This is a genomic window from Ancylobacter sp. (assembly GCF_965229075.1).
In the GTDB taxonomy this organism is placed as follows: domain Bacteria; phylum Pseudomonadota; class Alphaproteobacteria; order Rhizobiales; family Xanthobacteraceae; genus Ancylobacter.
Map to the genome: position 1 here is coordinate 2,974,060 of NZ_CBDDIO010000002.1, position 55,071 is coordinate 3,029,130.

Annotated in this window: 54 protein-coding genes and 1 tRNA gene (1 of these 55 only partly in view); 20 read left to right on the top strand and 35 right to left on the bottom strand. The window is 68.0% G+C overall.

Going from position 1 to position 55,071, the window contains the following annotated elements:
- Positions 1–143: 143 nt before the first annotated feature.
- Positions 144–1,982, top strand: coding sequence for a sigma-54-dependent Fis family transcriptional regulator (locus ACO07Z_RS20015; RefSeq protein WP_421700314.1), 1,839 nt, complete (start codon positions 144–146; stop codon positions 1,980–1,982).
- Between the two features lie 80 nt (positions 1,983–2,062).
- Positions 2,063–2,320, top strand: coding sequence for a hypothetical protein (locus tag ACO07Z_RS20020; RefSeq protein WP_421700315.1), 258 nt, complete (start codon positions 2,063–2,065; stop codon positions 2,318–2,320).
- Between the two features lie 5 nt (positions 2,321–2,325).
- Here ACO07Z_RS20020 and mnhG read toward each other — a convergent pair whose 3' ends face one another.
- The 6 genes from mnhG to ACO07Z_RS20050 are packed head-to-tail and all read right to left on the bottom strand — an operon-like array spanning position 2,326 to position 8,389.
- On the bottom strand, positions 2,326–2,688 hold the full coding sequence (gene mnhG / locus ACO07Z_RS20025) for a monovalent cation/H(+) antiporter subunit G (protein WP_421700316.1): 363 nt from the start codon (positions 2,686–2,688) through the stop codon (positions 2,326–2,328).
- The gene (locus ACO07Z_RS20030; protein WP_244375772.1) at positions 2,685–2,966 is read right to left on the bottom strand and encodes a K+/H+ antiporter subunit F; all 282 of its coding nucleotides are present in this window, start codon (positions 2,964–2,966) and stop codon (positions 2,685–2,687) included. The genes mnhG and ACO07Z_RS20030 overlap by 4 nt, the downstream gene beginning before the upstream one ends.
- Positions 2,963–3,460, bottom strand: coding sequence for a Na+/H+ antiporter subunit E (locus tag ACO07Z_RS20035; RefSeq protein ID WP_421700317.1), 498 nt, complete (start codon positions 3,458–3,460; stop codon positions 2,963–2,965). The genes ACO07Z_RS20030 and ACO07Z_RS20035 overlap by 4 nt, the downstream gene beginning before the upstream one ends.
- Complete coding sequence (locus ACO07Z_RS20040; protein WP_421700318.1) at positions 3,457–5,133, bottom strand: monovalent cation/H+ antiporter subunit D; 1,677 nt, start codon at positions 5,131–5,133, stop codon at positions 3,457–3,459. The genes ACO07Z_RS20035 and ACO07Z_RS20040 overlap by 4 nt, the downstream gene beginning before the upstream one ends.
- Positions 5,133–5,480: a Na+/H+ antiporter subunit C gene (locus ACO07Z_RS20045; RefSeq protein WP_421700319.1), complete on the bottom strand. Its 348-nt coding sequence runs from the start codon at positions 5,478–5,480 to the stop codon at positions 5,133–5,135. The genes ACO07Z_RS20040 and ACO07Z_RS20045 overlap by 1 nt, the downstream gene beginning before the upstream one ends.
- The gene (locus ACO07Z_RS20050) at positions 5,480–8,389 is read right to left on the bottom strand and encodes a monovalent cation/H+ antiporter subunit A (protein WP_421700320.1); all 2,910 of its coding nucleotides are present in this window, start codon (positions 8,387–8,389) and stop codon (positions 5,480–5,482) included. Before ACO07Z_RS20050 ends, ACO07Z_RS20045 begins: the two co-directional genes overlap by 1 nt.
- A gap of 97 nt (positions 8,390–8,486) precedes the next feature.
- Between ACO07Z_RS20050 and ACO07Z_RS20055 the strand changes: the two genes are divergently transcribed.
- A complete protein-coding gene (locus ACO07Z_RS20055) occupies positions 8,487–8,714 on the top strand; it encodes a helix-turn-helix domain-containing protein (RefSeq protein ID WP_421700321.1) in 228 nt (75 codons plus the stop codon).
- A 4-nt stretch (positions 8,715–8,718) separates the two neighbouring features.
- On the opposite strand, the gene ACO07Z_RS20060 is transcribed toward ACO07Z_RS20055, so the two are convergent.
- The 8 genes from ACO07Z_RS20060 to ACO07Z_RS20095 form a co-directional block, all read right to left on the bottom strand.
- Positions 8,719–10,791 carry an ATP-dependent helicase gene (locus ACO07Z_RS20060; protein WP_421700322.1) on the bottom strand — a complete coding sequence of 691 codons (2,073 nt, stop codon included), beginning with the start codon at positions 10,789–10,791 and terminating at the stop codon, positions 8,719–8,721.
- Between the two features lie 143 nt (positions 10,792–10,934).
- Complete coding sequence (locus ACO07Z_RS20065; RefSeq protein WP_421700323.1) at positions 10,935–11,270, bottom strand: hypothetical protein; 336 nt, start codon at positions 11,268–11,270, stop codon at positions 10,935–10,937.
- A gap of 219 nt (positions 11,271–11,489) precedes the next feature.
- Complete coding sequence (locus tag ACO07Z_RS20070; RefSeq protein ID WP_421700324.1) at positions 11,490–11,804, bottom strand: HdeA/HdeB family chaperone; 315 nt, start codon at positions 11,802–11,804, stop codon at positions 11,490–11,492.
- Positions 11,805–11,878: 74 nt separating this feature from the next.
- On the bottom strand, positions 11,879–12,184 hold the full coding sequence (locus ACO07Z_RS20075) for a zinc ribbon domain-containing protein YjdM (protein WP_421700325.1): 306 nt from the start codon (positions 12,182–12,184) through the stop codon (positions 11,879–11,881).
- Positions 12,185–12,284: 100 nt separating this feature from the next.
- Positions 12,285–14,117 (bottom strand): dihydroxy-acid dehydratase, encoded by a 1,833-nt coding sequence (gene ilvD, locus ACO07Z_RS20080; RefSeq protein WP_421700326.1) that lies wholly within the window; start codon positions 14,115–14,117, stop codon positions 12,285–12,287.
- 98 nt (positions 14,118–14,215) lie between these two features.
- A complete protein-coding gene (locus ACO07Z_RS20085) occupies positions 14,216–14,524 on the bottom strand; it encodes a hypothetical protein (protein ID WP_421700327.1) in 309 nt (102 codons plus the stop codon).
- 151 nt (positions 14,525–14,675) lie between these two features.
- Positions 14,676–15,833 (bottom strand): MFS transporter, encoded by a 1,158-nt coding sequence (locus ACO07Z_RS20090; RefSeq protein ID WP_421700328.1) that lies wholly within the window; start codon positions 15,831–15,833, stop codon positions 14,676–14,678.
- On the bottom strand, positions 15,830–17,080 hold the full coding sequence (locus tag ACO07Z_RS20095) for a protease (protein WP_421700329.1): 1,251 nt from the start codon (positions 17,078–17,080) through the stop codon (positions 15,830–15,832). The genes ACO07Z_RS20090 and ACO07Z_RS20095 overlap by 4 nt, the downstream gene beginning before the upstream one ends.
- 431 nt (positions 17,081–17,511) lie before the next feature.
- Here ACO07Z_RS20095 and ACO07Z_RS20100 point away from each other — a divergent pair, with 431 nt between their 5' ends.
- Positions 17,512–18,363: a DUF4238 domain-containing protein gene (locus tag ACO07Z_RS20100; RefSeq protein ID WP_421700330.1), complete on the top strand. Its 852-nt coding sequence runs from the start codon at positions 17,512–17,514 to the stop codon at positions 18,361–18,363.
- A 315-nt stretch (positions 18,364–18,678) separates the two neighbouring features.
- On the opposite strand, the gene ACO07Z_RS20105 is transcribed toward ACO07Z_RS20100, so the two are convergent.
- Positions 18,679–18,754: transfer RNA gene (locus tag ACO07Z_RS20105), tRNA-Ile, on the bottom strand.
- A 273-nt stretch (positions 18,755–19,027) separates the two neighbouring features.
- Here ACO07Z_RS20105 and ACO07Z_RS20110 point away from each other — a divergent pair.
- Positions 19,028–19,762: an SIMPL domain-containing protein gene (locus tag ACO07Z_RS20110; RefSeq protein ID WP_421700331.1), complete on the top strand. Its 735-nt coding sequence runs from the start codon at positions 19,028–19,030 to the stop codon at positions 19,760–19,762.
- Here ACO07Z_RS20110 and ACO07Z_RS20115 read toward each other — a convergent pair.
- Both ACO07Z_RS20115 and ACO07Z_RS20120 read right to left on the bottom strand, forming a co-directional pair.
- On the bottom strand, positions 19,741–20,712 hold the full coding sequence (locus ACO07Z_RS20115; RefSeq protein ID WP_421700332.1) for a diacylglycerol/lipid kinase family protein: 972 nt from the start codon (positions 20,710–20,712) through the stop codon (positions 19,741–19,743). The two genes, ACO07Z_RS20110 and ACO07Z_RS20115, sit on opposite strands and share 22 nt — an antisense overlap.
- Before the next feature lie 148 nt (positions 20,713–20,860).
- The gene (locus ACO07Z_RS20120; protein WP_421700333.1) at positions 20,861–22,132 is read right to left on the bottom strand and encodes a hypothetical protein; all 1,272 of its coding nucleotides are present in this window, start codon (positions 22,130–22,132) and stop codon (positions 20,861–20,863) included.
- 389 nt (positions 22,133–22,521) lie between these two features.
- Between ACO07Z_RS20120 and ACO07Z_RS20125 the strand changes: the two genes are divergently transcribed.
- Positions 22,522–22,887, top strand: a complete 366-nt coding sequence (locus ACO07Z_RS20125; protein ID WP_244375805.1) for a DMT family protein — start codon at positions 22,522–22,524, stop codon at positions 22,885–22,887.
- Between the two features lie 3 nt (positions 22,888–22,890).
- On the opposite strand, the gene ACO07Z_RS20130 is transcribed toward ACO07Z_RS20125, so the two are convergent.
- The 3 genes from ACO07Z_RS20130 to ACO07Z_RS20140 form a co-directional block, all read right to left on the bottom strand.
- Positions 22,891–24,027 carry a PQQ-dependent sugar dehydrogenase gene (locus tag ACO07Z_RS20130; RefSeq protein ID WP_421700851.1) on the bottom strand — a complete coding sequence of 379 codons (1,137 nt, stop codon included), beginning with the start codon at positions 24,025–24,027 and terminating at the stop codon, positions 22,891–22,893.
- A gap of 187 nt (positions 24,028–24,214) precedes the next feature.
- On the bottom strand, positions 24,215–24,562 hold the full coding sequence (locus tag ACO07Z_RS20135) for a hypothetical protein (RefSeq protein WP_421700334.1): 348 nt from the start codon (positions 24,560–24,562) through the stop codon (positions 24,215–24,217).
- 130 nt (positions 24,563–24,692) lie between these two features.
- Positions 24,693–25,334 carry a glutathione S-transferase family protein gene (locus ACO07Z_RS20140; protein ID WP_421700335.1) on the bottom strand — a complete coding sequence of 214 codons (642 nt, stop codon included), beginning with the start codon at positions 25,332–25,334 and terminating at the stop codon, positions 24,693–24,695.
- 143 nt (positions 25,335–25,477) lie between these two features.
- Here ACO07Z_RS20140 and ACO07Z_RS20145 point away from each other — a divergent pair, with 143 nt between their 5' ends.
- The 4 genes from ACO07Z_RS20145 to ACO07Z_RS20160 all read left to right on the top strand — a co-directional run bounded on the left by ACO07Z_RS20145 (position 25,478) and on the right by ACO07Z_RS20160 (position 29,307).
- The gene (locus ACO07Z_RS20145) at positions 25,478–26,680 is read left to right on the top strand and encodes a pyridoxal phosphate-dependent aminotransferase (RefSeq protein WP_244375811.1); all 1,203 of its coding nucleotides are present in this window, start codon (positions 25,478–25,480) and stop codon (positions 26,678–26,680) included.
- 108 nt (positions 26,681–26,788) lie between these two features.
- The gene (locus ACO07Z_RS20150) at positions 26,789–27,280 is read left to right on the top strand and encodes a DUF992 domain-containing protein (protein WP_421700336.1); all 492 of its coding nucleotides are present in this window, start codon (positions 26,789–26,791) and stop codon (positions 27,278–27,280) included.
- 168 nt (positions 27,281–27,448) lie between these two features.
- Positions 27,449–28,447, top strand: a complete 999-nt coding sequence (gene msrP / locus ACO07Z_RS20155; RefSeq protein ID WP_421700337.1) for a protein-methionine-sulfoxide reductase catalytic subunit MsrP — start codon at positions 27,449–27,451, stop codon at positions 28,445–28,447.
- A 344-nt stretch (positions 28,448–28,791) separates the two neighbouring features.
- Positions 28,792–29,307 carry a DUF2380 domain-containing protein gene (locus ACO07Z_RS20160; RefSeq protein WP_421700338.1) on the top strand — a complete coding sequence of 172 codons (516 nt, stop codon included), beginning with the start codon at positions 28,792–28,794 and terminating at the stop codon, positions 29,305–29,307.
- A 16-nt stretch (positions 29,308–29,323) separates the two neighbouring features.
- Here ACO07Z_RS20160 and ACO07Z_RS20165 read toward each other — a convergent pair whose 3' ends face one another.
- Entirely contained in the window at positions 29,324–30,223 is a 900-nt protein-coding gene (locus tag ACO07Z_RS20165) for a LysR family transcriptional regulator (protein ID WP_162841762.1), read from the bottom strand.
- 47 nt (positions 30,224–30,270) lie between these two features.
- Positions 30,271–31,248 carry a thioredoxin-disulfide reductase gene (gene trxB, locus ACO07Z_RS20170; RefSeq protein ID WP_421700339.1) on the bottom strand — a complete coding sequence of 326 codons (978 nt, stop codon included), beginning with the start codon at positions 31,246–31,248 and terminating at the stop codon, positions 30,271–30,273.
- A 265-nt stretch (positions 31,249–31,513) separates the two neighbouring features.
- Here trxB and ACO07Z_RS20175 point away from each other — a divergent pair, with 265 nt between their 5' ends.
- Genes ACO07Z_RS20175 through ACO07Z_RS20190 form a run of 4 tightly spaced genes read left to right on the top strand, consistent with a single transcriptional unit; the run spans position 31,514 to position 34,579 of the window.
- Positions 31,514–31,990 carry an Lrp/AsnC family transcriptional regulator gene (locus tag ACO07Z_RS20175; RefSeq protein WP_244375821.1) on the top strand — a complete coding sequence of 159 codons (477 nt, stop codon included), beginning with the start codon at positions 31,514–31,516 and terminating at the stop codon, positions 31,988–31,990.
- Positions 31,987–32,883, top strand: a complete 897-nt coding sequence (locus ACO07Z_RS20180; RefSeq protein WP_421700340.1) for a glycosyltransferase family 8 protein — start codon at positions 31,987–31,989, stop codon at positions 32,881–32,883. The genes ACO07Z_RS20175 and ACO07Z_RS20180 overlap by 4 nt, the downstream gene beginning before the upstream one ends.
- Before the next feature lie 2 nt (positions 32,884–32,885).
- On the top strand, positions 32,886–33,524 hold the full coding sequence (locus ACO07Z_RS20185) for a methyltransferase domain-containing protein (protein ID WP_421700341.1): 639 nt from the start codon (positions 32,886–32,888) through the stop codon (positions 33,522–33,524).
- Positions 33,521–34,579 carry an ELM1/GtrOC1 family putative glycosyltransferase gene (locus tag ACO07Z_RS20190; protein ID WP_421700342.1) on the top strand — a complete coding sequence of 353 codons (1,059 nt, stop codon included), beginning with the start codon at positions 33,521–33,523 and terminating at the stop codon, positions 34,577–34,579. The genes ACO07Z_RS20185 and ACO07Z_RS20190 overlap by 4 nt, the downstream gene beginning before the upstream one ends.
- Here ACO07Z_RS20190 and ACO07Z_RS20195 read toward each other — a convergent pair.
- The 8 genes from ACO07Z_RS20195 to carA form a co-directional block, all read right to left on the bottom strand.
- The gene (locus ACO07Z_RS20195) at positions 34,552–35,628 is read right to left on the bottom strand and encodes a glycosyltransferase family 4 protein (protein WP_421700343.1); all 1,077 of its coding nucleotides are present in this window, start codon (positions 35,626–35,628) and stop codon (positions 34,552–34,554) included. The two genes, ACO07Z_RS20190 and ACO07Z_RS20195, sit on opposite strands and share 28 nt — an antisense overlap.
- Positions 35,629–35,646: 18 nt before the next feature.
- Positions 35,647–36,120, bottom strand: a complete 474-nt coding sequence (gene greA, locus ACO07Z_RS20200; protein WP_421700344.1) for a transcription elongation factor GreA — start codon at positions 36,118–36,120, stop codon at positions 35,647–35,649.
- 146 nt (positions 36,121–36,266) lie between these two features.
- The gene (carB, locus tag ACO07Z_RS20205; RefSeq protein ID WP_421700345.1) at positions 36,267–39,587 is read right to left on the bottom strand and encodes a carbamoyl-phosphate synthase large subunit; all 3,321 of its coding nucleotides are present in this window, start codon (positions 39,585–39,587) and stop codon (positions 36,267–36,269) included.
- A gap of 192 nt (positions 39,588–39,779) precedes the next feature.
- On the bottom strand, positions 39,780–40,277 hold the full coding sequence (locus ACO07Z_RS20210; protein WP_421700346.1) for a cupin: 498 nt from the start codon (positions 40,275–40,277) through the stop codon (positions 39,780–39,782).
- 55 nt (positions 40,278–40,332) lie between these two features.
- Positions 40,333–41,793 (bottom strand): UdgX family uracil-DNA binding protein, encoded by a 1,461-nt coding sequence (locus tag ACO07Z_RS20215; RefSeq protein WP_421700852.1) that lies wholly within the window; start codon positions 41,791–41,793, stop codon positions 40,333–40,335.
- Positions 41,794–41,834: 41 nt separating this feature from the next.
- Entirely contained in the window at positions 41,835–43,049 is a 1,215-nt protein-coding gene (locus tag ACO07Z_RS20220) for a putative DNA modification/repair radical SAM protein (protein WP_421700347.1), read from the bottom strand.
- 115 nt (positions 43,050–43,164) lie between these two features.
- Positions 43,165–43,599, bottom strand: coding sequence for a hypothetical protein (locus ACO07Z_RS20225; protein WP_421700348.1), 435 nt, complete (start codon positions 43,597–43,599; stop codon positions 43,165–43,167).
- A 160-nt stretch (positions 43,600–43,759) separates the two neighbouring features.
- Entirely contained in the window at positions 43,760–44,962 is a 1,203-nt protein-coding gene (gene carA, locus ACO07Z_RS20230; RefSeq protein ID WP_421700349.1) for a glutamine-hydrolyzing carbamoyl-phosphate synthase small subunit, read from the bottom strand.
- Positions 44,963–45,214: 252 nt separating this feature from the next.
- Between carA and ACO07Z_RS20235 the strand changes: the two genes are divergently transcribed.
- The 5 genes from ACO07Z_RS20235 (at position 45,215) to rpoD (ending at position 50,951) form a co-directional block, all read left to right on the top strand.
- Positions 45,215–45,670: a GatB/YqeY domain-containing protein gene (locus ACO07Z_RS20235; protein WP_421700350.1), complete on the top strand. Its 456-nt coding sequence runs from the start codon at positions 45,215–45,217 to the stop codon at positions 45,668–45,670.
- A gap of 41 nt (positions 45,671–45,711) precedes the next feature.
- Entirely contained in the window at positions 45,712–46,422 is a 711-nt protein-coding gene (locus tag ACO07Z_RS20240) for an AzlC family ABC transporter permease (RefSeq protein ID WP_421700351.1), read from the top strand.
- Positions 46,419–46,727: an AzlD family protein gene (locus ACO07Z_RS20245; protein ID WP_244375847.1), complete on the top strand. Its 309-nt coding sequence runs from the start codon at positions 46,419–46,421 to the stop codon at positions 46,725–46,727. The genes ACO07Z_RS20240 and ACO07Z_RS20245 overlap by 4 nt, the downstream gene beginning before the upstream one ends.
- Before the next feature lie 107 nt (positions 46,728–46,834).
- On the top strand, positions 46,835–48,775 hold the full coding sequence (gene dnaG / locus ACO07Z_RS20250) for a DNA primase (protein ID WP_421700352.1): 1,941 nt from the start codon (positions 46,835–46,837) through the stop codon (positions 48,773–48,775).
- 175 nt (positions 48,776–48,950) lie between these two features.
- Positions 48,951–50,951, top strand: a complete 2,001-nt coding sequence (rpoD, locus tag ACO07Z_RS20255) for an RNA polymerase sigma factor RpoD (protein WP_244375850.1) — start codon at positions 48,951–48,953, stop codon at positions 50,949–50,951.
- A 70-nt stretch (positions 50,952–51,021) separates the two neighbouring features.
- On the opposite strand, the gene ACO07Z_RS20260 is transcribed toward rpoD, so the two are convergent.
- From ACO07Z_RS20260 to ACO07Z_RS20280, 5 genes are all read right to left on the bottom strand, one after another.
- Positions 51,022–51,285: a DUF2798 domain-containing protein gene (locus ACO07Z_RS20260; RefSeq protein WP_421700353.1), complete on the bottom strand. Its 264-nt coding sequence runs from the start codon at positions 51,283–51,285 to the stop codon at positions 51,022–51,024.
- 230 nt (positions 51,286–51,515) lie between these two features.
- On the bottom strand, positions 51,516–52,226 hold the full coding sequence (locus ACO07Z_RS20265) for a TIGR02594 family protein (RefSeq protein ID WP_421700354.1): 711 nt from the start codon (positions 52,224–52,226) through the stop codon (positions 51,516–51,518).
- An 88-nt stretch (positions 52,227–52,314) separates the two neighbouring features.
- Complete coding sequence (locus ACO07Z_RS20270) at positions 52,315–52,446, bottom strand: hypothetical protein (protein ID WP_421700355.1); 132 nt, start codon at positions 52,444–52,446, stop codon at positions 52,315–52,317.
- Between the two features lie 93 nt (positions 52,447–52,539).
- Positions 52,540–52,719 carry a DUF1328 family protein gene (locus ACO07Z_RS20275; protein ID WP_244375854.1) on the bottom strand — a complete coding sequence of 60 codons (180 nt, stop codon included), beginning with the start codon at positions 52,717–52,719 and terminating at the stop codon, positions 52,540–52,542.
- A 69-nt stretch (positions 52,720–52,788) separates the two neighbouring features.
- Entirely contained in the window at positions 52,789–54,204 is a 1,416-nt protein-coding gene (locus tag ACO07Z_RS20280; protein WP_421700356.1) for an MFS transporter, read from the bottom strand.
- A gap of 98 nt (positions 54,205–54,302) precedes the next feature.
- Here ACO07Z_RS20280 and ACO07Z_RS20285 point away from each other — a divergent pair, with 98 nt between their 5' ends.
- Positions 54,303–55,071 carry the 5' portion of an aldose 1-epimerase family protein gene (locus ACO07Z_RS20285; RefSeq protein ID WP_421700357.1) on the top strand. The gene runs 146 nt beyond the window's last position, so the window shows 769 of its 915 coding nt (coding positions 1–769); the start codon lies at positions 54,303–54,305; its stop codon lies off the right edge, out of view.

Sequence of the window (55,071 nt, forward strand, 5' to 3'; positions counted from 1 at the left end):
GAAATACCTCACTTTAGCTCAGTACTCGCGATGGCGTGAGGATTCTACCGATAGACGCCGCCGGAAAACTTGGTAGAAACTGTCGGAAAGAACAACAAGACCTGCGACATGTGTGGCATTTTGCAACACTCCGGGAGGATCGCATGCGCCAAGAGGTCTCGCCGCGTGCCGTGCTGGCCGCGCGCCGGCAGTTCTTCCAGCAGGGTCTGCACGACCGCCCGCTGGCGGCGCTGCTGCCCGAGCCGATCCTGCGTTCCTGGAAGCGCTGCGCGGAGCGTGGGCTCGACAATGCCGCCCTGCCGCGCCTTGAACCGCTGACCGCGCATGAACTCAGCGCCATTGCCGAGCGGCATGAGCGGCTGCGCCGGCTGTGCCGGCCGGAGGTGGAAAGCCTCTATGCCGACGCGATGCAGACCGGCTGTGTGGTCATTCTCACCGATGCGGAGGGGATGATCCTCGACGCGCTCGGCAATGCCGATTTCGCCGCGCGCGCGGCGCAGGTGGCGCTGCGGCCCGGCGTGCTGTGGGGCGAAAGCTCCACCGGCACCAATGCGGTGGGCACGGCGCTGGTGGAAGGCCGGCCGATCGCGGTGCATGGCGGCGAGCATTATTACGACCCGCACGCCATTCTCAGCTGCTCGGCCGCGCCGATCCTCGACCCCTATGGCCACACGGTGGGTGCGCTCGACATGTCCGGCCCGGCGGCGGTGGACCATCGCCACGCGCTCGGCCTCGTGCGGCTGGCGGTGGAGCAGATCGAGCACCGTTTCTTCGACGAGGGCTTTTCCGACCGCCGGGTGCTGCGCCTGCAGGCTGACCGGGCGCTGCTCGGCACCTCGCGCGAAGGCGTGCTGGTGTTCGAGGACGACCGGCTGGTGGCGGCCAATCGCGCCGGGCTCGGCCTTGTCGGCGCCGACTGGTCGGCGCTGGGCGAAAAGCGCGCCGGCGAATTGCTGGAACGTCTGCCAGGCTCGGACGGCGACACCCACGCCTTGCGCCAGCCGGGCGGGCGCACCTTGTTTGGTCGCTTCGAGGGCGCCCGCACCCGGCCGCAGCCGGCGCCGCGTCCCCGCGTGCCGCGCGAGGAGGGGCCGCTGCTCGGGGCGGAGGAGCGGGCGGCGCTCGGCCGCGCGGTGCGCATGGTGGCGGCGGACGTGCCGGTGCTGATCCGCGGCGAGACCGGGACCGGCAAGGAGATGGCGGCGCGCGAGATTCACCGCCAGAGCGCCCGCGCCGGCGGGCCCTTCGTGGCGGTCAACTGCGCCGCCATTCCCGAAACGCTGATCGAATCCGAACTGTTCGGCTATGAGGACGGCGCCTTCACCGGCGCGCGCCGGCAGGGGCGGCGCGGCCTGCTGCGCGAGGCCGATGGCGGCATTCTGTTTCTCGACGAGATCGGCGACATGCCGCTGGCGCTGCAATCGCGCCTGTTGCGGGTGCTGCAGGAGCGCGAGGTCGCCCCGCTCGGCGGCGGCCGGCCGGTGAAGATCGACGTGGCGCTGCTCTGCGCCACCCATCGCGACCTGCGCCTGCTGGTGGAGGCCGGCAGCTTCCGCCAGGACCTGTATTTCCGCATCGCCCATTACACCGTCGAATTGCCGCCGCTGCGCCGCCTGCCGGACCGGGCGGCAATCGTCCGCGCGCTGTGGAGCCGGCTGGTGGCGGATGAGCGCCTGACGCTGTCGGAGGGGTGCGAGGCGCGGCTCGCCGCCTATGACTGGCCGGGCAATTTCCGCCAGCTGGCCGGCACGCTCAAGGCGCTGGCGGCGCTCGCCGACCCGTTCCGCCCGGTGGGCGAGGACATGCTGCCGCCGGACATTCTCGCGGCGCCCGCCGCCTCGCCGCCGGCCGGCACGCTCGACGCGCTCACCGTGGAGGCGATGCGCCAGGCGGTGGAAGCGTGCGGCGGCAACGTCTCGCAGGCCGCGCGCCGGCTGGGCGTCAACCGGTCCACGCTGTACCGGCGGCTGTTCCACGCCTGAGCCGTTACTCCGGCGGGGAGATCAGGGAACCGCAGGCGTCCGCGCTTGTTGCCTCTGGCAACACTCATGGAGGCCGTAAGATGGTGCGCGATCCCCGCACGCTCGACCAGAACCCCGTCGTCGTCGACCCCGCCAATGTCGACGCCGTGCTCGATGACCGCACCACGGCGGTGTCGAACCCGCTGACTCCGCCGCTGGACGAGGTGGACAACGACAATTCCCCGGCCGATGGCGAGCCCGCCCGGCGCGATGGCGGCCGCTTCGCACCCGAGACGCTGAACACGGTGGATGGCTCGGCGGACGGCAGGCCGAAGAAGCCGGACGATCCGCGCCGCTGAGGCGTCTATAGCTCGGTCGGCGCCGGGTCTTCCTTGGGCGCGGCGTCGTTGCCTTCCACCCGGTCGCGATAGAGTGAGGCGCTGGCGAGCAGCATCAGCGTCACCGGGGTGGTGATGGTGACGAACAGGCCGATCAGCACCTCGTGGATCAGCGGCCGCTGCTGCAGCACGGAGAAGCAGATGATCGACCCGATCAGCATAGCCCCGGTGCCCAGCGTGGCGCCGAGCGAGGGGGCGTGCAGACGGGCGTAGAAATCCGGCAGGCGCCACAGGCCGATGGAGCCGATGAGCGTCACCAGCGCGCCGGTGACGACGAAGAACGAGACGAGAATCGCCGCCCAGAGCGGCAGGTCGGGAGCGGCGCTCATTCGATCACCTCGCCGCGCATCAGGAACTTGGCCAGCGCCACCGTGCCGACGAAGCCGAGCAGGCCGATGACCAGCGCCGCCTCGAAATAGAGCGTGGTGCCACTGCGGATGCCGAGCGTGACCAGCAGCAGCATGGCGTTCACATAGAAGGTGTCGAGGCCGATGATGCGGTCCTGCGCGCGCGGGCCGCGAATGAAGCGCAGCGCGGCGCAGCCCATGGCGAGGGTCAGCAGCACCTGCGCCAGCGTGATCGACCAGCCGAGGATGGCGACGCTCATTCGAAGATCTCCATCAGCAGCCCCTCATAACGCCCCTTGATGGTGCGCACCCACTCCTTGTCGTCGACGAGATCGAGCACATGCAGCAGCAGGAGCCCGGTGGCAGGATCGTAGCGCACCCATTGCGTACCGGGCGTGCAGGTGAGCACGATGGCGAGGATGGCCAGACCATAGGGGCTTTTCAGATCCAGCTTCAGCCGCATGAAGCCGGCATGGGTGCGCCGGTCCTCATTGCCGAGAATGATGCTGCCGACCGCGACATTGGAGCGGAACACATCGACGAACACCCGCCCCGCCAAACGCGCGGCGGCGGCGGGGCGGCGCAGCCGCGCCGGCGGCGGATCGAGCGCGGTCATGGCCCAGCAGCCGCCCAGCGCCACCACGGCGCCGAGCAGAAGCTGCCCCAGCGACAGGCTCTGCGTCATCAAGAGCCACATGACCAGCAGGGCGAGAAACAGCAGCGGGTAGGGGATGACGCGGCGCAGCCCGTTCATGGCGTGGCTCCCGTCGCGCTGAGCCCGGACGGGCCGTGGCCGCTGGACCGCGGATCGCTCGTGTTATGGCCCACCGGCTGGCTGCCGAGCACGTCGCGCGCATATTCGCTCGGCCAGTAGAGGATCTGTGCGGTGGCCTCCATGTAGCGCATGGTCGGGCCACCGGCGAAGGTCATCACCGCGCAGAGCAGCAGCAGCACCCCGACCGGAATGGCCTCGATGGCGCGCACGCGGGGAATGTCCGTCTCGGCCGGGACCCACAGGGTGCGGATGCCGTTGCGGGTCATGGCGATGAGGGTGGCAAGGCCGGAGAGCATCAGCAGCGCGACGAACAGCCAGTGGTCGAAGGGGATTTCGCCCGCCTCGTTCAGCAGCGCCGAAAGCATGGCGAACTTGCCAATGAAGCCGGAGAGCGGCGGCAGGCCGGCCAGCACGGCGGTGCAGGCGACGAAGCCGCCGCCGAGCACGGCGATGGTGGCGGGAATGGCAACGCCCACCTCCTCGTCCTCGTCCTCGATATCCTCCTCCGGGTCGCCGAAGATCTCCAGCGTGACCGCGAGCACGTCGGCGCCGGCGGCCTGGCCGCGTTCGATCAGTTCCACCAGCAGGAAATAGGCGCTGATGGCGAAGGTGGAGGCGACGAGATAATAGAGCGCGCCTGAAATCACCGCGCTGTTGCCGGTGCCGATGGCCGCGAGCAGCGTGCCGGAGGAGATGAGCACGCTATAGCCGCCGAGCCGCTGCATGGATTGCGAGGCGAGCACGCCGATGCCGCCGAAGAGCAGCGTCGCCATGCCGCCATAATAGAGCCAGGCGGCGCCGAAATCCTCCGAGGCGCCGGCCTCGTCGCCGAAGCACAGCAGGAACAGCCGCAGGATCACATAGATGCCGACCTTGGTCATGATCGCGAACATGGCGGCGACGGGCGCGCAGGCGGCGGCATAGGTGGTCGGCAGCCAGAAGCTGAGCGGCCACATGCCGGCTTTGACCAGGAAGGCGATGCCGAGCACCGCCGCGCCCGCCTCCATGAGGGTGCGCGAATCCGGCGGCAGCGTCGGCACGATCCGGCTGAGATCGGCCATGTTCAGGGTGCCGGTCACGCCATAGATCACCGCGACGCCGACGAGGAACAGCGAGGAGGCGACGAGGTTGATCGGGATATAGTGCAGCCCCGCCCGCACCCGCGCCGTGCCCGAGCCGTGCAGCACGAGCCCATAGGAGGCGGCGAGCAGGATCTCGAAGAACACGAACAGGTTGAACAGGTCGCCGGTCAGGAAGGCGCCGTTGAGCCCGGTGAGCAGCAGCAGGAACAGCGTGTGGAAGCGCGGCCCCGCCGTGTGCCAGCGCGCCAGGGCGAAGAGCAGGGTGGTGCAGCCCAGCACGGCGGTCATCAGCAGCATGAGCGCGGCCAGCCGGTCCACCACCAGCACGATGCCGAAGGGCGGCGGCCAGTTGCCGAGCGGGTAGACGATGAGGGTCGACCAGCGGTCGCCATTGGGCAGGCCGACCATCACCACCATCGTCACCGCGATGGCGAGCAGGGCGAAGACCGTGGCGAGGCTGAGCGTCATTTTCAGCCGCCGCCGCCGCTCATCGAACAGCAGCATGAGGGCGCCGACGGCCAGCGGCAGCACGATGGGAAGAATGGCGAGATGGTCGAGGGCGGGGGTCATCACTCTGGCTCCCGCCCGTCGACATGGTCGGTGCCGGTGCGTCCGCGCGCGGCCAGCAGGACGACCAGGAACAGCGCCGTCATGGCGAAGCCGATGACGATGGCGGTGAGCACCAGCGCCTGCGGGATCGGATCGGCGATCTTCGCGGGGTCGCCGACGCCGCCGGGCGCGAGGATGGGCGGCCCGTCGACGCGCAGCCCGCCGCCGGCCATGGCGAAGATGAACAGGTTCACCGCATAGGAGAGAAGCGACAGGCCGATGATGACCTGGTAGGTGCGCGGGCGCAGCAGCAGCCACACGCCGGAGGCGGTGAACAGGCCGATGCCGATGGCGAGGACGATTTCCATTACTCGCCTCCCTCGCTGGCCTGCGCCGCGCGCGAACTGCGCAGCGACTGATGGGCGAGGGCGATGAGGATCAGCACCGTGGCGCCGACCACCAGCGCGAACACGCCGAGGTCGAACAGCAGCGCCGAGGCCGCCGGCACCTTGCCGATATAGGGCAGCTCCACATACTGGAAATGCGAGGTCAGGAACGGATAGCCGAACCACCAGGAACCGACGCCGGTGGCGCAGGAGGTGAGCAGGCCCATTCCCATCCAGCGCAGCGGCAGCACCCGCAGATGGTCCTCCACCCAGCGGGTGCCGCTGGCCATGTACTGCACCACGAAGGCGATGGAGAGGGTGATGCCGGCGGCAAAGCCGCCGCCCGGCAGGTCATGGCCGCGCATGAACAGATACACCGCCATGACCGCGATCACCGGGAACAGCCAGTGCATGATCAGCCGCGGGATCAGCATGTAGTCGGCCACCGTGTCGCCGGGCGAGCGGTCGGGCGTGGCGACATCATAGGCGTGCTGGATGCGCTGCTGCTCCGGCTGTTCGATGCTCTCCGGCGCCGGGCGGAAACGGCGCAGCAGGGCGAAGACGGTGAGGCCGGCAAGGCACAGCACGACGATCTCGCCCATCGTGTCGAAGCCGCGGAAATCGACCAGGATCACATTGATGATGTTGGTGCCGCCGCCTTCGGAATAGGCGCGCTCGACGAAGAAACGCGAGACGCTCTGGGTCAGCGGCCGGGTCATCAGACAATAGGCGAGGAAGGCCATCAGCCCGCCAAGCGCGCAGGCGATGGTGAGGTCGATGTAACGGCGCAGCAGCACTTTCAGCGGCGGGCGACTGGGATAAACATTCTCGATGCGCTTGGGCAGCCAGCGCAGGCCGAGCAGCAGCAGCACCGTGGTGACGATCTCCACCAGAAGCTGCGTCACCGCGAGGTCCGGCGCCGACAGCCAGGCGAAGGTGATGCAGGTGACGAGGCCCGCCCCGCCGACCAGCACCAGCGCGGCGAAGCGGTGATATTTCGCCTGATAGGCGGCGCCGAGCGCGCAGACTCCGCCCACCAGCCAGAGCAGGGCGAAGCCCGGCGGCAGCGGCGTGCCGGGCATGTCGCCCGTGCCCACCGCGCCATTGGCGATGAAGGGCGCCAGCGCCGCCACCACGGCGAGCGCGATGACGATGCGCATCTGCGGCTGCAGGCGCCGCGTGCCGAGCGTCGCCTCGCCGGCGCGCGCCCACTGCCAGGACAGCGTCGCCAGCACCTTCTCGAAGATACGCTGACCCTTGAAGTCGCGCAGGACCGGCGGGCCCTCGATGCCGCTTTCGAGATAGCGGCGCAGGCCGAGATAGAGCACCACGCCGCCGGCCATGGCGATGAGGCTCATCATCAGCGGCAGGTTGAAGCCGTGCCACAGCGCCAGGCTGTAATAGGGCGGCGTGGCGTCGAGCAGGCCCTTGACGGCGGTGGCGAGGAACGGGCCGACGGTGAGCCCCGGCACGATGCCGATCAGCAGGCAGATCAGCACCAAGAGCTCGATGGGAAAGCGCATCCAGTGCGCCGGCTCGTGCGGCCGGTGCGGCAGGTTGACCGGCGGCGGGCCGAAGAACACGCCGAGGATGAAGCGCAGCGAGTAGGTGACGCTGAACACGCCGGCGAGCGTCGCCCAATAGGGCAGGCTGTCGTCGAGCAGCGAGCCGGTATGCTCCGCCACCGCCTCGGCGAAGAACATTTCCTTGGAAATGAAGCCGTTGAGCAGCGGCACACCGGCCATGGCGGCGGCGGCGACCATGGCGAGCGTAGCGGTGATCGGCATGTAGCGGTAGAGCCCGCTCAGCTTGCGCAGGTCGCGCGTGCCGGTCTCATGGTCGATGATGCCGGCGGCCATGAACAGCGACGCCTTGAAGATGGCGTGGTTCAGCGTGTGGAAGATCGCCGCCACCGCCGCCAGCGGGCTGCCGAGGCCGAGCAGCAGCGTGATCAGGCCGAGATGGCTGATGGTGGAATAGGCCAGCAGCCCCTTCAGGTCCTGCTGGAAGATGGCGATGAAGGCGCCGAGCAGCAGCGTCACCAGCCCGGCCGGCACGACGAGATAGAACCACGCATCCGTGCCGGACATGACCGGCCACAGCCGCATCAAAAGGAAGATGCCGGCCTTCACCATGGTGGCGGAGTGGAGATAGGCCGAGACGGGCGTCGGCGCCGTCATGGCGTGCGGCAGCCAGAAATGGAACGGGAACTGCGCGCTCTTGGTGAAGGCGCCGAGCAGGACCAGCACCAGCGCCGGCACATAGAGATCGCTCTGGACGATGAGGTCGCGCGACTCCAGCACCTGGTCGATGTCGTAGCTGCCGACGATGCGGCCGATGAGCAGCACGCCGACCAGAAGGCACAGCCCGCCCGTGCCGGTGACGGTGAGTGCCATGCGGGCGCCGTCGCGCGCATTGGCGGTGTGGTGCCAGTAGCCGATGAGCAGGAAGGAGAACAGGCTGGTCAGTTCCCAGAAGAACACCAGCTGGATGAGATTGCCCGACAGCACGATGCCGATCATCGAGCCCATGAAGGCGAGCAGGAAGGAGAAGAAGCGCGGCACCGGGTCTTCGCGCGACATGTAGTAGCGGGCATAGAGCACGACGAGCGCGCCGATGCCGAAGATCAGCATGGCGAACAGCCAGGCGAGGCCGTCGAGCCGCAGGGTGAAGTCTAGTCCCAGCATGGGCAGCCAGGACAGCCAGAACTGCACCGGTGCCCCGTCGGCAAGCGTGGTGTAGAGCCAGCCGCTTATGCCGATACCCGCCACCGCCACGCTGCCGGCCAGAATCGCGGCGGTGTTGCGCGCGTGGGTCGGCAGAAACCCCGCAGCGAGGCTGCCGATGAACGGCAGAAGCAGCGCGACGAGGAGCAGCGTGCCATGGGACATAGGTAGCGGGGGCCTCCCTGCGGGCGGTTAATCCTCGAGTCTTGCGATATGTCGCCCATTATGGTTGATTTGGTCGTCGTTACGCAAGGCAGAAGCGATGGATTTGGCGCCCGAACAATGCCGCGCCGCACGCGGGCTTCTCGACTGGACGCAGGAACATCTGGCCGAGCGCGCCGGCGTCTCGCGCAGCACGGTCCGCGATTTCGAGCGGCACCGCCATGTGCTCCACCGCGCGACGGAAACGCTGCTCATCACCACGCTCGAACAGGCCGGAATTATGCTGCTGCCGCCCGGCGAGCACGGGCCGGGCGTGCGGATACGCTGACCCCCTATTTCCACATTGCCCGCATCCGCGCCCCGATGTCGATGGGGGCCTGCGGCGCGGCCCGCGTCCCCGCCGCTTCCGCCGTCGCCGGCGGCCAACTCGCCATGGCGAAGCGGGAGAGGATGGTGGGCGGGATGAAGCGGGTGCGTGCGGCGTAGACGTGCCGGTCGCCACGCGCGGACTGCCCATGGGTGAAGAAGCGCTGCGGCAGCATCAGGTGCAGGCTGTCCTTCGCCCGCGTCATCGCGACATAGAGCAGGCGCCGCTCCTCTTCGATCTCCTCGCGCGTGCCGGTGCCGAGGTCGCTCGGGATGCAGCCATCCACCGCGTTGAGCACGAACACGGATTTCCATTCCTGCCCCTTGGCTGAATGGATGGTCGAGAGGATGAGGTAATCCTCGTCGCGGTGCGGCGGGCCGGCTTCGGCGCTGGTGGCGTCCGGCGGGTCGAGCGTCAATTCGGTGAGGAAGCGGGCGCGGGACGGGTAGCTCGCCGCGATCTGCGCGAGTTGTACGAGATCGGCCTGCCGGCTGCCGGCATCCTCGTGCAGACGCTCCAGCAGCGGCTCGTACCAGGCGCGCACAAGATCAAGCTCGCCCGGCCAGCCCGCGTTGTTCGCCTTCAGCTCGCGTGCCATGGCGAGGAAGGAAGGCCATTCCTGCTCCGCCCGGGCCGGCGGCGTCACCGCCTCCAGCGCCGGCAGCAGCGTGCCGGCGGCATCGACCGCGTCAAGAATGCGCCCCGCCGTGGCCGGGCCGAGGCCGGAGAGCAGCCGCAGCACGCGGAAACCGGCGATGCGGTCGCGCGGATTCTCGACGAAGCGCAGCACGCCGAGCACGTCTTTCACATGGGCGGAATCGAGGAATTTCAGCCCGCCGAACTTCACGAAGGGAATGTTGCGGCGGGTCAGCTCCACTTCCAGCGGCCCGCTGTGATGGGCGGCACGGAACAGCACGGCCTGCTGCTTCAGCGCCATGCCGTCCTCGCGGTTTTCCAGCACGCGGGTGGCGATGAAATTGGCCTGCTCGATTTCGTCGCGCACGCTCACCAGCACCGGCCGTTCGGCGGAAGCGCGCTCGGACCAGAGATTCTTGGCGTAGCGCTCGCTGGCGAAGTCGATCACCGCATTGGCGGCGGCGAGGATGGGCTGGGTGGAACGGTAATTCTGCTCCAGCATCACCGTGTCGGCGCGCGGGGTGAAATGGCCGGGAAAGTCGAGAATGTTGCGCACCGTGGCGGCGCGGAAGGAATAGATCGACTGGGCGTCGTCGCCGACCACGGTGAGGCCGCGCCCATCCGGCTTCAGCCCGAGCAGGATGGTGGACTGGAGCCGGTTGGTGTCCTGATATTCGTCCACCAGCACATGGTCGAAGCGGCTGGCCACGCTGGCCGCCAGCGCCGGCTCGCTCATCATCTGTGCCCAGTAGAGCAGCAGATCGTCGTAATCGAGCACGTTCTGGCGCTGCTTGGCCTCGACATAGGCGGCGAACAGCGTTTTCAACTCGCCGTTCCAACCCGCACACCACGGGAAAGCGCGGCCGATCACCTCTTCCAGCTTCTGCTCGGCATTCACCGCGCGCGAATAGATGGCGAGCAGCGTGCCCTTGGTGGGAAAGCGCTTTTCGGTGCGGCTGAGGCCAAGCTCGTGGCGGATGAGATTGATGAGGTCGGCGCTGTCCTCGCGGTCATGGATGGTGAAGGCGGGGTCGAGGCCGATATCGAGCGCGTGGTCGCGCAGCAGCCGGGCGCCGATCCCGTGGAAGGTGCCGGCCCAGTTCAGCCCCTCGGTCAGCACCCGCGCGTCCGGCCCCAGCACCTTGGCGGCGATGCGCTCGACCCGCCGCGCCATCTCCGCTGCCGCCCGGCGCGAGAAGGTGAGCAGCAGGATTCGGCGCGGATCGGCACGGTTGACGATGAGGTGGGCGACGCGATGGGCCAGCGTGTCGGTCTTGCCCGAGCCGGCGCCGGCGATGACCAGCAGCGGCCCGGCAAGTGTGTCGCCGGGCCCCTGTATTCCATGCTCGACCGCCCGCCGCTGCTGCGGATTGAGCGTGTCGAGATAGGCAGCGGGCTGCATGGACGGGCGAATCTCCGGCGCGGATCAGCCAACCAGAGAGCACGTTTCGCGTTTTGTTCGCAACTCGCCGTGCCGATGCCGCGCCCATGAGAAAAGGCCGCCCCGGGGAGTGGGCGGCCTTTCCCATGTCACGACAGCGCGGGTCAGCAGGGGGTCTGCGTGCTCGAACAGTCGCGGTTGGACTTGGTGTCGCTCGGCTGGTCGGTGGTAGCGCCGACATTGTCGGTGCTGCTGGTGCCGGTGGTCGTGTTACGGCCTTCCGGAGCGTCCATGCCCGAACCCGTGGTGGCGTTGGACGGCGCGCCGATGCGGCTTTCGGTGGTGTTGGTGCCGGCATCGTTGCCCGTGCCGGTGCCGGAATCCGACGCACCCGCGCTGGACGACGCGCCGCCCGTGCCGCTGGACTGGGCGAGGGCGGGGCCGCTGAGGGCGAGCATGGCGGCGAGAACGGCAGCGGAAGCTGTCTTGGCGTTGATCATCGGCTGTATCCTCCTGTTGAGTGAAGGAATAATCCCGACAATCTCCTAGGGTTCCGCGATATCAACTTGTATAGCGGCGTAATTCGCTACCACTCTTCGGGTAAATCTCGGTGATCTGCCGTCAGAAGAGGTTCATTTTACCGTCCGATCCGACGATAATACCGGATCGGAGCCCATGGGGCTCTGTCGCTCACGAAGGCGTGACAGAAGCGGCGGCGCTCACTCGCCGAAGAGTTCGTTGGCGGCGGTGATCAGCCCGATGGTCGGGTTGGCCGCGCAATATTCGCCGAGCTTGCCGGCATTCTCGATGAACTTGTCGGTGTCGATCACCGGCGGAGCGTCGACATCCTTGTAATAGGCGTCGAGCCAGGCCAGCGTCAGCATGATCTCGGTCTTGTCGCTTTCCAGGAACTGGCCGCACGTGGTGGTGGAGAGGTCGATCTTTTCCGCCAGGGCGGCGTGCGGCAGGCCCGCGAGGACAGGGCCGGCAAGGGCGAGGGCGAGAACGAGCTTTCTCAGGACGAGCTTTCGCATGGAGAACCTGCGCAGTGGAGGGCACGGCAGACGCTACCATGCCACCGTGCGGCGCGCCACGTCGTGCCCCGTGCTCAGCCGCGCTTGCGCACGAATTCCGTGCGCAGCACCAGCCCCTTGATGGCCTCGTGCCGGCAGTCGATTTCCTCGGCGTTGTCGGTGAGGCGAATGGTCTTGATGACGGTGCCCTGCTTCAGCGTCTGGCCGGCGCCCTTCACCTTCAGATCCTTGATCAGCACCACGGAATCGCCGTCGGCGAGCAGGTTGCCGGAGGCGTCGCGCACCTCGAGGGCGGCCGCGGCGGCGGCCTTCACCTCGGAGGCCGGGCGCCATTCGCCGGTGGCTTCGTCATAGACATAGGAATCGTCGTCATCGGCCATATCGGCCTCCCTGCGGGATCGTGAAGGTTGATGCAAAAAGGCGGAGCCTGCGGCCCCCCCTCCGTTTCGTCTGCCGGCTTTTTGCCGCGTGATCGGCCGCTCAGGGCACGTGACGCACGGCGCCCTTGGCGGCGCTGGTGGCGAGCGCGGCATAGGCCCTGAGCGCGGTGGTGACGTTGCGCTTGCGCGGGGCCGCCGGCACCCAGCCTTTGGCCTGCTGCTCCTCGCGGCGGGCGGCGAGCTCGGAATCGTCCACGGCAAGGTGGATGCGGCGGTTGGGAATGTCGATCTCGATCACGTCGCCCTCGCGCACCAGCCCGACCGTGCCTCCTTCCGCCGCTTCCGGGGAGACATGGCCGATGGACAGGCCCGAGGAGCCGCCGGAGAAGCGGCCATCGGTGACGAGCGCGCAGGCCTTGCCGAGGCCCTTCGACTTCAGATAGCTCGTGGGATAGAGCATTTCCTGCATGCCCGGCCCGCCGCGCGGCCCCTCATAACGGATGAGCACGATCTGGCCGGGCTTCACCCGGTTGCCGAGAATGGCGGAGACTGCGTCGTCCTGGCTCTCGAACACGGTGGCGGTGCCGGTGAACTTGAGGATGCTCTCGTCCACGCCCGCCGTCTTCACGATGCAGCCATCCTCGGCGAGATTGCCGAACAGCACGGCGAGGCCGCCGTCCTTGGAATAGGCATGCGCGGCGTTGCGGATGACGCCGGCTTCGCGGTCGAGGTCGAGATCGTCCCAGCGGCGGGACTGGCTGAACGCCACCTGCGTCGGCACCCCGCCCGGCGCGGCGCGGTAGAAGGTCTGCACCTGCTCGCTCTTGCTGCGCACCACATCCCAGCGCTCCAGCGCGTCGCCCAGCGTCGGGGCGTGGACGGTCGGCAGATCGGTGTGGAGGAGGCCGGCGCGGTCGAGCTCGCCGAGAATGGCCATGATGCCGCCGGCGCGGTGCACGTCTTCCATGTGAATGTTGGCGACGGCCGGGGCCACCTTGCACAGCACCGGCACGCGGCGCGACAGCCGGTCGATGTCGGCCATGGTGAAGGGCACCTCGCCCTCATGCGCGGCGGCGAGCAGGTGCAGCACCGTATTGGTGGAGCCGCCCATGGAGATGTCGAGCGTCATGGCGTTCTCGAACGCCTTGAACGAGGCCACGGCGCGCGGCAGCACGCTCTCGTCTTCCTGCTCGTAATAGCGGCGGGCGAGATCGACGATGAGATGGCCGGCCTCGACGAACAGCCGCTCGCGATCAGCATGGGTGGCGAGCACCGAGCCATTGCCCGGCAAGGCGAGGCCGAGCGCCTCGGTGAGGCAGTTCATGGAATTGGCGGTGAACATGCCCGAGCAGGAGCCGCAGGTCGGGCAGGCCGAGCGCTCCATCACCGTCACGTCCGCGTCGCTCACCCGATCGTCGGCGGCGGCGACCATGGCGTCGATCAGGTCCACCTTCTTCTCGCCGGTGGAGAGCAGCACCTTGCCCGCCTCCATCGGCCCGCCGGAAACGAAGACGGCCGGGATGTTGAGCCGCAGCGCCGCCATCAGCATGCCGGGCGTGATCTTGTCGCAATTGGAGATGCAGACCATGGCATCGGCGCAATGGGCGTTGACCATGTACTCCACGCTGTCGGCGATGATCTCGCGCGAAGGCAGCGAATAGAGCATGCCGTCATGGCCCATGGCGATGCCGTCATCCACCGCGATGGTGTTGAACTCCTTGGCGACGCCGCCCGCCTTCTCGATCTCCCGCGCCACCAGCTGGCCGAGGTCCTTCAGGTGGACATGGCCGGGCACGAACTGGGTGAAGGAGTTGACCACGGCGATGATCGGCTTGCCGAAATCGCCGTCTTTCATACCGGTGGCGCGCCAGAGGCCGCGGGCTCCGGCCATGTTGCGGCCATGGGTGGACGTGCGCGAGCGATAGGCGGGCATGGAATTCCTCCAAACTCTTTGCCGCGCTTATGCCCCCCGTGCGCGTATCGCGCAACCGTCTCGCCGTTGTGGCGCGGCGCTTTGGTCGATGGATGGGCTCACCGCCAGCGGATGCGCCGCTCGCGGCATTCCTGGCCGACGAGGCATTGCGGGTTGTCGCGGGTGGGAATCCAGGCGGGCTTGGAACGCTGCGACTGACAATAGCCGGGATTGGTGACGTAGCGGTCGAACAGGTCCGGCCCGGTGCCGATGACCACCGCGCCCTCGCGCGCGACCAGCGCCTGCGCCTGGGCGCAGCTCATGGTCAGCGAGTTCGGCATCGCCTGCGCGAAGGCGGGAGGCGGGAGGAGCAGCGCGGCGGCGATGGCGGATGCCGAAAGGGCGGGGGTGACGAAAGACAGGTTCATGGTAAGGCCTCGGCGGCGCGCTCTCCGGCGGCGGGGCGCTTCGCCCTCGGAAATGACGCCGCCGCGCCGGCGGTCAAGGCGGGAAGAAGCCACAACGCCGTGAGGAGCGCCGCTCTTCCCACGGCGCCCGCCGCCCCTCGCGAAAAACCTTTTAGCTGCCGCCCCGGCCCTTCAGCGTGACGAACAGGGTGAAGGCCCCGCAGATGGCGGCGGTGAAGAAGGCGAGGCCGTGCAGGGTGGCGTTCATCGCAAAGCCCGCCAGCAGCGGCCCAAGCAGCGCGCCGAGCCCCCACATCAGCCCCATGGCGGCATAGATGCCGACCAGTTCCGACCCCTTGAACCGGCTGCCGACCAAGGTGAGCATGATGGTGTAGATGCCGACAAAGGCGCCGCCCCACAGGAACAACAGGGTGTAGGTGGCGATCTCGTTCTGCAGGGCGAACGGCCAGGCCAGCGCGCCGAGCATGGAGGCGGCGGCAAGGGCGATCACCAGCTTCACCCGGTCCATCTTGTCGCCGAGCCAGCCAATGGGCAGCTGCAGCAGGATGGCGCCGATCATCATGCACGACATCAGCCGTGTGGCCCCGCTCTCCTCCCAGCCGAGATTGACGGCATAGATGGCGAGGAAGGACAGGCCGGAGGTCTCGATCGCCGCGTTCAGCATCACGGCGGAAATGGCGACCGGCGCCAGACGGATGAAGCGCAGCGGGCTGCCGGTGGCGGGTTCGTCGAACACCGGCGCCTGCACCTTCGGCGAGGCGATGAAACCGGCGGCGACCAGCGAAATGCCGGCGCCCACGAGATAGGGCAGCGCCCCGCCCGAGCCGACGACGGAGAGGATCAGCGGCCCGAGGGCGAAGCCGACCGAGAGCGCGGCGGTGTAGGCCGCCATGGCGCGGGCGCGGGTGGCCTCGGTGCTCAGGCTGTTGGTCCAGGTCTCCGAGAGCACGAACAGAATCTCCGACGCCATGCCGAGCACGAGGCGCAGCGGAAACCACAGCCAGATCAGCGGGATCGCCGGGAAGGCGCTCAGCACCAGCGCGGCCACCACCAGCGCGATGATGACCAGCCGGCGTATGCCGAAAAACGCGACGATGCGCGGCAGGATCATCGCGGTGACCAGCACACCGACCGCGTGCATGGCCGCATTGGCCCCGATCAGGCTCTCGCTGAGGCCGCGCGCGGTGAGGTCGAGCGCGATCAGCGCCGCGCTCAGGCTGTAGGTGAGCCCGAACATCATGGCGGTCATGATGACGGCGCCGCGCGAGAGCAGGCTGGCGGGGTGTTCGGCGGAAACCGGCGTCGTCATGCGGGGCGAACCTCGTTGCCATCCAGCGGGCCATGCCGGCCCCGCTTGAGAAAGCCGAGCAGGCGCGTGCTCCAGGCGACATCGCCCTGTTCGACGATCCGCGCCAGGGTGCGGGCATAGTCCAGCACCAGCCCCGGCGTCCAGGTCGCCGAATGGGCACGGGTGCGGATCATAGCCGCCACCCAGATATCCGGATTGGCCAGGAGGCGGAGGAGGCGCAGCCAGGGGAAGCGGCTCGCCAGCGAACCTTCGAGCGCGGCGTCGAGCGCCTGCGCCACCACCACGGAACAGTTGCGGTTGGTGAGATTATACGTGTCGTCCTGCTTGTAGCCGGCCCAGAACACCCGCAGGCGGCGCGGGCTGTAATTGCGGAATTCGACATTCTGGTCCGCCGGGCACCACCAGTCCGACTCATAGGCATAGGAAGGCTGGAAGCGGCCCTTGAGGTCGTTTTCGCCGGTGGCGCGCAGCGAGGCGATGAAGTCGCTGCTGGAGCGCTCCACCTCCATGGCCGGGTAGTGGCTGATATAGAGGTCCGGCGGCATTTCCAGCGCCGCGTGGCCGGTGGAGATCACACCGTGCCCATCGACGGCGGCGACGTAGCGGTCCACCAGCAGCCGGCGCTCCGGCGCATAGGCGGAGCCGACCGGCGTCCACACATGCACGATCATCGGCTGTTCCGGTGCCGGCTCGTCGCCGGCGTCGATCATGACAGGGGCGTTGTCGTACCAGCCGCGCCCGCCGAAGATCGGCAGGGCGAGAATGGCCGCCTCGCTTTCCAGCGTGCGGAACATGAAGCCGATGCGCAGCAGCAGCCAGCCGGACAGCGCCAGCAGCAGGGCGATGCAGAAGGGGATGTTGCGGTTGTGCGGCAGCGGCCATTCCGTGATGATGAGCCCCGCGACCGCGATTTCCAGCGCGCCGATCAGCGCCATCGTCCTCCAGCCGGAAAAACGCACCACCAGCCCGGTGGCGATCCGCCCGATTCCGTCGAGCGCGAAGGCGAGGCCGAACAGCAGGGCGAGCGCCCATTCGGTCGAGACCGGCGGCTGGATGATGAGCACCCCCAGCAGCATCAGCCCGGCGGCCTTAAGGAAAAGCAGCGAGCGCGCCGCCCCGCGCATCCGCCCCAGCAGGACCAGCAGCGCCGCCAGCCCGTTGATGATGAAGACGAACCCCAGAGCCTCGCGCGTGACGAAGGTGACGCCATCCGACGCGTCGATGGCCAGAAGGGTGGCGAGAGTCACGAAGACCCCGCCCAGAATCGCGATGACATACCACCGGGCACGGAACGAGGGCGCGCCGATGAGAAGAAAGCACAGTTTGAGCATAGAGGAGGATGTAGACCCAACGCGAAGGCCGGCACACTGCCATTTTGCCGCTGGCATGGGAAGCGGCGGGTAGGGGAGGGGCGGGCGAGCGCTGGGCGGCGCGCATTGGGCTTCGTTGGAGAGAACCGACCGGATCGTTGCGCAGATCAGCTAACCTGTTGACCGATTTGGTGGGCCAGGAGGAGTCCGAAAATTAGCCGTAAGATCTGATAACACTAAGCTTTAGCATTGGCGAAGGTGGGTTGTGCCAACGCTGATGCCGACAAGAGTTGGGCCTCCATGGGACGCCTGTCGACATTGGTTTGGCAATATGGATTTTCTGGAAAGTTGCATCGAGAGGGCCAAGATTGAGCAAGGCAGGAGACCACCATTACGTGCCTCAGTTTCACCTCGGGATGTGGAGCGGACCGTCCGGTCAGATCAACCAATGGGGACGCATCGCTTACAACAATAAGCTCGTTTGCACGCCTGTCACCAAAGCCGCCACGGCATACGTCCCCGGCCTATATTCGCCTGCTCACGTCAATGATGAGGAAGCCCAGCAGATAGAGACCAAACTGTTCGGCAAAATTGAAACCGCTGCGAAGCCCGTGCTGGAGAAGCTGATTAGCCACGGGCCTGCCAAGCTGTCGGTTCAAGAACGCTATTGGTGGACCATCTACCTCAACGCCTCGTTGCTGCGCGTACCCCATATCGTGGAGATGGTCACGTCGAGTGTGCAGGAGCGCATCGCTCAGGACCTGTCACAACCGATCCCCGAGTTCGATGTTGCGAAAGGAGACGCACCGGAGAACACGCTGTTCGAATGGGCGTCAAATCACGCGCCCGCCCGTGTCGCCAACTCGGGACTGAAGGTGCTGGTTGAGCTGATCCAAAGCCAGAAGGGCGTCGACCGCATCGTTCATCTTCGCTGGCTCGTCAAAGACGTCTCAACAGGACCGAGGCGGCTGCTCCTTGGGGACAACCCTTTTGAACGGGTCGGCGACTTGTACAAATCACGCACCACCATCTCGATGCCGTTGTCTCCGACGCACCTCTTTATCGCCAGTGATGCGCCAGACATTCTTGAACACTTTGCCCGAATGCCTGCTTGCGATGTGGTCAAGGCGAACAACCAATCGTCCCTCATCAACGCGAAGAAGTTCGTCTACGGAGATGAGGAGCGCGACTTCATCGACGCCTACCTGCGCCGTCACTAGCTCAGCATGTAGGCGCGCCGCGTATCCAAGTCCTCGTGTTACCGGCGTCAAGATACGGCCATTTAGACTTCGGACCTCTTCCACCGTATTCGGGCGCCACGTAAGCCGTCCGTCCGCCGTGATGGTGTACGCCATCAGATATTGATCGGGGGTGTCCTTACTCCAGAATCTCCAACTGGCGGCAGCGGCGTCACGGGCAGCGGCGCTCCCCGCTTGATGGAGTCAAATATTCCCACAGCGATCCCAATCATTGGGTGTTCCGTTGGGGATGGTGGGGCTGGATCGGCGCCGCACCAGCTAAGTCATTGAAAAAATTGGTGGGCCCGGCAGGACTCGAACCTGCAACCAGACCGTTATGAGCGGTCGGCTCTAACCATTGAGCTACAGGCCCGGCCGGCGGCGCGCGGTGGCGCGGCGGGCGGGGGAAACTAGCAAAGCGTGGCGCCGACGCCAACCGGCTTGCGCCGGTCGTCCACCCCGGCGTCCGGCGTGGCAGGTGCCGCGTCTGGCGCGCACGGCGGGGGCTTCCACCGGCAGGCTTCGCCCACCGCCGCATTCCCGCCGCCTTCGCGGGGTGCTCTGGCGTGCCGCATCGTCAGTCTGTCGGCGCGAGGACGGGTTGGCGCCAAGCCGCTGTCCGAGCCGATATCAGGGAAGGAAAGCTATGAAGTTCCTCCGCGCCACCGCCTGCGCCGCTGTTTTCGGCACCGCCGCGCTGTTCGCCAGCCTGTCGCCTCTCGCCGCGCAGGACCTCGCGCCCAATGCCCGGCGGGCGACGCTCGCGGTCTCCGGCGAAGGCACGGCCAGCGCGGTGCCGGACCGGGCGACGCTCACCTCCGGCGTGGTCAGCGAGGGCAAGACCGCGCGCGAGGCGCTCGACGCCAATTCCGCCGCCGTGGCCACGATGATCGCCGCGATCAAGGCCGCCGGTGTCGAGGCGCGCGATATCTCCACCTCCGGCTTTTCCGTACAGCCGCAATACGCGCCGCAGAAGAAGGACGGCGATCCGCTGCGCATCGCCTCCTATCAGGTGACCAATTCCGTCACCGTACGGCTGCGTGACCTCGCCAAGCTCGGCGATCTGCTCGACCAGCTGGTGACCAATGGCGCCAACCAGATCAATGGCCTCGCCTTCGACCTCGCCGAGCCCGGCAAGCTGGAGGATGAAGCCCGCGCGGAGGCGGTGAAGGACGCCCGCCATCAGGCCGAGATCATCGCCGGCGCCGCCGGGGTGCGGCTGGTGCGGGTGGTGTCGATCACCAGCGATGCCGCGCCTCAGCCCATGCCGCGCATGATGATGGCCGCACGGGCGGAAAAGATGGATTCGGTGCCGGTGGAGGCCGGCGAGACGCAGGTGCGCGCCGGCGTCACCGTGGTCTACGAGATCGAGCCGCTCTGAAGCGCCTCGGCCCGCGTCGTGGCCGCCTCGACGGCCTCGACGACGGCGCTTTCGCCTGCGGCCGGCGGCGGGATGAGAACCTTCAGCCCGCGCGGCACGATCCGGTAGGTGAGCGGCATCTCCTCGCGCCCGAGTTCGCCGTCGGTGGACACCCACACGCGGGCGCGGTTGGCGCGGCGCAGCACGATTTCCCGGCCGGTCAGGCTGATGATGCCGGGATTGTCGCGCCAATTGTCGGTGACCATGTCGGCGCCGGCCTTCAGCAGGGCAACCCCGCCGCGATCTTCCGCCACATGCAGTTCGAGCACGCCCTCGTCCAGCCGGCCACGCCGCCAGCCCGGCCCGGTGAAGCGGTTGATCGAGGCGAGCGCGGCGAAGGCCTGGAAATGATGTTCGGTGCCGTCCACCGTCACATCGAGATCAAAACGGCCGCTGCGGCGCAGGGCGAAGACGGCGGCGATAGCGACCGCGAAAAAGCGCCAGAGCTTCCAGCGCCGGGCGGTTTCGCGGGCGCGGGCCATCTGGCTGAAGAAGCCCATGCCGGAAATGGTGTGGAAGCGGCGCCCGTTCAGGGTCGCCAGGTCGATCTCGCCCACCCGCGCGTCGCTGAGCGCCTCTAAGGCCGCATCGAGGTCGCGCGGCATGCCGAGATCGGTGGCGAGGAGGTTGAGCGTGCCGAGCGGCAGGATGCCGAGCGTCTTGCCGGAGCCTTCGAGGCTCTGCACGGCGAGGCTGACGCTGCCATCGCCACCGCCGACGATGACGGTGTCATGCTCGCCGCTGCCGGAGGCGCGGATGGCCTTCACCAGTTCCTTGCCGCGCAGCAGACGAACCTCGACGGTGCGGCCGCCACCATCGAGCGCGTCGGCTATGTGGCGCCGAACCTCCTCCGCGTCGCGGTCCAGCAGCGTGCCGGCATTGGCGTTGAGAAGGACGAGAAGCTGGGCCATGGGGAGAACCGGATTGGAGGAGCCACGGAATACTCCTCTGCAATCGCGGCGGCGCGAAGACGTTCCCTATGGAAAGGCGCCGGGGGCAGGTCGACCCGGCTTATGGCGAAGGCCGCCCCGGGGTCGGGACGGCCTTCCGTTTCGGGTATCAGCCGCCGATAAGGTCGCGGCAAAGGGCAACGATGCCGGCATCATAGGCGCGCGGCTCGGAGAGGACACCGGTGCAGCGCGTCTTCTTCGCCGCCATGTCGGAACGGTTGGCGTTGCCGCCCGTCGCCGCGCCGCCGCCACCGGCCGAGGGGCCGCCGGGCGTGCCCGGACCACCCGGACCACCCGGACCACCCGGGCCGCCGGGACCACCAGGGCCGCCGGGGCCGCCGGGGCCACCGATGCCGATATCGACACCCACCGCAGCGGTGTTCTCGCCGCCAACATCGACATCCGCATTGGCGCGCACGCCGCGCGGGCCGCCGAGCGTGGTGCGGCTGGCCACATCCACCGCCTGCCGGCCGCCGATGGTGGCGCGGTTGGTGCTGTTCAGCCCGCGCGGTCCCAGTGCGTTCAGCCCGACATTGGCATCGGCCAGGCTGCGCGAGGCGGTCCGCCGGTCACCGAGCGTCGCGTCGGCATTGGCGTTGACGCCGCGCGGACCGAGCGCGCCGACGCGCGCATCGACACCGAGCGGCCGCTGGCGCGACGTGCCGACCGCGACATCGGCATTGACGCCGCGCCGACCCAGCACATTCGCGTTCACGTCCGCGATGTTGCCGCTGGCGCTGCGACCGAAGCCGAACGGGCGCTGGCCGGGCTTGAGCAGTTGCAGCTGCAGGCCGAACACATTGGCGGCGACCGGCGCGCGGCCGGTGGTCGAGGTGGTCGTGTCGCCCTGCTGGCCGACTGCGCCGACGCCGCCCGTCGCCGCGCCGAGGCCGGAGCCCAGCCCGCTGACCGCGCCGCCAAGGCCACTCGTGGCGCCGGAGACGCCGCTGCCGATGCCCGACACCGCGCGACCGGCGCCGCTCACGGCCCCGCCGACCGTGCCGCCCAGCCCGGTGCCGGCACGGCCGACGCCGTCACCCACGCCCGACACCGCGCCGCCGGCCGCCCGGCCGACACCGGAAACCGCGCCGCCGACGGAGCGACCAACGCCGGAGGCCGCCCGGCCCACCGAGCCGCCGAGCCCGCCGCTGCGACCGCTCGCGCTCTTGCTGCCGCCATCGCTTTTGCCGCCGCTGCGGCCGCTCGCGCTCTTGCCGCTGCCGCCGTCGCTCTTGCCGCCGGCTGATGAGCCGCCATCACGGCCGCCGCCTAGCCCGCCCAGGCGGGCATCGGCCGGGGCGGTCGCCATCACCAGGCAGGCCGCGAGCACGCCGGTGCTGAGCAGGGCCAATCCATGTCGTGCTGTCTCGTTGCGCTTCATAACGCTCTCCCTGTTTCAGAAGGTGGCGTCATGGCGTTGAGCCCGGCGCCGCTAGAAAAAGGCGGCGTTTCGGGCAAAAGTTGCAGAGTTGACGGCGCATCAACGGCTGGAATCTGGCATTACACAGCCCACGGCTCCGACCACGGTAATTTGACGCCTTCGGTCGGTTTCGGAGTAATGCTGAAGCAAATGCGTATCACTTACTTGTGAAGATCGAGAAAGGCGCCTGCGTAGGGGAAACCGGCGCCCGTCACGTCGTGCGCGACCGTACGGCAGCGGCCGCCCGTGCCGCGACGCGTTCCCTGGCCGCGCCATAACCAAGATGTGCGGCACCATTGACGGCAGCGGGCAGGCGGTGATGCTCGGCGCATCGCAACCGGATTCCCCCCATGCCGTTCTTCTCGTCGCTGCTTCCGCCCACGCTGACGCCGATCGTGCTGCTGTTCGCCTCGAACATCTTCATGACCTTCGCCTGGTATGGCCACCTCAAGCACAAATCCTCGCCGCTGCTCATCGCCATTCTGGCGAGCTGGGGCATCGCCTTTTTCGAATATTGCCTCGCGGTGCCTGCCAACCGCTATGGCTCTGCCGTCTATTCGACGGTCGAACTCAAGACCATGCAGGAGGTGATCACGCTGGTGGTGTTCGCCGGCTTCTCCGTGCTGTGGCTGAAGGAACCGTTCCACTGGAACCACCTGATCGGCTTCGCCCTGATCGCGCTCGGAGCGTTTTTCATCTTCCAGAAATGGTCGTGAGCCTCAGTCGGCGGGAGCGACGCGCAGCAGGCGGCCATTCGAGGGATCGTCGGTAAGCAGCCACAGCGCGCCGTCCGGTCCCTGGCGCACATCGCGGATACGGGCGTTGAGGTCGGTCAGCAGCACCTCCTCCTCGGTGACGTTGCCGCGCGCGGCGTCGAGCCGCAGCCGCACCAGCCGCGTGCCGGCGAGGCCGCCGGCGAACAGATCGCCCTTCCATTTCGGCATCAGCGTGCCGGTGTAGAAGGCGAGGCCGGACGGGGCGAAGGACGGGTCCCAGTATTTTACCGGCTGTTCCATCCCGGCCTTTTCCGTTCCCTCACCAATGGCGGCGCCCGAGTAGTCGCGGCCATAGGAGATGACCGGCCAACCGTAATTCTTGCCGGCTTCGGGATGGTTCAGCTCGTCGCCGCCGCGCGCGCCGTGCTCGATGGTCCACAGCCGGCCGGTGGCGGGGTCGAGCGCCGCGCCCTGCACATTGCGGTGGCCAATGCTCCAGATTTCCGGCCGGGCGCCGTTCTTCTGGCGGAAGGGGTTGTCGGCCGGCACGTCGCCATTGCCGGCGATGCGGACGACCTTGCCGATATGGTTGGAAAGGTTCTGCGCCTGCTCGCGCTGGGAGTAGCGGTCGCCGAGGGTGACGAACAGCGTCCCGTCGCGGGCAAAGACGAGCCGCGCGCCGTAATGGTTGCTGCCGCCGGCGGCCGGAGACTGGCGGAAGATGACCTCGACATTCTCAAGGCGCGCATCGCCGTTCTCTTCCATCAGCCGGCCGCGCGCCACCGAGGTGCCGGAGGCGCCTTCGCGCGGCTCGGCATAGGCGAGATAGACGAGCCGGCTACGGTCGAAATCCGGGGCCAGCGCGACATCGAGCAGGCCGCCCTGGCCGCGCGCGAACACCGGCGGCACGCCGGCGACCGGGGCGGAGACGGTGCCGCTGGGGCTGACGAGGCGGAGCGTGCCCGGGCGCTCGGTCACCAGCATGCGGCCATCGGGCAGGAAGGCGAGACCCCAGGGGCTGCGCAGGCCGGCGGCGACGGTCTCGACGCTCAGCGGGCCGATGGAGGAGGGGGCCTCGATCGGCGTGCTTTCCGGCTGCTGTGCCTGCGCCGCGGTGGCGAGAATCAGTGCCGCCAGCAGGCCGGCGAAGGCGAGAGAAGTGCGACGCGACGAGAGGCGCCAGCAGAGGGAAGGGTGAGGCACGGCGCGCTCCGGGGTTCGGTTGCGAGCCGTATGGTTAGAGCACACGGCGCGGCAGGCCAATCGCCTGTCGCGCACGATGCCGTTAGGTCAGGGCGCCCACGCTGAACCTGCCTAGCAGGGCAGCTCAGCCCCGGCCCCGCCGCGACTCCTGCGGGCTGGCCTCGCCGGCGGCCTGCAGCGTGCTGCGCAGCATGAAGGTGGTGAGGCCGGAGAGGCCGACAAAGGCCGCCAGCAGTACCGCGCCGATGGCGAGGCGCTCATCCGAGGCGGTGCCCTGGACCAGCTCGAAGGCCGAGGCGCGCTGCAGGCCAAACAGGCACAGCACGGCGACGATGGCCACGGTCAGCGACAGGACGACGCCGGCTTCCAGCGCGGCGCGGCGCAGCCGGCGGCCGGCCGTATAGCGCTTGGTCGCCACGGTGCCAGTGTGCGGCAGGGCAGCGGGGAACTGGTTCGACATCGGATCGGTCATGGCGAACTCCCTTCAATCGGTCCGGGCGGGTGCCCTTGGGCTGACGGTAAGTTCGTGCGGGAAGGCGGCCGGCCGGGGACGCCGGTTTGGGCGACCCGGTGCCATTTCGGGGCGATTTCAGGGCAAGTGGTTAAGCCCCGTTAACCTGTTGAAGAACCGGGGCGGGGCGCCAGTCGATCGCCACATGACCGGGCTGCGCCTCGACGCGCTTCAGCCATTCGCGTACCGCCGGAAAGGGTCGCAGGTCGAAATCGCCCTCATGCGCCACATGGGTATGGGCGTAGAGGGCGATGTCGGCGACGCTGAGCGTGCCGTCGATGAAGAAGGGCCGGCGCCCGAGGTGGCGTTCCATCACGCCGAGGGCGGCATAGCCCTCCTCCAGCCAGCGGTCGATGTCGTGGGTGCGCAGCTCGCGCCCGCCACGCACCAGCTTCAGCCAGAAGCGCGCATGGCCGATGGAGGAATCGACGCTGTGCTGCTCGAAGAACATCCAGCGCAGCGCCTCCGCCCGCCCCAGAGGGTCGTTCGGCAGAAGCGGCGTGCCGTCGGCGAGATAGAACAGGATGGCGTTCGATTCCGGCAGATAGCGCCCGCCCGGCAGTTCCAGCAGCGGCACTCGCCCTTCCGGGTTCTTCATCAGGAAATCGGGGGTCCGGTTCTCCCCGCGCAGCAGGTCGACATCGATGAGGTCGAAGGGCAGGCCGAGCCGGGCCAGCAGCAGCCGCACCTTGTAGGAGTTGCCGGAACTTTGCATGGCATGGAGCTTCAGCATGCAGGAATTCCCGGCAGAGAGGTCTGGTGGACGGCCGCGTCAGGAAAACGCAGCGCGGGTGCCGCCCGCAGGTAGGGAATCGCTTGCCGGGGCGCAAGGGCTCGACTAGTTGTCGCGCGCAAAACCCTCAAGGGAGACCGGCCATGAGCCTGATATCCGCCGCCCTGAAGCGCATCAATCCCTCCCAGACCATCGCCATTTCCAACAAGGCGCGGGAGCTGAAAGCGGCCGGACGTGACGTGATCGCGCTCGCGGCCGGCGAGCCCGATTTCGAGACGCCCGACAACATCAAGGAAGCCGCGATCAAGGCGATCCGCGATGGCCAGACCCGTTACACCGCGGTGGACGGCATTCCCGAGCTGAAGGCGGCCATCGTAGCCAAGTTCAAGCGCGAGAACGGCCTCACCTACAAGCCGAGCCAGGTCACGGTCGGCACCGGCGGCAAGCAGGTGCTGTTCAACGCGCTGGTCGCCACCGTCGACGCGGGCGATGAAGTGATCATCCCGGCGCCGTACTGGGTCAGCTATCCCGATATCGTGCAGTTCTGCGGCGGCACGCCGGTGCCGGTGGAGACCAAGCTCGAAGACAATTTCAAGCTGAAGCCCGAGGCGCTGGAAGCGGCGATCACCCCGAAGACCAAGTGGCTGATCTTCAACTCGCCGTCCAACCCGACCGGCTCGGCCTATTCGCGCGAGGAGATGAAGGCGCTCACCGATGTGCTGGTGAAGCATCCGCATGTGTGGATCCTCACCGACGACATGTATGAGCACCTCGTCTATGACGACTTCGAGTTCGTCACCCCGGCGCAGGTCGAGCCGGCGCTCTACGACCGCACGCTGACCATGAACGGCGTCTCCAAGGCCTATTGCATGACCGGCTGGCGCATCGGCTACGCTGCCGGGCCGGAGGCGCTGATCAAGGCCATCGGCACGCTGCAGTCCCAGTCGACCTCCAACCCCAACTCCATCGCCCAGTGGGCGGCGGTCGAGGCGCTGAACGGTCCGCAGGACTTCATCGCCGCCAACAACAAGGTGTTCAAGGAGCGCCGCGACCTCGTGGTCTCCATGCTCAACCAGGCGTCGGGCCTCACCTGCCCGAAGCCGGAAGGCGCGTTCTACGTCTACCCCTCCTGCGCCGGGCTGATCGGCAAGTCGACGCCGGCGGGCAAGGTCATCGACACGGACGAGGCCTTCGCCTCCGAACTGCTGGAGGCCGAGGGCGTCGCGGTGGTGCATGGCTCGGCCTTCGGCCTCGGCCCGGCCTTCCGCATCTCCTACGCCACCTCGACCAAGGACCTCGAAGAAGCGTGCCTGCGAATCCAGCGCTTCTGCGGCTCGCTTCGTTGAGGTAAGAGGGTGTTGACCGGCCGGGTGGCGCGCCCCGGCCGGCAAGCGCCATAGGGCGGGGGCGCCGGTTCCCGAGAGCCGGCAGCGCGTCATCGTCAGGAGATTTGAATGTTCCGTACTGTTCTCTCGCGCGGCCTGCTCGCCACCTCGCTTGTCGCCGGCGCCGCCACCTTGGCCGCCGCGCCGGCCTCGGCCCAGACCAAGCGCGTCGAAGCCGGCTCGCTGGCCTGCACGGGTTCCAAGTCGGTGAGCTTCATCATCGGCTCCAAGCGCACGCTGGACTGCACCTTCACCACGGTGCGCGGCAAGAAGTTCGCGTATGAGGGCTCGATCCATCGCTGGGGCCTCGATATCGGCATCACCGGCCGCAACATCCTGCTGTGGACCGTGCTCGCCCCGTCCAAGGGCGTGCGCTCGTCCGATCTCGACGGCACCTATGTCGGCGTGTCCGGCAGCGTGGCGCTCGGCGTCGGCGTGGCCGGCAACGTACTGGTCGGCGGTTCCAACAAGACCATCGCCCTGCAGCCGATCAGCGTCGAAGGCCAGACCGGCGTGAACGTCGCGCTCGGCGTGGGCGATCTGCACCTCGTCTCCAAGTGAGCCGCGTCTCCACGTGAGCCGTACGGCGCCGCGGCGCCGTCGTGAGACAGAAAAGCCCGGCGGCACCCCGCCGGGCTTTTTTCATATCCGCACGAGAAGTTGACGCGGCAGGTGAAATAAAGGGCGGGCTTCCGGCGTACTCTCCGCAGCATCCAAGAGGAGCCTGCCATGCACATACGCCGTCGCCGGTCCTGGGAACTGCCGGAGAGCGCGGTCACGCCGGAAGCCACCTATCTCTCGCGCCGCAATTTGCTGGGCGCCGGGGTGGGGCTGCTCGGTGTCGCCGGCCTGTCCGCCGCGCTCGCGCCTTTCGCCGACGCCGCCCCGGCCCCGGGCGATCCCGCCAACGACCCCACGCGCGACCTTTACCCCGCGAAGAAGAACACCGCCTTCACCGCCGGCGACCGGCCGATCACGCCGGAGGAGATTTCCGGCAATTACAACAATTTCTACGAGTTCGGCTCGGAGCGTTCCGCCTACCAGATCGCCGATGTGGCGGCGCGCATGCCGCGCCGGCCGTGGACGGTGAAGATCGACGGACTGGTGGAGCAGCCGCGCGAGGTCGGGATCGACGATCTCATCCGTGCCATGGCGCTGGAAGAACGCATCTATCGTCACCGCTGCGTCGAGGCCTGGTCCATGACCGTGCCGTGGACGGGCTTCCCGGTGAAGGACCTCGTGGCCTATGCCAAGCCGCTCTCCGGCGCCAAATATGTGCGGTTCGAGACCTTCATGAACCCGGAAGTGGCGCTCGGCCAGCGGCGCTTCATCTACCCCTGGCCCTATATTGACGGGCTGACCATGGCGGAGGCGAACAACGACCTCGCCTTCCTCGTCACCGGCATCTACGGCAAGCCGGCGCCGAACCAGTACGGCGCGCCTTTGCGTCTCGCCCTGCCGTGGAAGTACGGCTTCAAGTCGGTGAAGTCGATCGTGCGCATCTCCTTTGTCGCGGAGCGGCCGGTGGGGCTGTGGGAGCAGGTGCAGGGCCGGGAATATGGCTTCTGGGCCAATGTGAACCCGGAAGTGCCGCACCCGCGCTGGAGCCAGGCCTCCGAGCGCGACATCGGCACCGGGGAGCGCCGGCCGACGCTGCTGTATAACGGCTATGGCGAGCAGGTCGCGGGTCTCTACAAGGGAATGTCGGGCGAGAAGCTGTTCATGTGAGGCGAGGCGGCGCGCCAGCGTCTGAAAGAAAAATGGCCGGGTCCCAAAAGGGCCCGGCCAAAGTTTTCGCTGCCGAAGCAGCGAACCTTCCAGAGGGGAACAGCCGAAACGCAAGGCGCCTCGGCGTCTGGTCCTGTTATGCTCATATCGCGGGCATTCTGCAATAATGTATGCCTGCATGGCAGGCATGCGTAATTGCATCGGGCGTTTCTTATGGCTGTCACTGCCTGCGAATTGGGCGCACGTGTTACCTCCGTGAGTCGTTTCGCCTGTCGCAAAAGGGCGGAGCCGCGTATATTTCCGCCCCATCCGCCGCAGAGCGGGATGTTTCAGGGAGGAGCGCCATGCTGGTTTCCCGTCGTGCGCCGATTCTGCCGGTCGCCCTTTTATCGCTCGCCGTCGTTTTGTGCGCCGCGCCGGCTTCCCGCGCCGCGGCGCCGGAACTGGTGGCGGTGGCCGATATCGGCTTCACCGATTCGTCCGGCGAGCCCGCCGACCAGCGCGCCGCGCATGAGACGCGGCGGATCGCGCTGACGCAGGAGGTGCGCGGCGGCATCGGACAGGATGGCAAGCTGCAGAGCCTGCCGCTTGGCTGCGACGGGGCCTGCCGGCTCGATGCGGAGGGGGTGGAGGCGCTGCGCCAGCGGGCGAAGGCGGAAGGCGCGCGGTTTCTGCTGGTGGGCAGCGTGCACAAGATGAGCACGCTGGTGCTGTCGATGCGGGTGGCGGTGCTCGACACCGCGACCGGCAAGCTGCTGTTCGAGCGGCTGCTCAGCTTTCGCGGCGACAATGACGCGGGCTGGCAGCATGCCGGCGACTATGTCGCCCGCGAGGTGGCACAGGCCCTGCCGCCGGCGTGAGGACGGCAGGGCGCGCTCAGAAGCTCCAGCGCTGCGCCTTGGCGACCAGGAAGTCGCGGAACACCTGGATGCGCGCCACCGAGCGCATTTCCTGGGGGTAGACGAAATAGGCTTCCAGCGTCGGCGTGGTCCGCTCGGGGAAGAGCTGCACCAGCGTGGCGGAATCCTCCAGCAGATAATCCGGCACGATGCCAATGCCGACGCCGCGTTCCACCGCGCGCTTGAGGCCGAGCACGTTGTTGACCGACAGCGAGGGCACGCGGCCTTCCTGGTCGTCTTCCAGCCCGGCCCGTTCCAGCCAGTTCAGCCCCTGGAAATAGGAGGGGATCGGCCCGCCGAGCAGGATGATGCGGTGCTTGTCCTTGTCGAGCTCGTCGAGCGAGCGCGGATGGCCGTTGCGCTTGAGATATTCCGCCGAGGCGAAGGCGTGGAAATGCACGGTGAACAGCTTGCGCTGGATCAGGTCCGGCTGCACCGGCTGGCGCAAACGAATGGCCACGTCCGCCTCGCGCATGGCGAGGTCGAGCTCGTCATCGGTGAGGATGAGGGTGATGCGGATATCGGGATAGAGTTCGAGGAACTCGCCGATGCGGGCGGTCAGCCAATGAGTGCCGAGGCCCATGGTGGTGGTGACTCGCAACTCGCCATTCGGCTTCTCGCGCGAATCCGTCAGCTTGGCCCGCGCCGCTTCCAGCTTCATGAACACTTCATGCGCGGTGCGGTAGAGCAGGTCGCCTTGTTCGGTCAGGATCAGCCCGCGCGCATGGCGGTGGAACAGCGGGATGTTGAGTTCCTGTTCCAGCGCCGAGACCTGCCGGCTCACCGCCGATTGCGACAGGCCGAGCGCTTCACCCGCATGGGTGAACGAACCCGCTTCAGCCGCGACGTGGAACACTTTCAGCTTGTCCCAGTCCATGTCACGGGCGCGATTGGCCTTGTTGTCCATCCGACGGGTGCCCTCGTTCATTCGGCGGCTTGGGCGAGCGGCTCACGGGCGGCGAGGAAGCGCTCGGCTTCCAGTGCCGCCATGCAGCCCATGCCGGCGGCGGTTACCGCCTGGCGGAAAATGTCGTCGGCGACATCGCCGGCGGCGAACACGCCTTCCACCGAGGTCTGGGTGGAATGCGGGGCCGTCCAGACATAGCCGCTGGGCTTCAGCGTCAGCTGGCCCTGCACCAGATCGGTCGCCGGCGCATGGCCGATGGCGATGAACACGCCGTCGGCCCGGCGCTCGGACAGCGCGCCGGTGACGACATCCTTCAGCACCACGCCGGTGACGTGGGGCGGTTCCTGCTCGCCCTTCACCTCGTGCAGGGCGGCGTTCCACACCACCTCCACCTTGGGATGGGCGAACAGCCGCTCCTGCAGGATCTTCTCGGCGCGGAAGCTGTCGCGCCGGTGCACAACCGTGACCTTGGAGGCGAAGTTGGTGAGGAACAGCGCTTCCTCGACCGCGGTGTTGCCGCCGCCGATCACCATCACTTCCTTGCCGCGATAGAAGAAGCCGTCGCAGGTGGCGCAGGCGGAAACACCGTGCCCGCGATAGGCCTGCTCGGAATCGAGATCGAGCCAGCGCGCCTGCGCCCCGGTGGCGAGAATGACGGTCTCGGCGATCCACACCCCGGAATCGGTCTCGGCCCGGAACGGGCGGGAGGAGAGGTCGAGCCGCGTCACCAGATCATTGACGATGCGGGTGCCCATCTTCTCGGCCTGCGCCTGCATCTGCTCCATCAGCCACGGGCCCTGGATCGGATCGGCGAAGCCGGGATAGTTCTCCACATCGGTGGTGATGGTGAGCTGCCCGCCGGGCTGGATGCCCTGGATCAGCACCGGCTCCAGCATCGCGCGCGCGGCATAGACGGCGGCGGTATAGCCCGCTGGGCCCGATCCGATGATCAGGACCTTGACGTGGTTGGCCGGGCGGGCGGAAGAGGCCGACATGGCAGGCTCACTAAAGTTGCGGCAGGGGGAAAGCGCGGCAGGGAACGCGGCCGACACATGAGCGCCGTGCACGGGCCGCTGCGTTAGCCATGCGAAAATGTAGGAGCTGACCTTGGCAACCGCAAGGCAGGCGGTTCCTATCCATTAGTTTTCCAGAAGGAAGATTGCGCGGGGCTCGCGCGCAAGATAATTGCTCTGGCCGGCGGCGGCATTCGCGTCGCGGCCAAGGGCGCGCCAACGGCCGCCGCACACGGAGATACCCCCCTTGGTTCGCCGCATCGACGCGATTGACTGGAACATCCTTCGCGAGCTTCAGGGCGATGGCCGCATCACCAATGTGGAGCTTTCCCAACGGGTCGGCATTTCCGCGCCGCCCTGCCTGCGCCGCGTGCGCGCGCTGGAAGAGGAAGGCATCATCAAGGGCTACCGGGCGCTGCTCGACGAGAAGAAGCTCGGCTTCGACCTGATGGCCTTCGCCATGGTCCACCTGATCAGCCAGGCCGAGGCCGACCTTTCCGCCTTCGCCGCGCAGGTCGAGCGCTGGCCGCTGGTGCGGGCGTGCTGGATGCTCTCCGGCGAGACCGATTTCATCCTGCTCTGCGTCGCGCCGGACCTGCGGACCTTCCAGAACTTCGTGCTGGAACTGACAGGGGCGCCGAATGTGCGCAATGTGAAGACCGCGCTGACGCTGCAGCAGTCGAAGGACGCCGCGGTGGTGCCCATGGAAGGGAATGTCCCTTGATCGTCGCCACCGCCACCGACACCGCCTATGTCGAACTGACCGCCGTTCTCCTGGCCTCGATCGCCGACCGGGCCGGCGACGCGGTGAGCGCCGTCTGGGTGTTCTGCGACCGCGTGTCGGACGAGGACAAGCGGCGGATGGCCGCCAGCTATGGCCGGCCGGACCTGCATTTCCTCGATATTGACGACGACATGGTCCGGCATTTCGCCACCGGGCCGGTGAACAACCACCTCTCGCGCACCGCCTATGCTCGTATCCTCATGCCGCTGACGCTGGCCGAGGAAACGGGGCGGCTGCTCTATGTCGATTGCGACACGCTGATCGCCGCGCCGCTGGCGCCGCTGGCCACCCTGCCGATGCAGGGTTTCGCGGTGGCGGCGGTGGACGATGTCGCCCGGCTAGTGCCGCAGCGCCACATCACCCGCAACCGCGCCATCGGCCTGCCGGACGAGATGCGCTATTTCAACAGCGGTGTGCTGCTGATCGATCTCGACGCCTGGCGGCGGGAGCGCGTGACCGAGCGCACGCTCGAATTCATCGCCTCGCGGCCCTCGCTGCCGATGATGGACCAGGACGCGCTCAACGGCGCGCTGCGCGGGGAATGGCTGCCGCTCGACGAGAACTGGAACATGCACCACCGGCTGGAGAAGGGCGTCTACAAGGCCGACCCCGCCGTGTGGGAAGGCGCCCGCATCGTCCACTTCATCGGCCAGGTGAAGCCCAACTACACCGACTGCAATCACCCGCGGCGCGACCTGTTCATGGCCTATCGCGCCCGCACGCCCTTCGCCAATGCGCCGCTGAAGACCAAGCTCGGCCGCAAGGTGGAGAAGCGCGCGCGCAAGCTGCGGCGGTTCTTCGGCAAGCTCAAGCGTCGCCTTTTCGGAGCCTAGGGATGGCACACAGCCTCGTCGACGAATATGCGAAGCTCCATGCCCGCCACCGCTACGGCGCGACGGCGCGGCATGCGCTGGCAGATATGCTCCCGCACATCATGGCGCTGAAGCCCGCCTCGCTGATCGATTTCGGCTGCGGGCAGAGCAAACTCGCCTTCCTCATCGCCGCTAAGGCGGGGATCGGCGAGATCCACCGCTACGACCCCGCCATTCCCGCCATTTCCACCCTGCCGAACAAGCGGGTGGAACTGGCGGTGAATGTCGATGTGATGGAGCACATTCCGGACGAGGAAATCGACGCCGTGCTGGCCTCCATCGCCGCGACCGCGACGCAGGCCCTGTTCGTCATCGACACCGGCCCGGCCAAGATGCTGCTGTCCGACGGGCGCAACGCCCATGTGTCGCAGCACGGCGCGGCGTGGTGGCTGGCGCGGCTGAAGCCGCATTTCCCCACCATCCGCGAAATGCCGATCCATCGCCGCGCCCGTATCGCCTTCAAGACCTGGGACGGCGAGGTGAGGGGGCTCACCGGCCTCGCCGTGCGGGCGCGCGAGCGGGTGATCTACCGCACGCAGAAGCTGACGCGCACCGCGCATCGCAAGCTGTTCGGCACCAAGCCGCGCGGGGGCGCCCGGTGAAGCTGCTGGTCCTGCGCGACAAGAAGCCGGGGCATTTCAACCAGGCGGAAGGCGTCGCGCTGGCCATCGGGCGGCTCGCGCCCACCGAGGTGGCGCGGCTCGACATCCGCCCCACCTGGTTCGCGCATGACGATGTGCGCAAATTCGTCATGCGCCGCTATGGCCGCGACGCCGGCACATGGCTGCGCTCCATGTATGCCATTGAAGCGTCGACGCTGAAAAAGCCGGATGTGATCGTCGGTTCCGGCCGGCCGACCATCGCCGCCGGCATTCTGCTGAGCCGGTTCTTCGGCGGCGTGCCCTTCGTCTATTCCGGCGGCATTGGCGGCTATGACACGCGCGAGGTCAGCCTGATGATCGTCGCCTCGCCGCGCGCTGCCGGCAATCCGCGTTCCGCCTGGGCGCCGATCCCCTCCATCGTCGATCCCGCCGACTACGCGGCGCCGCGCCGGCTTTCGACGCTGGCCGACCTGAAGGGCGCGGAGATCGCGCTGCTGGTCGGCGGCACCGCCTATCGCAAGGAATGGCCCGAGGGTGAGTGGGACGCGCTGCTGCGGCTGGTGCGCGATGTGGCGCGCGAGCATGGCGTGCGCTGGCGGGTGACTACTTCCCGCCGCACGCCGGACGCGGTCGGCGCGCGCCTCGCGGCACTGGCGGGGGAGGGCGTGCTCGCCGAGTTCATCGACTACCGCACCGCCGGGCCGGGCTCGGTACGGGCGCTGTTCGGCGCCGATGCGGTGGCGGTGACGGAAGATTCGATGAGCATGCTGGTGGAAGGGCTCACGGCGCAGCGGCCGGTGATCGGCCTGCGCTCGGCCAAGGTGCATGACGGCTATGCCAGCGAGGCGATTTCCGCCTGGGCGGCGAAGAGCTGGGCGGCGCCGTCCTTCGCGCCGAGCCTCGCCATCCTGCCGCTCGGCACGGTGAGTGCGGACCAGTTCGCCCGCACGCTGGTCTCGCTGGAACGGCCGACGCTCGATGTGCGCGGCGCGATCGCCGCGATCATCGCCCCGGTGCTCGGGCTGGCTCAGAACCGCGACCACACCTCGTCATAGACGGCATTGATCCGCCGCGCCTCGGTCTCGATCGAGTGGTTATCGACGACATGGCGGCGGGAGGCTTCGGCCATCTCTGCGCGGCTGGTGTCGTCCCGCTGCACGAAGGCGCTTACCGCATCAGCCATGGCGGCGACATCGCCGGGCGGGATGATAGCGCCGGTGCGGCCTTCCACCACCAGTTCCTCGAAAGCGCCGACGCGGGTGGCGACAACCGGCACGGCGCAGGCCATCGCCTCCAGCGGGGTGACGCCAAAACCCTCCCAGCGCTGGGGCGCGACATAGAGGTCGAGCGCGCGGTACCAGCGGGCGATGTCCGAGGTGGCGACCTCGCCGGGGAAGAGGATGCGGTCGGAAAGGCCAGCCTTTTCCACCTTGGCCCGCTGCTCGGCGAAAAAGGCGGTATGCGCCCCCGTCGCCCGCCCCAGCACCACGCCGCCCCAGCCCGGATGGTCGGGCAGCACGCGGATCAGCGCGTCGACGAACACGTCGGTGCCCTTCTGCGCGCGGATGCGGCCGAAGCAGCCGATCATCTTGAGGTTCTCGGGCAGGCCCACGGCGCGCCTTGCCGCCGCCTTGTCAGGCACGGGGGCGAAGCTGCCCATGTCGATGCCATGGTGGATGACGGTCGAGGGCCGCTTGAGATAGTCGGCAGTCTTGGCCGACGTCGAGATCACCGCGTCCATGCGGGCGATCAGGAAGCGGCTCCAGCGCGTGTGCCGGCGCTGCGAGGCGGAGGTGAAAACCAGCGCCAGCCGCATCCGCAGCACATCGCGCAGCACCACGCCGCCGAGCATTTCGACATTGCGGCGGGCGTGCCAGATGCGGCAGGGCCGGCGCGCCGGACGGCCCCAGAAATGGCGGAACATGCCGAGGCCGATGCGCGGCACATGCGCCGCGAGGCCCGAGCCGAAGGCGGCGATGCCGACCTCGCGCGCCTGATAGGGCAGGACGCGCTCCAGGGTGGAGGTGACACCGGAGAGGCGGCGCTTGAAATTCGGCGCCACGACTTCGAGCCGTGCCGGTTCGATCGCCGCCTTCTCCGTCATGTCAGGCCTTGTCCGCGATCAGGCGAAGCGGACGGCGGCGATCTCGTAGGAGCGCGCGCCCTTGGGCGTCACCACTTCCACCGACGTGCCGAGCTTCTTGCCGATCAGCGCGCGGGCCATAGGCGAGGAAATGGAAATACGCCCGGCCTTGGCGTCGGCTTCCATGTCGCCGACGATCTGCCACACGCGCTCTTCCTCGGTGTCCTCGTCGATGAGCTTGACGGTGGCGCCGAACATCACCGTGTCGCCGGTGAGCTTGGCGACATCGATGATCTCGGCGCGCGACAGCTTGTCTTCAAGCTCGGCGATGCGGCCCTCATTGAGCGCCTGCTGCTCCTTGGCGGCGTGGTACTCCGCATTCTCAGACAGGTCGCCATGGGCGCGCGCTTCCGAGATCGCCTCGATGATGCGGGGACGATCCACCTGCTGGCGGCGCTTGAGTTCGTCTTCCAGTGCGGCATGGCCGCCGGCGGTCATCGGAATCTTGTCCATTGGTCTGTTCTTGACCTCCCAAAAGCAAAGGAAGCCCCCGCGGGTGTTCCATCGGGGCCATCTGCCTCAATGAAACGCCCGCGCGGGCTTGGTCCGGTCTGCCGTGAACCCGAGGCGCCGCGAGGCGCCATCAGGCCCGGTCCGGGTTAGAAGTAGTCCTGCAGGGCGCGCACTTCCAGATCGCCGCCAATATAGGCCTTGATTCCGCGCGCCGCCGCGATCGCTCCCGATAGCGTGGTGTAGTACGGCACTTTATGCAAGAGGGCCGCGCGGCGCAGCGAACGCGAGTCCGCGAGCGCCTGCGCGCCCTCGGTCGTGTTGAAGACGAGCTGCACCCCGCCATTCTTGATGGAATCGACGATATGCGGCCGTCCTTCCAGCACCTTGTTGATCTTGGTGCTGGGCACGCCGTTTTCCGCCAGGAAGCGCTGGGTGCCAGATGTCGCGATCACCTTGAAGCCGAGCGAGACAAGAAGCCGCGCCGTATCGAGGATGCGCGCCTTGTCCGCCTCGCGCACGGAGATGAACACCGTGCCCGAGGTCGGCACCTTGGTGCCGCCGCCGAGCTGGCTTTTGGCGAAGGCGACGGCGAAGGAGCGGTCGAGCCCCATCACCTCGCCGGTAGAGCGCATTTCCGGGCCGAGCACCGTGTCGACGCCGGGGAAGCGGGCGAAGGGGAACACCGCCTCCTTCACCGCCACATGGTCGCCGGCGAAGGGCGTGAGCCCGAAGGAGGCGAGCGCCTCGCCGGCCATGACGCGGGCCGCGATCTTGGCGATGGGCTGACCCACCACCTTGGCGACGAAAGGCACGGTGCGGGAGGCGCGCGGATTGACCTCCAGCACGAAGATCTTGCCGTCCTTGATGGCGTACTGAACGTTCATCAGGCCGCCGACCTCAAGCGCCAGCGCCATCTTGCGGGTCTGTGCCTCCAGCTCGGCGATCATCTCTGGGCTGAGCGAATAGGGCGGCAGCGAGCAGGCCGAGTCGCCGGAATGGATGCCGGCTTCCTCGATATGCTCCATGATGCCGCAGATGAAGGTGTCGCGGCCATCGGCCAGGCAGTCGACATCCACCTCGATGGCGTCGGAGAGGTAGCGGTCGAACAGCAGCGGGTTCTTGCCCAGCAGCGTGTTGATCTGCCCGGTCTTGTCGTTGGGGTAGCGCGCCTTGATGTCGTTCGGCACCAGCCCCGGCAGCGTCTCCAGGAGGTAGTCGCCGAGCTGGCTCTCCTCGTGGATGATCTGCATCGCCCGCCCGCCCAGCACATAGGAGGGGCGCACGACGAGGGGATAGCCGAGCTCGGCCGTCACCAGCCGGGCCTGCTCCACGGAATAGGCGATGCCGTTGGCCGGCTGGCGCAGCTTCAGCTTGTCGAGCAGGCTCTTGAAGCGGTCGCGGTCCTCGGCGAGGTCGATCGCGTCCGGCGAGGTGCCGAGGATCGGGATTTCCGCCTCTTCCAGCGCGCGGGCGAGCTTGAGCGGGGTCTGGCCGCCGAACTGCACGATGACGCCGTGCAGCGTACCGGCGGAGCGCTCGCGCTCCAGGATCTCGATCACGTCTTCCGCGGTCAGCGGCTCGAAATAGAGCCGGTCGGAGGTGTCGTAATCGGTCGACACGGTCTCCGGGTTGCAGTTGACCATGATGGTCTCATAGCCCGCATCCTTCAGCGCGAAGGCGGCGTGGCAGCAACAATAGTCGAACTCGATGCCCTGGCCGATGCGGTTCGGCCCGCCGCCGAGAATGGCGACCTTCTTGGCGTTCGAGGGCCGCGACTCATCGGCCGGGACGCCGGCGAAGGGCATCTCGTAGGACGAGTACATATAGGCGGTGGGCGCGGCGAACTCGGCCGCGCAGGTGTCGATGCGCTTATAGACCGGGCGCACATCGAGCGCGCGGCGGCGGGCGGCGACCTCCGCCTCGGTGAGGCGGGCAAGACCGGCGAGGCGCGAATCCGAGAAGCCCATGGCCTTGAGCCGGCGGAAGGCGCCCGCCGTCGTCGGCAGCCCGTGCGCGCGCACCTTGGCTTCCGTGTCGACGATCTCGCGGATCTGTTCGAGGAACCACGGGTCGATCTTGCAGCCGGCATGGATGGCGGCGTCGTCGAGGCCGAGGCGCATGGCCTGCGCCACCTTCAGCAGCCGGTCCGGAGTCGGGGTGCCGAGCGCGGCGCGCACGGCGTTCTTGTCGTCGCCGAGTCCGAGGCCCTCGATCTCGATCTCGTCGAGCCCGGTGAGGCCGGTTTCCAGCGAGCGCAGCGCCTTCTGCAGCGATTCCTGGAAGGTGCGGCCGATCGCCATCGCCTCGCCGACCGACTTCATCGAGGTGGTCAGGGTCGGCTCGGCGCCGGGGAACTTCTCGAAGGCGAAGCGCGGAATCTTGGTGACGACGTAGTCGATGGTCGGCTCGAACGAGGCCGGGGTGGCGCCGCCGGTGATGTCGTTGGCGATCTCGTCCAGCGTGTAGCCGACGGCAAGACGCGCGGCGACCTTGGCGATGGGGAAGCCCGTCGCCTTGGAGGCCAGCGCCGAGGAGCGCGAGACGCGCGGATTCATCTCGATGACGATCATCCGGCCGGTTTCCGGATCGATCGCGAACTGGACGTTGGAGCCGCCGGTCTCGACGCCGATCTCGCGCAGCACGGCGAGCGAGGCGTCGCGCATGCGCTGATATTCCTTGTCGGTCAGCGTCAGCGCCGGGGCGACGGTGATGGAATCGCCGGTATGGACGCCCATCGGGTCGATATTCTCGATGGAGCAGACGATGATGCAGTTGTCCGCCTTGTCGCGGACGACCTCCATCTCATACTCCTTCCAGCCCAGCACGCTCTCTTCCACCAGCACCTCATTGGTGGGGGAGGCGTCGATGCCGCGCTCGATGATCTCGATATATTCCGACTTGTTGTAGGCGATGCCGCCGCCGAGCCCGCCCATGGTGAAGGAGGGGCGGATGATGGCGGGCAGGCCGACCTCTTCCAGCGCTTCCAGCGCCTGCGGGAGGGTCTTGATCTGGCGCGAGCGCGGCGTGTCGAGACCGATCTTGGTCATCGCGTCGCGGAACAGCTCGCGATCCTCGGCCTTGTCGATGGCCTCGGCGGTGGCGCCGATCATCTCGACATCATATTCGTCGAGCACGCCCATCTTGCGCAGCGACAGCGCGCAGTTCAGCGCGGTCTGGCCGCCCATGGTCGGCAGCAGGGCGAAGCCGCCGGGGATCGCGTGGCGTTCCTTGGCGATGATCTTAGCGACGATCTCCGGGGTGATCGGCTCGATATAGGTGGCGTCGGCCAGGTCCGGGTCCGTCATGATCGTCGCCGGATTGGAATTGACCAGGACGACGCGATAGCCCTCGGCTTTCAGCGTCTTGCACGCCTGGGTGCCGGAGTAATCGAACTCGCAGGCCTGCCCGATGACAATGGGGCCGGCGCCGATGATGAGGATGGTGGAGATATCTGTGCGTTTCGGCATCGGATCCCGTGCGGCTCGCGCATTGGTCCGGGCGCACGAAAAAGGACGCGTTGTGCGACGCGTCCTTGGGCGGACCCGGATTGAACTTTCTGGGCGAGGTCACGCCCCGCAATTGGGGGCTTCCCTTAAACCAGATTCCCTCGGGGGGGAAGAGTTGAGTCGGGAGGTAGCCCTGCGCGCCGCGCGCAGCACTCATCCCTTCCACAGACGGGTCAGCGCACCTTGCGCCCCGTCGACCGGATCGCTGGCCGGCAGGGGCACCTGCGCAACAGCCTCGCGCGCGCGGCCGAGCGTGGCGGCGTCGGGCTTTTCGATCGCGTAATCCTGCCCCGGCGGGTAGGCGCCGACGATGACGAGATCGGGGCTGGCGGACATCCGCTTATGGCCGGTGCCGGCGGGCAGCACCAGCACATCGCCGGCCGCCAGCTGCAGTTCCGCCCCGCCTTCGCCGCCGATGAGAAGACGCGATGAGCCGTGGGCGAGGGCCAGCGTCTCATGCGCTGTGGAATGAAAGTGGTGGAAGTCGAACACGCCGTCCCGCCAGCGGCAGTCCCAGCCATGGGCGGTGAGGCGCCGCTCGATCTCGTCGGCATTGGCGGGCAGGGCGGCGCGGTAGATCAGGACCGGAAGCGTCGGGTTGTTCGGCACGCCGCCGGAAGGCGGGAACAGGCGGGCTTCGGGGACGGTCATGGCATTCTCCGGTGTAGCCAGGCTCAACCGCCTGCCGCGCCGCCCGGTTCCCCGCTCACGCCGCCTCCGCCAGCGCCTTTGCCGCCGTGAGATCGGCGACGAAGGCGGAATACGCCTCGCGGCGCGCGGCCTCCTCCGGCAGGCGCAGCAGATAGGAGGGATGGAAGGTGAGATAGCCTTCATGCACGCCCAAGCGGTGAGGGCCGCGCTCGCGCGTCACCGCCAGCGCCTTGCCGGTCAGCGCCAGCGCCGCCGTGCCGCCGAGCGCGACGACGAGGCGCGGGCGAACGAAATCCAGCTCCTTTTCCAGCCACCAGCGATAGTGCTTCACCTCGCCGGCGGTCGGCTTCTGGTGCAGGCGGCGCGTGCCGCGTGGCACGAATTTGAAGTGCTTCACCGCATTGGTGAGATAGACCGCCTCGCGGCTTAGCCCGGCCTCGGCCATGGCCTTCATCAGCAGCTGCCCCGCCGGCCCGACAAAGGGGCGCCCTTCCTCGTCTTCCTGGTCGCCCGGCTGCTCGCCCACCAAGGCGAGCCGGGGGTGAGGCGGTCCCTCGCCGAGCACGGCACGGGTGCCGCCGGCGACGAAAGCGGGCGAGGCGGCGATGAGGGCGTTCAATTCCTCAAGGCTGCTTGGCGCCTGCTGCGCCATCGCCGCCACCGCCTTTTGCGGGTCGCGCTTGCGCGGCGCGGCGGCTTGGCGCGCCAGCATCTCGGCCACGCGGGCGGGGGCGCCTTCGAGCAGGCCGGGAATGAGGCGGGCCTCGGGGAGGTTCGGCCAATATTTCTTTGGCATCTCGGTCCTCATCATCGACGGGTTGGCGCGGGCCGGGTTGAAGGCGCTGGCGTAATAGGCGAGCCAGCCTTCCTCGAAGCCGTCGCCCTCCGGCAAGGTGGGCCGGCTTGCGGGCGGGCCGAAGGCAAGAGTGTGATCCTTCCAGCCCACCGTGCCGTGCGGCGTGAGAATCGCCCAGTCCATGGCGGGAAAGCGGGTGCGGAAGAACGGCGCGGCGGCCTCCAGAATGAAATGCTCCGGCTCGAACCAGGCGACGAAACGCTCGCGCCCGTTCTCCGTGCCCAGCGCCTTGAAGCGCACGAAGGCGTGCATCTTGTGAATGTCGCGGCGCACCGCCTTCGCCATCCGCCCAAGACGATGCACCAGCGGGTCGGCGGGGTTGTCGGCCAGCTGCCGCTCGCCCTGCGTCACGCGCCAGATCAGGGTGCAGAGCAGGGCGAAGCGCGCGGGATCGCGGTGGCAGAGCACGAGATCGGCCAGCGTCGCGACGGCGCGCGGCAGGGAGAGGGCCGGCGCCCCGTCGGCCACCATCCCTGCCGCCTCGGCTGGCGCGATCCCCGGCCCAGGAGTGCCGAACAGGTCGGCGCCGCCGCCCTCCATGGCCGGCTCGCCCGGCCCCGCCATCCGCCACACCACGTGCGCCGGCGGCAGCTGCGCCGCCACCAGCGCCCGGACGGCGGCGCGGAATCCGGCGCGGTCGGCGCCGAAGCGCAGCACCATTTCGCGGATGTCGCCCGGCGTACCGCGCGCCGCCGCCGCGCTCACGCGAACAACTCCAGCTGGCGCGCCGGCGGGGCGAGGCGGGCGCGCAGATCGGCGCGGTCGGTGAGCTTGAGCGGGTGATGGTCGGCGGTGATGAGGAAGGCACGCGCCCGCTTCACGCCGGTACTGACGCGCGCGATGTCGTCGAGCGTCAGCCTTGTCTGGCGCCGTGCGCGCAGGATGCGGTCCACCGCCCGGGCGCCAAGACCGGGCACGCGCAGCAGCGCCTCGCGGTCGGCGGCGTTCACATCCACCGGAAACTGCTCGCGGTGTTTGAGCGCCCAGGCGAGTTTGGGGTCGATGTCGAGGTCGAGCATGCCGCCCGCACCGCCCGCGGCGATCTCGTCGACGGAGAAACCGTAGAAGCGCAGCAGCCAGTCCGCCTGATAGAGCCGGTGCTCGCGGACCAGAGGCGCGGCCTTCACCGGGAGCACGCGGCTGGCCTCGGGAATGGGGCTGAAGGCGGAGTAGTAGACGCGCTTTAGGCCATAGCCGCCATAGAGGCCGGCGCTGGTCTTCAGCACCGCCGCGTCGGTGGTGGCGTCGGCGCCGACGATCATCTGCGTGCTCTGGCCGGCGGGGGCGAAGCGGCGCTTTTCCGCGCGCGCCTCGGTGATGCGCTCGTGCATCTGGCCCATCGTCGCCTTGATGCCGGGCGCGTCCTTTTCCGGTGCCAGCGTCTTCAGGCTGATGTCGGAGGCGAGTTCGACATTCACCGAGAGCCGGTCCGCCCACAGCCCGGCCTGCTCCACCAGCCAGGGGCTGGCCTCGGGAATGGCCTTGAGATGGATATAGCCGGCGAAGCCATGCTCCTGCCGCAGCCGCCGGGCGACGAGCATCATCTGCTCCATCGTGTAATCGGGCGAGCGGATGATGCCGGAGGAGAGGAACAGGCCCTCAATGTAATTGCGCTTGTAGAAGCCGAGCGTGATCGCCACCACTTCCTCGACGCTGAACCGCGCCCGCCGCACATTGGAAGAGCGCCGGTTGATGCAATAGGCGCAGTCGAACAGGCAGTAATTGGTCAGAAGGATCTTCAGCAGCGACACGCAGCGCCCGTCCGGCGTGTAGGAATGGCAGATGCCCATGCCGGTGGTCGAGCCGACGCCGTCCTTCTCCGCCTTGCGCCCGCGCGCGCCGGAAGAGGCGCAGGAGGCATCGTATTTCGCGGCGTCGGCGAGGATGCCGAGCTTGGTCCTCAGAGTATCATCCACGTGGAATTCCTCCCACGTTCACTTTATGTTCCCTGTTTGATCGGTTCAACCCACCAGAAATACCGTCGGCTGTTCCGCCCCGCCGGAACGGGGCGGCGCGCTTGGGGGAGCGGGCTCACTTCGCCTTTTTGAACAGACCGCAGGACACCGCGTTCCAGGTCGGCAGCGCGTCGACCCAGCACAGTTCGAGCTTGTCGTCGACAAGGCGGCCTTGCACTGTCCCGCTGTCGCCGGACATCAGGATTTCGCGGTTATCGAAGCGGATGACGCCGACAAGCGCTTCGCTCTTGCCCTGCGGCCCGGTGGCGCGACCATGGAAGGCGCGGCCTTCCTGCGCGTCGATGCTGTAGACGAAGGCCTGGGCGGGCGTGCCGAAAGTCGGCTTGGGGAGGTCGTCGAAATATTTGTTGCTGGTGCCGACGCGGGCGGCGGCGAAGTCCTCGTCGGCGAGCTGCCAGGTGCCGGTGAGGTCGGGCGGGCTGTCGGCGCGGGCGACGCCCATCGCGAGGACGGAAAGGCTGAGCGAGGCGATGAGGAGGGCGGTCTTCATGGCGGGCTCCCGAACGCGGCGGCCCTTTGGCGCGTCGCCATATGGCCGCGCGCGGCACGGGCAGGGCCACCGCCGGGCTCCCACGCCGCCCGCATGGTGACAGGCCCTGATGCCAGCGCAATGACCCTCACCGGCGCGGCGGCCGGCGAGGGTCGGCGCGTCACGCCGCCTTGTTCTTGGCGATCAGCTCGACGAAGCGGTCGAACAGATAATGGCTGTCCTGCGGGCCGGGGCTGGCTTCCGGGTGGTACTGCACCGAGAACACCGGCTTGTCGGTCAGCGCGATGCCGGCATTGGAGCCGTCGAACAGCGAGACATGGGTTTCGGTGGCGCTGGCCGGCAGGCTGTCGCGGTCGACGGCGAAGCCGTGATTCATCGAGGTGATCTCGACCTTGCCGGTGGTCATGTCCTTGACCGGATGGTTCGCGCCGTGGTGGCCCTGGTGCATCTTCACCGTGCGCCCGCCGACGGCGAGGCCGATCATCTGATGGCCGAGGCAGATGCCGAAGGTCGGCACGCCGCGATCGATGATCTCGCGGATGACCGGCACCGCATATTCCCCCGTCGCCGCCGGGTCGCCGGGGCCGTTGGAGAGGAACACGCCGTCCGGCTGCAGCGCCAGGATCTCCTCCGCCGTGGCGGTGGCGGGCACCACCGTCACCTTGCAGCCGGCGCGGGCGAGCAGGCGCAGAATGTTGCGCTTGATGCCGTAATCGACGGCGACGACATGGTGCGCCGGGGCCGTCTGCTGGCCATAGCCCTGCGGCCAACTCCAGGTGGTTTCGTCCCAGTTGAAGCGCTGGGCGGTGGTGACCATCGGCACCAGATCCATGCCCTCCAGCCCCGGCCAGGCGGCGGCTTCCGCCTTCAGCGCGGCGAGGTCGAACTGGCCGTTCGGCGCGTGGGCGATCACCGCGTTCGGCATGCCGCCGTCGCGGATCAGCGCGGTCAGAGCCCGGGTGTCGATGCCGGAAATGGCGATGATGCCGCGCGCCTTCAGCCAGGCGTCGAAATGCCGTGTGGCGCGGTAATTCGACGGGTCGGTGATGGCGGAATGCAGCACCACGCCGCGCACACCGGAGGCGCCGGCCATGGAGACGGTTTCCACGTCTTCCTCGTTGGTGCCGACATTGCCGATATGGGGGAAGGTGAAGGTGATGATCTGCCCGGCATAGGACGGATCGGTCAGCACTTCCTGATAGCCGGTCATGGCGGTGTTGAAGCAAACTTCGCCCACCGCGTGGCCCGTGGCGCCGAGGCCGAAGCCTTCGAGGACCGTGCCATCGGCCAGGACGAGGACGGCGGTCGCGAGCGGCTCGGCCCACACGTCGTCGCCGGAGTGCTGTTCAGCGCTACCGTTCATTGATCTTGTTCCCTGTCATCGTGTGCCCTAATTAGTCCGTTGCCGCGCCGGATGCCAGCCTCCACACTGCGTATCTGGCCCACGAATTGCGGATGGCTGCGCCCGGCTCCGGTGCGCGGCACCATTCGCGAGCGGGCGGCGACCGCCCGAGGGGGCCGAACCCCGCAGGTGAAACATCCATTGGCGCGTGCGGCGTGCGGCCCCGAATCGGGCGCAGATGCCGACTCGCGGATTTCAGGAAGGCTGGCCGACGTGCTGCGCGACGACATCAACACCTCGCTGAAAGAGGCCATGAAGGCCCAGGACAAGCGCCGCCTCGGCACGCTGCGCCTCGTCAATGCCGCGATCAAGGACCGCGACATCGAAGCGCGCGGCCATGGCAAGGACCCGCTCTCCGATGAGGAAGTGCTCGGGCTGCTGACCAAGATGATCAAGCAGCGCGAGGAATCGGCGAAGGTCTATGAGGAGGCCGGTCGCGTCGACCTCGCCACGCAGGAGCGTGAGGAGACCGTGATCATCCAGTCCTTCCTGCCGGTGCAGATGACCGAGGCGGAGGCGCAGGCCGCCATCGCCGCCGTCATCGCCGAGATCGGTGCCCATGGCCTCAAGGATATGGGTCGCACCATGGCGGCGCTGAAGGAACGCCACACCGGCGTGATGGATTTCGGCAAGGCGAGCGGCACGGTCAAGGCGCTGCTCACCGCCTGAGCCGGCCTCCCGGCCGGCTTCCCCTTGCGCGCGTTGGTGCCATGTCTTCAGCCTCCCCTCCGCCCGTGCCGGCCACGCTGACCCTTGCGGGATGCGGACGCGGGGCACGGGCGATCGTCGCCGTGCTGCCGCCCGTCTTCGTGTTCGGCATCGCCTTTGGCATCGCCGCGCGCGGGGCCGGGCTTGAGGGCTGGCTGGCGGCACTGATGAGCATGGCGGTCTTCGCCGGGGCGGCGCAGTTCGCCGTGCTCGACCTCTGGGCCAGCCCCGTGCCGTGGCTGCCGCTCCTGGTGGCGACCTTCGCCATCAATGCCCGCCACATCCTGCTCGGCGCCTCGCTGCGGACGCTGTGCCGGGGTCTTTCGCCGTGGAAGGTCTATGGTGCGATGACGCTGCTCAGCGATCTCAACTGGGCGGCGCTGATCGCGGCCGAGCGCAGGGGCGAGCGCGATCTCGGCTATCTCGTCGGCGGCGGCCTGCTGATGTGGGCGACCTGGGTGGTGGCGACCATCATCGGCGCGGTCGCCGGCGGGCTCACTTTGGACGATGTGAAGACCTACGCGCTCGATCTGGTACTGGTGGCGTTCTTCGCCACCACGCTGGTCGGGCTGCGGCGGGGGCGGGTGGACGATCTGCCCTGGCTGGTGGCGGGCGCGGCCGCCATGGGCGCGGTGTGGTTCCTGCCGCCGAACTGGCATGTGATGGTGGGCGGGCTCGCCGGTCTTATCCGAGACGAGCTGAAGCGGTCATGAGCACCTCGCAGGCGCTGCTCGTCGTCTTCGCCATGGCGCTCGTCACCTATGCGACGCGGGCGGGCGGCATTTTCCTGGTCGGCTTCGTGCCGATGTCGGCCCGCACCGAGAATTTCCTGCGCTATCTCGCCGGCGCGGTGCTGGTGGCGCTGGTGGTGCCGGCGACGGTGCGCGGCGGGCCGGAGGGCTATGTCGCGGTCGGCGTCGCCATCCTTGCCCGGCTGGTTTTGCGCAAGGCGCTGCCGGCGATCGCGCTCGGCATCCTCGCGGCGGCGCTGTGGCGCGCCTATATGGGAGCGAGCTGAGGCTGGGGACAGCGGGGACGGCGCCGCCCATGGGAACGGTTCTTGCCGCAGTGCCCGCTGATGCTGCTAGGCTTTCCGGCCGCCCTAACGCTTGAGTTCACCTCTCCATGCGCTACCCGCCCTCGTTCCTCGACGAGATACGCGCCCGCCTCCCGGTTTCGGAGGTGGTGGGCAAGCGCGTGCAATTGAAGAAGCAGGGGCGCGAATGGCGCGGCCTGTCGCCGTTCAATCCGGAGAAGACCCCCTCCTTCTATGTCAACGACCAGAAGGGCTTCTATCACTGCTTCTCCTCCGGCAAGCATGGCGACCATTTCGACTTCCTGATGGAAGTGGAGGGCCTGCCCTTTCCGGAGGCGGTGGAACGGCTCGCCTCCATGGCCGGCGTGCCGATGCCGGTGCAGTCGCGCGAGGAGGAAAAGCGCGAGAGCCGGCGCAAGACGCTGCATGAGGTGATGGAACTCGCCGCGCAGTATTTCGAGGCGACGCTGCAGGGCCGCGCCGGCGCCAAGGGGCGGGGCTATCTCGCCGATCGCGGCCTCGGTCCTTCGGTGCAGAAGCGCTTCCGAATCGGCTACGCCCCGCCGGACCGCTTCGCGCTGAAAGAGGCGCTGGGCGGGCGCGGCGTGCCCGTGGAAGATATGGTCGAGGCCGGGCTGCTGATTTCGGCCGAGGACATCGCCATTCCCTATGACCGCTTCCGCGACCGGGTGATGTTCCCCATCACCGATCTGCGCGGGCGCGTGGTCGCCTTTGGCGGGCGGGCGCTGGAAAAGGACGTGCCGGCGAAATACCTCAACTCGCCGGAGACCCCGCTCTTCCACAAGGGCGCGCTGCTCTACAACGCCTTCAACGCCCGCACGGCGGCGCATAACGGCGCTGCCGTCATCGCGGCGGAAGGCTATGTCGACGTCATCGCCCTGGTCGAGGCCGGCTTTGCCGGGGCGGTGGCCCCGCTCGGGACCGCGCTGACCGAGGAGCAACTGGCGCTGTTGTGGAAGATGGCGCCCGAGCCGGTGCTGCTGTTCGACGGCGACAAGGCCGGGCGGCGCGCCGCCTTCCGCGCGATGGACCTCGCTCTGCCGCATCTCAAACCCGGCGTCAGTCTCTCCTTCGGCCTGCTGCCCGAGGGGCAGGACCCGGACGATCTGGTGCGCGCCGGCGGGCGCGAGGCGGTGGACGCGGTGCTGGCGCAGGCCCGGCCGCTGGCGGATGTGCTGTGGGCGCGCGAGATCGAGGGCGTGAGCGTCGACACCCCCGAGCGCCGGGCGGCGCTGGAGGCGCGCATCGGCGAGATCGTCAAGGTGATCGGCGACGAGACGGTGCGCAAGCATTACCGCGCCGAGCTGATGGAGCGCTTCCGCCGCCTGTTCGCCCCTTCCTCGGGGGGCGGCGAGGGCGGGCGGCGCTCGGCCAATGAGTATTCCGGCTATTCCGGGCGTGCCGGCGCAAAGGGCGCGCGCCGGCCGGGCAACGGTCGCGGCGGGCCGGGCCGACCGGCGGGCGAGGCGATGCGCCGCTCGGCGCTGGTGCGCGGGGCCGCGGCGGAAATGCCGCGCAACGAGGCGCTGCTGCTGTTCGCGCTCATCAACCATTCCTGGCTGATCGACCAATATGCGGAAGAGCTTGCCGGGCTTTCGCTGCAGAACAAGGAGGCGGCGGAACTGCGCCGCGCCTTGCTCGATGCGCATATGGACGGCGACACCGAAGCGCCGGAGCGGCTGACCGCGCGGCTGGAGGCGCAGGGCCTGGCGCCGCTGGTTGAGCGGCTGGGGCGCATGGCGGTGGCCCGGCATGACTGGCCGGCCTTCTCCGATGCCGGCCGCAGCGATGTGGAGCTGTGGTGGCACCAGCGGCTGGTCTTGCACCGGCGCGGCCATGCCCTATCTAAGGAACTGAAAGAAGCCGAGAAACGCCTGGCGGAAGAGCCCACGGAGATGAATTGGGCGCGCTTTCTCGACGTACAAAGTCAGCTCGCGGCACTTGACGGAACCGAAGCTTTGGTAGAGGGGTTCGGCGCCGCGTCGGGTCGACCGGGGCGGTCGATGTAAGGTCCCTTCGGGCTGCTCGCCCGCGCGTCTTTCGGGCGCGTGGTGCGCGTAGCCCTGTTTGCGTCTCTCGCCTGCCACTGCGCGGGGCGCCGGGTTGAACGATCGAAGGGCGGTGCCGCAAGGACGCCGTCGCACGCCGGGACGCAGGTCTGCGGCGCTTGAGGAGCACAAACGCATGGCGAAGCAGGCAGCGGAAGCGACGGAAGCCCCCGAGAAGGACGGCGACACCCCGGACAGCCCGTTGCTGGACCTTTCGGACGCTGGCGTCCGGAAGATGATCAAGCTCGCCAAGAAGCGCGGTTACGTGACTTATGACGAGCTGAACGAGGTTCTCCCTTCCGAGCAGAACACCTCCGACCAGATCGAAGACATTTACGCGATGCTCAACGAGATGGGCATCAATGTCGTCGAGGCGGAAGAGGCGGAAGCCGAGGCCGAGGGTGAGGAAGCCCCGGCCGAGGCGGCGGAGGAAGAGGAAGAGAGCGGCGGCGAACTGGCCGAGACCGGCTCGCGCACCGTCATCCGCTCGGAAACCAAGTCCGAGCCGGGCGAGCGCACCGACGACCCCGTGCGCATGTATCTGCGCGAGATGGGTTCGGTTGAGCTGCTCTCGCGCGAGGGCGAAATCGCCATCGCCAAGCGCATCGAGGCCGGCCGCGAGGCGATGATCGCCGGCCTGTGCGAAAGCCCGCTGACCTTCCAGGCCATCATCATCTGGCGCGACGAACTCGTCGAAGGCAAGGTGCTGCTGCGCGACATCATCGACCTTGAGGCCACCTATGCCGGTCCTGAGGCGAAGAACGGCCCCATCGTCGAAGGTGGCTCGCTCGCCCCCGAGGCGGAGGAAGAGCGCGAGCCGACCATCGGCGAGACCATCGCCGGCGATGACGATGACGACATGGAGAATTCCCTGTCGCTGGCGGCGATGGAAGCCGAGATCAAACCGAAGGTGCTGGAAACCTTCGACCGCATCGCCGACGCCTATAAGAAGCTGCGCCGTCTGCAGGACCAGAACGTCGAGTCCAAGCTGAAGAACGAGAGCCTCTCGCCCTCGCAGGACCGCAAGTACAAGAGCCTGAAGGACGCGCTGATCCTCGACGTGAAGTCGCTGTCGCTGAACCAGGCGCGCATCGACAACCTCGTCGAGCAGCTCTACGACATCAACAAGCGCCTCGTCTCGCTGGAAGGCCGGCTGATGCGCCTCGCCGAGAGCTTCGGCGTCTCGCGCGAGGACTTCCTGCGCCAGTATCAGGGCTCGGAACTCGACCCGAAATGGGTCGCCCGGGTGAAGAACCTCACTTCGCGCGGCTGGAAGGGTTTTGTCGGGCAGGAACTCGACGGCATCAAGGATCTGCGCTCGGAAATCCACGCCCTCGCCACCGAGACGGGGCTGGAAATCCAGGAATTCCGCAAGATCGTGCAGATGGTGCAGAAGGGCGAGAAGGAAGCCCGGCAGGCGAAGAAGGAAATGGTGGAGGCCAATCTGCGCCTCGTCATCTCCATTGCGAAGAAGTACACCAACCGCGGCCTGCAGTTCCTCGACCTCATTCAGGAAGGCAATATCGGCCTGATGAAGGCGGTCGACAAGTTCGAGTACCGCCGTGGCTACAAGTTCTCGACTTATGCCACCTGGTGGATCCGGCAGGCGATCACCCGCTCGATCGCCGACCAGGCCCGCACCATCCGCATTCCCGTGCACATGATCGAGACGATCAACAAGATCGTCCGCACCTCGCGCCAGATGCTGCACGAGATCGGCCGCGAGCCGACCCCGGAGGAGCTGGCCGAAAAGCTCGGCATGCCGCTGGAGAAGGTGCGCAAGGTGCTGAAGATCGCCAAGGAGCCGATCTCGCTGGAGACGCCCATCGGCGACGAGGAAGACAGCCATCTCGGCGACTTCATCGAGGACAAGAACGCCATCCTGCCGATCGACGCGGCGATCCAGTCCAATCTGCGCGAGACGACGACCCGCGTGCTGGCCTCGCTCACGCCGCGCGAGGAGCGCGTGCTGCGCATGCGCTTCGGCATCGGCATGAACACCGACCACACGCTGGAAGAGGTCGGCCAGCAGTTCTCGGTCACGCGCGAGCGTATCCGCCAGATCGAGGCCAAGGCGCTGCGCAAGCTCAAGCACCCCTCACGCTCGCGCAAGCTGCGCAGCTTCCTCGACAATTGAGGCCGCAGCCTTCCAGGGCTTCAGCGTTCGGAATGCGAAAAGGCGGCCTTTCGGCCGCCTTTTCTTTGGCTCACCGCCCGGGCTGTTCGAGCATCAGGCCGACAATGCGCCTGACAAGCGGCAACACGAGCAGCAGGGTGGGGAACGCCACCACCCAGGAGAGCGCCCACGCCGTCGGCCACATCGCGAGAAAATCCGGGCCGGGGCCGAGACTGCGCAGCGTGGCGATGGCCGAGACCACGAAAGTCATCAGCACGGAAAGCACCATCGGCATGATGAGGCCGGCATAGCGGGCCGGCAGCTTGCGGGAGAGGGGAGAGGCCATGCGGGCCATCCTTCTGGATGGTCGCGGCGGGTCCGGAGCCTACGCATCCGGCCGGCCGTGACCGGGTGGATGCGTTGCCTGACGTCGGACGCTTACGGCCGGCACCACGTGCCGACACGCCACCTTTAACAGAGCTCGCTTCCCGGCGGAAGAGCCGCCGGCCGGCGGGGGCGGCAAGCTGCTGCTGCCGCCCGCTGCCGCCGCCTTCACCGGCGCCGGATAGCCGTCTGGGACCCGTTTCAGCTTTCCTTGTGGCTCAGCCCGATGCCGCCGCTGTCGACCACCACCGCCGTGCTCGCGAGGCTCGCTGCGGTTCGCGGCCAGCGCGCCGCGAGCAGGCGGTTCTTGCCGATGCGGGTCTTGCTGACCATGTCCGACTGGTTTCCGCCGAGCACGTGGAACGCTTCACCGTCCTCACCGCAGTAGAAGCCGACATGGCCGTTGGAGCCGTCGCGCTTGCCGCGCCAGAAGACGAGGATGGCGCCAAGCCGCGGCTCGGTCGCTTCGCCGAATTTCGTCCAGCCGCGTGCCCAGAGCGGGCTGGCCGGCAGCGCCTCTTCCGGCAGGGTGGCGCCGATGCAATGGGCGACGAACAGTCCGCACCACGGGATGTCGTCGTGCGGATAGTCGATGTCGAGGTTCTTAGCGAAGTTCAGGATGACGGGATTGTCGACTTTCCCCGCACCTTCCCGGGTGCCGAGAAGATGCAGCGCTTCCTCGATCCAGACGAGGCCCTGCGGACCGTCGGCGGGCGGTTCCGCCACATCGGCCCCGAGCAGGGCCGCACGCGACAGCGGGCCGGGAATGCCGTCTACCGCCAGTCCCGCTCCAGCCTGAAACGCCTTGAGAGCCGCGATCGACCGCCGTCCCCAGACGCCGTCGATCTCTCCGGGATCAAAGCCCTTATCCTTCAACGCCTTCTGTACACGCCTTATGCTGTCGCCCGACATGAAGCACCCCTTATGGTTGTATCAATGAAGAATACAACCATAGTTTGGGTGCGTCGTTGATACAGCTTCTGCGTGTTTGGCGCGCGCCTCACTCGCCCGGAAGCGGGTGGTTGTGGCGGCGCACGGCCTTGGTGGACGCTTCCACATAGGCCAGCGTGGCGGCGAAGCCGCTGAAGGCGATGATGGTGGCGGCGACGAAGAAGAGGGTTTCGGTCGGCATGGCATCCTCCTTGGGCATTTTCCCGGAGGCTAGCGACCGAAAGCGCCGCGCGCGTTGCGGTATGTCAATCCGCGAGGGCTGTCGCCCCCGGCGTCAGGGGGTCGACACGGCGTGGTCGATCAGCACGGCGAAGCCGATCAGCAGCAGGAAACCAAGGAAGAACAGGCCGAACAGCACCAGCGAGATCTTGCGCGCGAGCTGCGACACGCCGGTCATGCCGATGGCGCCCGCAATCATCGAGATCACCAGGAAGATCACGGCGTATTTGATCATGCGGCGGCTTCCAAGACGGCAGGTGAGGGTGCGGTATCAACGCACGGGCGCCGCCGGAGTTCCGCCGGCTTACGCGCCGTCGGAGCGCCCATCCTGAGCGGTGGGGAAATCGCCCTCGCCCTCGCCCTTGGTCGGCTGAGGCGCTGGCGGCGGGGGCGGAGTCGTGGCGGCTGCGGGCTTTTCCGAGGCCGGCTTGGCTGTGACAGGCTTCGCCGGCGCGGGCGCGCTGGCGCGGCGCCAGCGGCGCAGGCCGGAGAGCGGGGAGTCCGGGCGGCTCTTCTCCGGCCGCGGTACGGTGCCGGTGGCCGCCGAGGCGATGGGCTCGCTCTTGCTGTCGATCTGCCGCCCCTTCTCCTTCAGCAGCACGCGCCAGAGCACGAACAGCAGCAGCAGCGTGTAGGAGCCGGCGGTGAAGAAGAACAGCGCGCCCGGTCCGTAATGCTGCATGCCGAGCGAGGCCAGCGCCGGCCCGACCACCGAGCCGACGCCATAGAGCAGCAGCAGCCCGGCCGCCGTCTCCACCGCCTCGGAAGGCGCGGTGCGGTCATAGGCATGGGCCGCCGCCAGCGAATAGGCCGGCAGGGAGAGCGCGCCATAGAGCATGCCGAGCAGGCACAGCCCGAGCAGGTCGAAGGGCAGGGCGCCCAGCGCCAGCCCGGCCAGCAGCGCGCCGACCAGCAGCGTGGCGAGGATGCGCCGGCGGTCCATGCGGTCCGAGAGATAGCCCACCGGCCATTGCGCCAGCGCCCCCGCCACCACCACGGCGCTCATGAAGGTCGCGGCGCCGTCGGAGGTGAGGCCGCGCCCGATGCCGAAGATCGGCCCCAGCGACCACAGCGAGCCATTGGTGAGGCCGATGGCGAAGCACCCGACCATCGCCACCGGCGCCGCCTTGAACAGGCGCGGCAGGCGGATGCGAGCGGTCTCGATCGGCGCCGGCTGGGTGCTGGAGCCGATCGCCACCGGCAGCACGGCGAGGGAGAACAGGATGGCGGCGATGGCGAACAGGTCGAAGGCCCGCACGGGGTAGAGGGTGATCATCATCTGGCCGGCGGTGAGCGCGGCATAGTCGACGATGACATAGGCGCTCATGACGAAGCCACGCGTCTGGTTGGTGGCGCGGTCGTTCAGCCAGCTTTCGATCACCAGATAGAGCCCGGCGAAGCAGAAGCCGGTGATGGTGCGCAGTGCGAACCAGGTGAAGGGTTCGATGAACAGAGGATGCGCCATCATCGCCGCCACCACGCCCGAGGTGAGGGCGGCGAAGGCGCGGATATGCCCGGTGCGGCGCACCAGATGCGGCACGGCGAGGCAGCCGACCACGAAGCCGAGATAATAGCTCGACCCCAATATGCCGAGATTGATGGCGCTGAAGCCCTCGAAGGCGCCGCGCAGCGGCAGAAGCGTGTTCTGCAGGCCGCTCCCGGTTACCAGAAAGAACACGCCGAGCAGGAGCGCGGCGACAGGGCCGAGAGTCTGGGCCATGATGGGAACCGGACGGTGAGGGTGGCGGGCGCGCGGAATCCTTGTTCCGCAAGGTCCGGTTAGACCTGATCTTTGGCGAAGTCGAGACGGGGATTGGTATGAGTGACGGTGCGGTACGGCTGAAGTCGGACTTCCTGGAGGTGGACATTTCGCCTCAGGGCGCGGAGATGGTGGCGCTGAGGGACCGGCACGGGCATGACCTGCTGTGGAACGGCGACCCGGCCTTCTGGACCGGCCGCGCGCCGCTGCTGTTTCCCATCGTCGGGCGGCTGCCCAACGACCAGCTCGTGCATGACGGCAAGGTCTATCCCATGGCGCAGCACGGCTTCGCCCGCCGCCGCGCCTTCACGCTGGAGGAGGCGACGGATCAGGCGGTGCGTCTGGCGCTGCACGACGATGAGGAGACGCGCAAGCAGTACCCGTTCCCGTTCTCGCTCACCGTGACCTACCGGCTGGAAGAGGCGACGCTCACCATCGAGGCGGAGGTGGCGAACACGGGGCCGGGCGTGCTGCCGGCGAGCTTCGGCTTTCACCCGGCCTTCCGCTGGCCGCTGCCCTATGGCGGCACGCGCGCCGACCACCGGCTGGTGTTCGAGAAGGCGGAAGCGGAAGCCATCCACCGGCCGGTCGGCGGGCTGCTCTCCACCGCCACCGAGGCCAACCCGGCGGCGGGCGCGATCCTGGAGCCGACCGATGCGCTGTTCGAGCGTGACGCGCTGATCTTCCTTGATCTGCGCTCGCGCCATGTGCGCTTCGGCGTGCCGGGCGAGCCGGGGCTGGAAGTCGCTTTCCCGGACATGCCGCATCTCGGCATCTGGTCGAAGCCCGGCGCGCCCTTCCTGTGCATCGAGCCCTGGGCCGGCTATG

Coding starts and splice junctions, on each gene's coding strand:
- greA (WP_421700344.1), bottom strand. CDS start 36,120: ATGGACAAGATTCCGATGACCGCCGGCGGCCATGCCGCACTGGAAGAC.
- ACO07Z_RS20015 (WP_421700314.1), top strand. CDS start 144: ATGCGCCAAGAGGTCTCGCCGCGTGCCGTGCTGGCCGCGCGCCGGCAG.
- ACO07Z_RS20280 (WP_421700356.1), bottom strand. CDS start 54,204: ATGGCCCAGACTCTCGGCCCTGTCGCCGCGCTCCTGCTCGGCGTGTTC.
- ACO07Z_RS20045 (WP_421700319.1), bottom strand. CDS start 5,480: ATGGAAATCGTCCTCGCCATCGGCATCGGCCTGTTCACCGCCTCCGGC.
- ACO07Z_RS20165 (WP_162841762.1), bottom strand. CDS start 30,223: ATGGACTGGGACAAGCTGAAAGTGTTCCACGTCGCGGCTGAAGCGGGT.
- mnhG (WP_421700316.1), bottom strand. CDS start 2,688: ATGAGCGCCGCTCCCGACCTGCCGCTCTGGGCGGCGATTCTCGTCTCG.
- ACO07Z_RS20270 (WP_421700355.1), bottom strand. CDS start 52,446: ATGCCGACCGAAACCCTCTTCTTCGTCGCCGCCACCATCATCGCCTTC.
- ACO07Z_RS20150 (WP_421700336.1), top strand. CDS start 26,789: ATGTTCCGTACTGTTCTCTCGCGCGGCCTGCTCGCCACCTCGCTTGTC.
- ACO07Z_RS20090 (WP_421700328.1), bottom strand. CDS start 15,833: ATGACGACGCCGGTTTCCGCCGAACACCCCGCCAGCCTGCTCTCGCGC.
- ACO07Z_RS20085 (WP_421700327.1), bottom strand. CDS start 14,524: ATGAACCTGTCTTTCGTCACCCCCGCCCTTTCGGCATCCGCCATCGCC.
- ACO07Z_RS20035 (WP_421700317.1), bottom strand. CDS start 3,460: ATGAACGGGCTGCGCCGCGTCATCCCCTACCCGCTGCTGTTTCTCGCC.
- ACO07Z_RS20065 (WP_421700323.1), bottom strand. CDS start 11,270: ATGATCAACGCCAAGACAGCTTCCGCTGCCGTTCTCGCCGCCATGCTC.
- dnaG (WP_421700352.1), top strand. CDS start 46,835: ATGCGCTACCCGCCCTCGTTCCTCGACGAGATACGCGCCCGCCTCCCG.
- ACO07Z_RS20240 (WP_421700351.1), top strand. CDS start 45,712: ATGTCTTCAGCCTCCCCTCCGCCCGTGCCGGCCACGCTGACCCTTGCG.
- ACO07Z_RS20140 (WP_421700335.1), bottom strand. CDS start 25,334: ATGCTGAAGCTCCATGCCATGCAAAGTTCCGGCAACTCCTACAAGGTG.
- ACO07Z_RS20185 (WP_421700341.1), top strand. CDS start 32,886: ATGGCACACAGCCTCGTCGACGAATATGCGAAGCTCCATGCCCGCCAC.
- ACO07Z_RS20060 (WP_421700322.1), bottom strand. CDS start 10,791: ATGCAGCCCGCTGCCTATCTCGACACGCTCAATCCGCAGCAGCGGCGG.
- ilvD (WP_421700326.1), bottom strand. CDS start 14,117: ATGCCCGCCTATCGCTCGCGCACGTCCACCCATGGCCGCAACATGGCC.
- carA (WP_421700349.1), bottom strand. CDS start 44,962: ATGAACGGTAGCGCTGAACAGCACTCCGGCGACGACGTGTGGGCCGAG.
- carB (WP_421700345.1), bottom strand. CDS start 39,587: ATGCCGAAACGCACAGATATCTCCACCATCCTCATCATCGGCGCCGGC.
- ACO07Z_RS20160 (WP_421700338.1), top strand. CDS start 28,792: ATGCTGGTTTCCCGTCGTGCGCCGATTCTGCCGGTCGCCCTTTTATCG.
- ACO07Z_RS20125 (WP_244375805.1), top strand. CDS start 22,522: ATGCCGTTCTTCTCGTCGCTGCTTCCGCCCACGCTGACGCCGATCGTG.
- ACO07Z_RS20075 (WP_421700325.1), bottom strand. CDS start 12,184: ATGGCCGATGACGACGATTCCTATGTCTATGACGAAGCCACCGGCGAA.
- ACO07Z_RS20195 (WP_421700343.1), bottom strand. CDS start 35,628: ATGACGGAGAAGGCGGCGATCGAACCGGCACGGCTCGAAGTCGTGGCG.
- ACO07Z_RS20245 (WP_244375847.1), top strand. CDS start 46,419: ATGAGCACCTCGCAGGCGCTGCTCGTCGTCTTCGCCATGGCGCTCGTC.
- ACO07Z_RS20030 (WP_244375772.1), bottom strand. CDS start 2,966: ATGAGCGTCGCCATCCTCGGCTGGTCGATCACGCTGGCGCAGGTGCTG.
- ACO07Z_RS20115 (WP_421700332.1), bottom strand. CDS start 20,712: ATGGCCCAGCTTCTCGTCCTTCTCAACGCCAATGCCGGCACGCTGCTG.
- ACO07Z_RS20070 (WP_421700324.1), bottom strand. CDS start 11,804: ATGCGAAAGCTCGTCCTGAGAAAGCTCGTTCTCGCCCTCGCCCTTGCC.
- rpoD (WP_244375850.1), top strand. CDS start 48,951: ATGGCGAAGCAGGCAGCGGAAGCGACGGAAGCCCCCGAGAAGGACGGC.
- ACO07Z_RS20145 (WP_244375811.1), top strand. CDS start 25,478: ATGAGCCTGATATCCGCCGCCCTGAAGCGCATCAATCCCTCCCAGACC.
- ACO07Z_RS20040 (WP_421700318.1), bottom strand. CDS start 5,133: ATGACCCCCGCCCTCGACCATCTCGCCATTCTTCCCATCGTGCTGCCG.
- ACO07Z_RS20020 (WP_421700315.1), top strand. CDS start 2,063: ATGGTGCGCGATCCCCGCACGCTCGACCAGAACCCCGTCGTCGTCGAC.
- ACO07Z_RS20210 (WP_421700346.1), bottom strand. CDS start 40,277: ATGACCGTCCCCGAAGCCCGCCTGTTCCCGCCTTCCGGCGGCGTGCCG.
- ACO07Z_RS20050 (WP_421700320.1), bottom strand. CDS start 8,389: ATGTCCCATGGCACGCTGCTCCTCGTCGCGCTGCTTCTGCCGTTCATC.
- ACO07Z_RS20215 (WP_421700852.1), bottom strand. CDS start 41,793: ATGGTGCTGCGCTTCGGCGCCGACCGCGCCGGATTCCGCGCCGCCGTC.
- ACO07Z_RS20260 (WP_421700353.1), bottom strand. CDS start 51,285: ATGGCCCGCATGGCCTCTCCCCTCTCCCGCAAGCTGCCGGCCCGCTAT.
- ACO07Z_RS20110 (WP_421700331.1), top strand. CDS start 19,028: ATGAAGTTCCTCCGCGCCACCGCCTGCGCCGCTGTTTTCGGCACCGCC.
- ACO07Z_RS20120 (WP_421700333.1), bottom strand. CDS start 22,132: ATGAAGCGCAACGAGACAGCACGACATGGATTGGCCCTGCTCAGCACC.
- msrP (WP_421700337.1), top strand. CDS start 27,449: ATGCACATACGCCGTCGCCGGTCCTGGGAACTGCCGGAGAGCGCGGTC.
- ACO07Z_RS20225 (WP_421700348.1), bottom strand. CDS start 43,599: ATGAAGACCGCCCTCCTCATCGCCTCGCTCAGCCTTTCCGTCCTCGCG.
- trxB (WP_421700339.1), bottom strand. CDS start 31,248: ATGTCGGCCTCTTCCGCCCGCCCGGCCAACCACGTCAAGGTCCTGATC.
- ACO07Z_RS20135 (WP_421700334.1), bottom strand. CDS start 24,562: ATGACCGATCCGATGTCGAACCAGTTCCCCGCTGCCCTGCCGCACACT.
- ACO07Z_RS20055 (WP_421700321.1), top strand. CDS start 8,487: ATGGATTTGGCGCCCGAACAATGCCGCGCCGCACGCGGGCTTCTCGAC.
- ACO07Z_RS20265 (WP_421700354.1), bottom strand. CDS start 52,226: ATGTCGGGCGACAGCATAAGGCGTGTACAGAAGGCGTTGAAGGATAAG.
- ACO07Z_RS20275 (WP_244375854.1), bottom strand. CDS start 52,719: ATGATCAAATACGCCGTGATCTTCCTGGTGATCTCGATGATTGCGGGC.